Genomic DNA, 50,076 nt, shown 5'->3' with positions numbered 1-50,076 from the left:
ATAAATATCGTGGTGCGGAGGAGGAGAAAGCTAACCTCCACCCGGCGTAGAGTGACGTACACGTCCGATCCAGTCATCAACTTTGTGACCTGGTAACTGACCGCCTTCACCCGGCTTCGCGCCTTGTGCCATTTTAATTTGTAACTCATCAGCATTGGCTAAGTAGTAACTTGTAACACCGAAACGACCTGATGCAACCTGCTTGATGGCTGAACGCTCCCAGTCTCCGTTTGCTTTACGCTCAAAACGGATCTCATCTTCACCACCTTCACCGGAGTTTGATTTACCGCCGATGCGGTTCATCGCAATCGCAAGTGTAGAGTGCGCTTCATGAGAGATTGAACCGAATGACATCGCACCTGTAGCAAAACGTTTGAAGATATTTGCTGCCGGTTCTACCTCATCGATGGATATAGAATCACGTGTCTGTTTGAATTTCAGTAAACCACGCAGTGTAACCGCTTTCACGCTCTGGTCATCAATCAGGTTCGAGTATTTCTTGAACACCTGATAATCGCCTTTGCGGCAAGCCTGCTGCAATAAGTGGATCGTTTGCGGATTGAACAAGTGGAATTCACCACGGCGCTTCCACTGATAGATACCGCCCACTTCCAGTTTCGGACGAGGTACCGGCACTTTCGGATATGCCTGCTGATGCTTGATCAACGCTTCTTTCGCGATGCCGTCTAATGACAGACCGCCGATTCTTGAAACGGTATTCGTAAAGTATTTATCAATTACTTCAGAGCTAATACCCAATGCTTCGAAAATCTGCGCACCCTGGTATGACTGAAGTGTAGAGATACCCATTTTAGAGAATACTTTTAACAAACCATTATCAATTGCTTTAATAAAGTTGTATGTTAATTTCTCTTCTGTCAATTCTGTCTGCAATTCGCCGCTGCGCTTCATACCAATAATGGTTTCGAACGCTAAGTACGGGTTGATGGCAGATGCACCGTAACCGATCAATGTTGCAAAGTGGTGTACCTCCCATGCATCACCGCATTCTACCACAATACCGACTTTACCGCGCTGACCTTCACGGATCAGGTGGTGGTGTACCGCTGCAGTAGCCAATAATGAAGGGATTGGCGTATGTCCGCTGTCAACTTTACGGTCTGTTAATAATATAATAGAGTAGCCATCATTTACAGCATCTGAAGCATACTTGCAGATACGTGTCAATGCTTTTTCCAGGCTACCCGGCTGTTCGTCTGCTTTGAAAGTAATTTCCAACGCTTTTGTCTGGAAATGTTTATCATCGATCTGACGAAGTTTTTCTAAATCGTTGTTGGTTAACACCGGCTGATGCAATTCAACCATACGGCAGTGGTATGGAGATTCATCCAACAGGTTTAATGAACCACCTACATACGATACAAGCGACATAACCATACGCTCACGGATCGGATCGATCGGCGGGTTAGTTACTTGTGCAAACAATTGCTTGAAGTACGCAGACAGGTGCATTGCCTGATCGGATAAAATTGCAAGCGGTGTATCTATACCCATTGAACCAAGCGGCTCGTAGGCAGTTGTAGCAATTTCACCCAGGATCAAACGCAAATCTTCAGATGTATAACCAAACACCTGTTGCTTTTTCAACAAGGCTGCAGCGTCCGGTTGTGTATATATAACCTGCGGTTCAGGCTGCTCGCTTAACTTGATTTTGTTTTTCAACCATTCGCCGTAAGGCTGGCGTGTACAAATATCATTTTTAAGTTCTTCATCACTGATAATACGTCCCTGCTCTAAATCAGCAACGAACATTTTACCAGGCTGCAGACGACCTTTCGTAACTACTTTTGCCGGATCTACTTCAATAACACCTACCTCAGATGCCATGATCACGGTATCGTCATCCAGCAAGCACCAACGGGAAGGGCGCAGACCGTTACGGTCAAGCGTTGCACCTACAATTTTACCGTTCGTGAATGAGATCGAAGCCGGACCATCCCAAGGTTCCATCATGGCAGCATGGTATTCGTAGAAGGCATGTTTTACCTCAGACATAGACTCGTTACCGTCCCATGCTTCAGGTACAAGCATCATCATTACGTGTGGTAAATAACGACCGCTTAATACAAGTAATTCAATTACGTTATCTAAGTGCGCTGAATCTGAGTTGCCCGGATCGCAGATCGGTAAGAGCATCTCAATTTCTTCTTTTGTAAATACAGTAGAAGTTAATAATGCTTCCTGCGCACGAATCCAGTTCACGTTACCTTTTACCGTGTTGATCTCACCATTGTGTGCGATGTAACGGAACGGCTGCGCTAACTTAAATGACGGGAATGTGTTGGTAGAGAAACGTGAGTGAACAACTGCCAATGCAGAAACCATTTCAGGCTTTTGCAGATCCAGATAGAATTGTTTTACCTGCGCAGTCATCAACTGACCTTTATATATAATGGTTCTGGAAGAGAATGAAGCGAAATAAAAACGCTGATTCACTACCTCATTATTTAATGTTTCTTTAACAATACGTGTAGAATAGTTACGCAATACATAAAGCTTTCTTTCGAAAGTCTCTACGTCTTTCACGCTCTCTGCACGCTTTACAAAGATTTGTTCTACTGCCGGTTCAACAGCAATGGCGCTGTCGCCAATCATTGAATCATCCGTAGGAACTGCTCTGTAACCTAAAACCGTCATGCCTAGCTTTTCAACCTGACGGCTTAATATCTTCTTGCACTCTTCCTTCAGCTTCTCATCCTTCGGTAAGAATAACATTCCGACACCATACTCGCCAAAGGCTGGCAACTTAATGCCAATCTTGACACATTCATCCACGAAAAATTCGTGGGGAACCTGAAGAAGGATACCAGCACCATCGCCGGTATTAGTCTCACAGCCGCATGCACCACGGTGTTCCATACGCTCAAGCATATGCAGGGCATTCGCAACTGTTTCATGAGATTTTCTACCTTTCAGGTTGGCTACGAAACCAATTCCGCATGAGTCATGCTCGAAACTAGAATCATAAAGGCCGGTTTGATTGTTCTCTCTCATCTACACTATTGTTATATTTTTATTAGAACAGATACTATTGCTATTTCTCTAAACACTCCCAACAAATTTTTTTGAAATTCTGTTCTTCAAGTATTTGTATTGGCTTCCTGCCTTTTTACAAAATCTTTGGTTTTTCTTCAGAATCGGGGTTTTTCTAAAACTTACAACTAATTATTCTTAGAATAGTACCAGAATAAATTGTTTTAGTAGGTTTAAAGCGGAAATCGACTTTAAATTTACATATTATTTGCGAAAAAAAATAATCTGGCAATAGAAAATCGTTTGAAAAACAGGATCATGTAATGTTACCTCCAAATTCAATAAATTTTTGGTCTTAAAAAGGGCATTTTTGTACGTTTTCAACTCATTACTGCTAAATTTAGATTGAATCTAAATTTAGCAGTAATGAGCCTTCGATTTATACTTTTATTATGTGTAATCCCCGGACTGGGATTTGCACAACTTCCTAAAATTCCCGGTTCAATTGGCGGAATTAATACTTCAGTCCTGGCAAAAGAGGCTAAAGGACTATTGATTAATCAGTTGGATAAGAGTAAGGCGGAATACGACACCACCAGCTTTAATTATGCAATTTCTTTAAGTGATAACGCGGGTTTATATGAAAATGAAGAAAAATGGCTGCGCAATCAAAAACTGTTCTCGGATGTACTGAAACAAAGTGACGGCTCATCCCTTACTCCCCTGCAGCAGGCCGAACAGAATGATGAAGTGGGTGAGATGATGTATGCATCCAGCAAATTCCAAACGGCTGAGAATGCTTTTTTAAGTTCGAAAGCTATTTATGAAACCCATGCGCTGACCTCCGAAGCCAGCTACAGCAAAGTGATTGCCAACCTCGGTCTGCTCTACCACACCATGGGCCGGTATTCCAAGTCGGAAGAGTTTGAAAAATCTGCCATCGAAATCCGCAAAACACAGGGCGGAGAAACAAGCATTGCTTATGCCGCTTCCATCAACAATCTGGGGGTATTATATAAAGATATGGGCCGCTATACCGAAGCTGAAAAGATGCTTGAAAAATCGGTGCAATTAAACAGCATCAATCCGGGAAAGCAATCTGCGGCATATGCCATTACCTTAAACAACCAGGCGATGCTCTATGAAGAGACCGGCCGCTTTCAGCAGGCAGAACAGCTACTGGCAGAAGCGATCCGCATTGCTTCAATGGTACTAACTGAGAAGTCTACAAACTATCAGCGCCTGTTAATCAACCAGGCATTGCTTTTTGAAGAAATGGGTGAATACACCAAAGCCGACGAGATCTATAAAAAAGCCATCGCAATCAAAGAAAAAAAACTGGGCTCTAATCACCCGGATTATGCGCACCTGCTGAACCTTCAGGCTGAACTATATATGCAGATGAAAAAGACTACTGAAGTTGAAGCGCTGCTAAAAAAAGCCGCGGATATCTATCTGAAAAAATTCGGTGCCAACCATCCTTCTTATGCAGGTGTGCTGCAAAACCTGGGCACCTATTACAGAACACAGGACCAGCAAACACCGGCGTATACAAACCTAAATAAAGCGCTTGCCATCCGCATCGCTGCTTTGGGAGAAAACCACCCGGATGTGCTGCAAACAAAAGAGTCTATAGCGCTGCTCGACTGGCAGGCAAAAAAATATCCGGAGGCTGCAGCCGGTTTCAAGGTAGTACTGGACCAGGACATGATTCTGATCAACGAATATTTTGCAGCCTTAAGTGATGCTGAAAAAGCCCGCTTCTGGGATAAGATCCATCCTCATTTTGAACATTATACATCTTTTGTGACAGACGCCTACAGCAGCATACCAGCGCTCAGCGGACAATTATATACTTACCAGCTGGCTACCAAGGCGCTGTTATTAAATGCCAGCAACAAAACCCGACAGCAGATCCTTTCAAGCGGAGATCCTGCTCTCATCAAAGAATATCAATCCTGGCTGGATGCAAAAGAAAATCTTTCCCGTTTGTATTCCATGTCCAAGGCTGAACTGGCTGACCAAAAAATCAATCTGGACTCCATCGAGCGTGCAACCAATGCGAAAGAAAAAAATCTATCGGCCAGTTCCAATGCCTTTAAGTCTGGCTATACAAATACAGCAGTAAACTGGAAAGATGTGCAGCTGGCACTTTCAACGGAAGATGCCGCCGTAGAAATTATACAGCTTATTAAATTCAATAAAGTAAAAACAGACACCGTCCGTTATGCAGCATTGGTTTTAACCAAAGAAATGAGTATGCCTGAGCTGATTTTGTTGAAAGATGGCAACCTGCTTGAAAAGCGCTACCGCGCTTACTATACCAACTGCATCAAAAGCAAGGTTGCGGATGAGCAATCATATAAACAATACTGGGAAGAAATTGATAAAAAAACCGGAACAAAGAAAAACATTTTTGTTTCACAGGATGGTGTGTACAGCCAGCTGAACATTTCTACGTTCCGCCTGCCTGATGGCAGTTATTTATTGGATAAGAAAAATATCCAGCTTGTTTCCAATTCGAAAGATATTATAAAATTAAAAGCAGCGGCCGCTCCTTCAACATCTTTGACTGCAGTAGTGGTTGGCAATCCCACCTTTGGTATGGAAGGCACCATTGCTCCATTGCCGGCAACGAAGGTGGAGATCGAATCCATCAAGATTCAGCTTGTGGCGAAAGGCTATAAAGTTACAACTTATGTGCAAGCCGAAGCAACTGAACAGAACATCCGTAAAGTCAGCAATCCGAAGATCCTGCATATTGCCACACATGGATTCTTTATTAAAGAAGCCCAGGCCGAAGAAGATAAAACCATGGGTGTCGGATCCGAGCATTCAGCCTTGAATCCCATGCTGCGCTCCGGACTGCTGCTGGCCAATGCAGAAGCAGCAGTAGATGGCAAGGCAGAGTATGGTGTATTAACGGCTTATGAAGTCATGAACCTGAATCTGGATAAAACAGAAATCGTTGTGATGAGTGCCTGCGAAACAGGTTTGGGCGATGTTAAAAACGGTGAAGGTGTTTACGGACTGCAGCGCGCGTTTCTTGTAGCCGGTGCCGACGCACTGATTATGAGTTTATGGAAAGTGAATGATGAAGCAACACAGAAATTAATGAGCAGTTTTTACAAAAACTACCTGTTGTTAAATAACAAAGAAAAAGCTTTCAAGGCTGCACAATCAGAATTGAAACTGCTTTATAAAGACCCTTATTACTGGGGCGCCTTTGTATTGATTCAGTAAAGGTTGGAGAGTTTAAATAAACCTTATAGGTTTTCTACCGGTGAGGTTGTTTGTAAACGATACAACTGCTGATTAATGAACATTCGTGATTTCGTTTACAAAACCTATAAGGTTTCGTACCAATATTGAGAATTAGAAGAAGATATCCTGCCCTTCTTCTAATTCTTTATTAATATTTTTTAATACTTCATCAATTTCTGCTGCCTGTTGTGCAATCTTATCCAGAATAAATGGATAATCTGTCTGTTCTTCCATTTTAGCCAGTTGCAGCAAACCCAGGATTCTTGCCAGCGGTCCGCGTACGTGATGCGCATTGGCAAATGCATATTTTACCAGGTAAGCATTTTTACTTTTTACATTGTTTGTCCGCTCTTCAACAATCTGCTCCAGGTGTGCATTGATTTCATTCATCTGGTTCTCGCTTGCGATCAATTCTTTGTTTTGTTTTTCAATGGCTTTGCCTTTCTCTATCAGTTCATGATTTTTTACCAGCAGCTCCTGGTTAATACTGTTATACTTTTCCTTTAATGCACTGGCGGAATAGGTTATAACAAAATAAACGATCGCATATATAATAAAAGAAGTAATCACTTCATTGTTGTCATGCTTTCCATAAAACATTGGGTTTTTCAATTGGAACAATAAAACCACCGCCATACCGGCAGCAATATAGCCATGCATGAAATTTTTGCTGAGTCCATCAAGCAATATGGATATAATAAAACCGATCGCAAAAATGGCAATCAAGGCAGAATGCGAATGGGGAATAAAAATAGTAGAATAAAATAACGACAAGAGCGGAAAAAAAGTAGCAGCAATAATAGATGCCTTGTGTTTCTTCATGCGGTCCAGAACAATCGCACCACCAAAACAAATTAAAATAGATATATCAACAATGTGAGATGCATTATCGGTCACCTTTTCAGATTTGAAAATAAAATCTGCGAGCGTAACCAATACAACTCCAACAAAAGATGTCTTTAAAATTATCTTTAAAAAAAATTCTTCAATATTATTATTACCTGAACTCATTATTTTTTATCTGATTAAAAATCCAAACAATACCCCTTTATAAGCAGCTAGTAATAAAATAAATAAAACAGGGTTTAAAAACAATCAATTTTATGCCTTGCTAACAATTCACTAACAATAGCTTCATTTCCATTTAACATTTCTTTAACGTTGAGCTAACCTCGATTGAATACATTTAACAAATGATCATTCAATTCAAAAAAGAAGATGTCTATTTTTCAACGGCTCTTCTTGGTATTGCTATAGTATATTCTATTAATCTGGGCCTCATGCCCTTATTAGCAGATGAGCCTACACGTGCGTTGGTTTCCCTGGAAATGGTTTTAAGCGACAACTATATTTTCCCAACCTTAGGCGGCGATGCGTATTTAAATAAACCTCCTTTGTTTAATTGGCTTATCGCATGCCTCATTTTAAACACAGATTTCTCTGAGGGTGTTTTACGTACCCTTCCGCTGATAAGTTTCTTCCTGATATCAATTCTTCATTATGTTTTTTGTTCAAAATATGTGTCTAAACAAATAGCTTTGTGGAGCAGCATTGCATTTTTAACCTGCGGTAGAATTATATTTTACGATTCAATGATGGGATATATAGATCCCGTTTTCGCGCTTATTATAGTTGCAAATTTTTATATCATTCTTATTTTTTCAAAAACCTCTAAATACATACAGCTTTTCATTTGCTCTTATCTGCTATGCACACTGGCCTTTTTCCTGAAAGGCCTGCCGGCATGCACATTTCAGGCATTTACACTTACCGGAGTTTTCATTTACAGAAAAACTTTCCATAAACTTTTCAGTTGGTCGCACATAGCAGGCATTTCCATTTTTATACTTTGCGTAGCAATCTATTATTATGAATACGGAACATATGCTTCCACTGAAAAAGTATTGCGCGCACTCATCAGTCAATCGACACAACGCACACCGGTATCAACAAGTATTACCGATACGCTTGCACACATTATACAATTTCCGTTTAATTTTATAATCGATTTCCTGCCTTATAGTTTACTGATTATTTTTTGCTTCAATAAAAAATTCAAGGATGTCATCCGTGAAAATGATTTTGTATTTGTTTCTCTACTCATCTTTGGTTGTAACCTTTGGCTTTACTGGTTGTCGGCAGAAACCCGCCCGCGTTATCTGTTTATGTTCCTGCCCATGTTCTTCACGGTTCTTTTTTATGCATATGAAAAATTCAGATCGCAAAAAACAGAATCCTATATCAGCTATTTGTTAATACTTATTGCTGTTGCTGCAATTATTGCCATTGGCATACTTCCCTTTTTACAACGTTTTAATTTTATTCCAGACAGAGTTTTTATCGCTTCAGCATCCATTGTTGCAATTATAATTTTACTCGTTTGTCTCTTTAAGGAAAATATTACCAACATGGTCATGCTTCTTTTACTACTGCTGACCATACGCATGGACTTCAATTTATTTATACTTCCATTACGAAAAAAAGAAGCTCCTGAGAGCGCGAATAAAAAAATCGGTTACAACATTGCTGAACTCACCAAAGGAGAAAAGCTTTTCCTTTTGTACAAAGCACCGGTAAACGACGATATCCTTTATTACATCACATCACGTAAAGGCGAGATTATTTATAGCGAACACATCGCCCCTGTTGCCGGCAATTATTATATCGCAAGAAAAAAACAGATGGACTCGCTTCATCTTACATCTGTTTTTTATCAGTTTCCTGTTTCCTACAACAACCAAACACTTTACCTGGTAAAAAAATGAACCGGTATAATCAACCATATGTAAAGCTGTTGCTTAAGCTGATCATTACTGGTATTGCACTGGGTTTTGTATTCATGCATATTCCTATGCATGATCTGATTGCCGTACTAAGTCAGGCAAATGCCTTATGGCTTGCAATTGCACTGATGCTGTTTACCTGCTCTAAATATATTTCCGCTGCACGTTTCCACGATATTTTTTCAAACGCAGGTATTAAAATTCCCCGCGGATACAATTTTAAATTATATCTGTTGGGTATGCTTTACAACTTCATGCTTCCCAGCGGCGTTGGTGGTGATGCATACAAAGTAATTAAGATTGAACGTGACTTTGGCTACAAAACTCAAAAAGTAACGTTGCTGATTTTATTCGACCGAATCAGCGGACTTATTGCTCTAAGCAACATTGCCGGCATACTGCTGATTCTGTTTTTGTTCGGGAATTATTTCATCGTTTTGTCGCTGGCACTGATGCTGCTTAATGTGATGTATTATGCCACGCTTTCAAAATTGGTTCCGGTAAAAATATTTTCTATTAAAACCGAAATGCTTTCCTGGACAGTGCAACTCTTCCAATCACTATGCGCATACTGCATCATACGATCCCTGTCCATAGAACAACATGTGTGGATCTATATTTTAATTTTCCTGATCTCTTCCATCGTTGCTGTAATCCCTCTAACAATAGGGGGACTAGGCGCGCGGGAATATACATTCATGATTGCAGCAAATTATTTCATGATACAAACAGATAAAGCCGTTTGTATAGGTTTACTGTTTTATATAATCACATTACTGATTTCTTCATTAGGCATTTACTTCATATTCAAACCCATTAATAAAACCTGTTATGCACAATCATAATACTTCCATCAGGAAAATTTCTGTTGTTGTTCCCATCTATAACGAAGAAAGTAATATAGCAGAGCTCTGCAGCCGCCTGCATCAGGTGCTTGATTCACTTCCCTATAAGTTTGAAATTATTCTAGTAAACGATGGCAGCATGGATAATTCTGCTAAAATGATTGCTGATATGTGCCTGATCTTTTCAGAATTGAAAGGCATTGACCTGGCTGGTAACTACGGACAAACGATTGCACTGCGCGCAGGCTTCGAATTGGCGAAGGGTGATGTGATCATTGCCATGGACGGTGATCTGCAGCATGATCCGGCAGACATCATCCGCTTCATGGAAAAAATTGAAGCCGGTTATGATCTTGTTGGCGGTGCAAAAGAAAGCAGGCCCGACAGCTGGTTGAAAAGTAAACTCTCTGCTCTGGCACATAAGCTCATCAGCAGGCTTGCACAGGTTGAGATGAGTTATTTCGGCGCTACGTTCAAAGCATACCGCTCGTATCTGCTGAAACATTCAAATCTGCTGGGCGACAGCCACCGTTTTTTAGGAGCCATTGTTGCGCGAAAGGGAATTAAATATACTGAAATACCTATAACCATTCATCCGCGTTTATATGGCACAAGCAATTACAAGATGAATAAAGTCTGGAAAGTATTACTGGATCTGATCTTCCTGAAATTCTTTGTTTCTTATCTGAAAAAACCTTTCCGTTTGTTCGGCAGTATTGGTGCTGGTATGCTCTTCTTCGGACTGACCGGACTGGCCGGCTTTGCTATTGGCAGTTTCTTTTTTCAAACCAATGTAAAAGAAGATTTCATTGTTGAATATTTCTCCTGTGCCATACTGATCATTATGGGTATGCTGTTCATCAGTATCGGGATACTGGCGGAAGTTGGTGTATATAATTACTTCGGACAAAAACGTATGTCGCCATATTCCATCCGGTCGATTATTTCTCAAACAAAACATGCAAAAGAAACTAATTCTTAATGCCGATGATTATGGCTGGGACAAAGATGCAACTGCCGGCATTCTGAATCTTGTAACAAGCGGTAAAATTCAGAATGTAAGCATACTGGCAAATCATTGTACAGCGGCGGAGTTACAGAACATTCAACCATACCAATCGTCTGTTTCTACTGGTCTGCATGTTTGTTTAAATGCAGGCATGCCTGTTTTAAAAACGTCTTCCTCTTCTATCCAGCATGAGTCAGGTGCTTTTTTTTCTTCGAAGGAGTTATTTATAAAAGCGCTTACAGGAAAAGTAACTTATAAAGATGTATATAATGAAATCAACGCTCAGTATACCTTATTGAAAGATGCCGGTATTGAGGTGAGTCATGCTGACAGTCATCAGCACCTGCATCAGTACCCCTTTCTGAGCAGCATGATTACCCAGGCTTTACATGAGGTTGGTATTAAAAAGATCCGTAACTGCATGCCTTATTCGATTTATGATACAAGAAGAATTATTGTAGCCGGATTTTGTGCAGGCACTAAAAATAATCTACGGAAGTTTTCCAGTCCGGATGTGCTCATCACAGATTTTACAAACAAACATTTCAACTTCAATACACAAGTTCCGGAATTGTTAAAACGATTGAATACTTCTTCCTATCAAACCATTGAATGGATGTGTCACCCGGCGCTGGCAGACAGGCAGGGTTCGTACCTGCAGCGAAAAAATGAATACGATTTTTTAATGAACTGTGATTGGGATGAGTTGCTGAAAGAACTTTCGATTGGCCTTTCAAAATATTCATTCCTATGATTACGGCTGCTATACCAGCCATTGCGGAGTTGCCTCCACACACATATGTTCTTTGGTAAGCGGATGTGTGAACTCAAGCCTGCCTGCATGCAGCGCAATACAGTTCGGCGCATATTCAACCGTTGAACCATATAATATATCTCCCAATATAGGAAAACCCGCCGCAGCTAATTGTGCACGGATCTGATGGTATTTTCCGGTATGCAATTCTATGTTCCACAATGAATATTTTTCTTTATATACAGTGTTTGTATAGGCTAAAGAAACAGGATCAAAATCAGGTTTCTCACTCAGGTGAAGAATAGCTTTTTTATTTTTTGAATCTTTAAAATGCCAGTGTATTAATTTCCCCGCCGAAGGTTTCGTATTCACTGGTGTGAGCGCCTGGTAAAATTTTTTAACGGTGCGCTGGGCAAACTGCTCACTCAGATCACGCAACATGGATTTCTTTTTTGCAAACAGAACAATGCCGCTCACCGGCCTGTCGAGTCTATGTATATGCTGCGCGTACACCTCATTATTCGGATGCGTGGATTTACGGATATACTTCTGCACCTGCTGCAGCAAATTCGGGTGTCCGTTCCGGTCTGGCTCTACCATCAGGCTCGCCGGTTTATTCATTACCAGAATAGATTTGTCTTCATAGAGTATATGATCGGGAACATGAATAATAATCGACATATATCTATTTATTTGTATTTGTCCGGTTTAATAATTCCATGTATTTCAATGCACTTTCTTCCGAAGCTTCCGGACCATTTGCAGTCAGGATCAAACCATCGGTTACCACTTTCTCCCCGGGCATGGCAGTTGCTCCGTATTGCAGAGCTAACTCAGAAAATACACCGTCGGCATCAAAACCCGTTGCTTTTTTATTTTCCAGCAAACCCCATTTCAGGAAATTCCTGGGAGCCGCACAAATAGCTGCGATTGGTTTATTATTCGTTAAAAATGCTTTGAAAAGCGTTTGTGCAGCTTTATTATCAGCATATTCCGCAGAACCGCCACCGCCAACAAAATAAATGCCTTCGAATTCCTGTTGTTTAACTTCTTCTATTAAATAGGTGTTGGGAACCTGATAACCAAACCTCCCCGTAGATATTTTTTTGGTCGATGCCGTACATACTTCAAAGCCTGCCTGCTCAAAAAAGGCCCTTGGCACCAGGTATTCACAATCTCTAAAAGTATTAGAGGCCAATACGAATAATATCTTTCTTTCCATCGTTACGTATTAAGAATTACAAAACAACTGTCAACGAAATTTTCTCCTGTAAGAACGAGAATTTATTCTCTAAAAACCTGATAAATGTCATTTAATACACTTTTAGGGGTATTATTTATCATTTTCCCGATATTTATTCTTACATAAGACCGAATGACTCGTTGATTTGTCGTAAATTTATGAAAATCTATACTTACTTATAGATATCGAGTACATTCAACTTATTGTTCCCTAAAAAATGTCTGCAACAACACGTTTAAAATTTATTGACACCAAAAATTCTCAGTTCTTTGTAACAGTGAAACGAAATGTTGATCAATACTTTAAAGAAAACAACATTTCAAAAAATGCGAATGCTTTGATGATTTTTAAAAGCATCTTTTTCTTTGGTGGTGTTTGGGTATTCTATGGGTTAATTTTATCCCAAAGTTTTTCAATCTGGGGCATGCTTCTATTGGCCATGCTCATGGGCGTTTTCAAGGCAGCATCTGCGTTTAACATTTCACATGATGCCATGCACGGTTCTTACTCTTCAAAAGAATGGGTAAACAACCTGCTCGCTTATACATTCAATATTCTTGGCGCGAACATTTCAGTATGGGTGGTAAGCCACAACATTGTTCACCATACCTTCACCAATATCGAAGAGCATGATGAAGACCTGATTGTCGCTCCGGGCCTGATCCGTTTAACTGCGGGAGATAAAAAAAGCAAGGTTCAGCGTTTCCAGCATTTATACGCTTTCTTCCTGTATGGCTTTGCCAGCCTTTCCTGGGTATTCCGCAAAGATTACATGAAGATGTTCCAGGATAAGATCGGCCAGCATGTAACGAATCATTACACGACAAGAGATTATGTAGAATTGTTCGTATATAAGGCAATCAACTATGCAATTTTCATTGTAATACCATTTATCGTTCTGGATATTACTTGGTGGCAATTCCTGATCGGTTTCATTGCCATGCACTTTGCAATGGGCTTCACACTGGGTCTTGTGTTCCAATTAGCACACGTAGTTGAAGAAACTTCTTTCCCTGCTACAAACGAAGCCGGAAACATTGAAGAAGCGTGGGCTGTGCATCAAATGTGTACGACTGCGAACTTCGGTATGAACTCATTCCTTACCAGCTTTATTTGTGGTGGATTGAATTTCCAGGTTGAACACCATTTGTTCCCTAAGGTTTGTCATATTCACTATCCGGCGATTTCAAAAATTGTTAAAGAAACGGCTGAATCCATGGGTGTACCTTACTTATATAACGACACTTTCTTTACAGCACTTCAATCACACTACCAGGTATTGAAAAAATACAGTCTGGAAGCAGCATAATACAAAACACACTTTCATTATACATAAAAGGTCCTTCCGATAACTTCAGAAGGACCTTTTTATTCCATAGCTTAAATAATATTAGTTCCTGACCAGTCTGTAACTTGCAGATTCCCCTGCTGTATTTTTTACTGTCAGAATAAAAATGCCTGCTGAAAGATCCCGGGTATCGATTTCTGTTTTTAATGTATTTAATTCTACCTGTTTGACTTCTTCACCGGTTGCTGAATAAATCGTAGCGGTAGTAAGATCCATGTTTTTATTCAGTTGAATGAAACAGGTTTCCTCAACCGGGTTCGGGTAAATCTGCATGTCTGTCAGCAATGCATCTTTTAAAGCCATTGGATTGTCAATGGTAAACGTCTGTGTGCTCAGCGCCGATGTTCCGGCAGCAGTGGTTACCGTAATCTGTCCGGTCGTAGCGTCTGTAGGCACTGTTACAGTTACAGACGTTGATGTATTATTGGTGAAACCCGAAGTCACATCTGCATTCTGGAAGCTCACTTTTGTTATGCCGCTAAAGTTTGTTCCGCTGATGGTTAGCGAGCTGCCGATGGTGCCGTGGTCAACGCTCAATCCCGACGATGCGATGACAGGAAGCGGAGCTGTTACCGTGAATGATTGTGTACTAAGCGCAGATGTTCCGCCTGTAGTGGTTACAGTGATCTTACCTGAAGTTGTTCCTGCAGGTACTGTTACTGTCACAGATGTTGATGTATTATTGGTGAAACCCGTTGTAACAGCTGTAGCTCCCTGAAATTTGATCTGCGTGATATTATCAAAGTCTGTTCCGGTAATTGTCAATACAGTTCCGATTGGGCCGCTGGTTACACTCAAACCTGTGCTTGCAATAACAGGTTTAGGGATGCCGATTGTAAATGTCTGCAGACTTGCTGCCGAAGTACCGGCCGCTGTTGTTACCGTTACTTTACCTGTTGTTGTACCTGCTGGAACTGTAACTGTAACAGATGTAGCCGTGTTGTTTGTAAAGCCTGAAGTTACAGCCGCTGAACCGGAAAATTTTATCTGTGTAATACCGCTCATATTTGCACCCGAAATAGTCAATACCGTACCGATCGGACCCATTGTTTTATTCAGGCCAGTTGTTGCAATGACCGGCGAAGCGGATGTCGCTCCATATTCAAATGCTCCGGCATCCGTTACGCCAACGCGTGCATAACCACGCTGATCCAGGGTAATCAGATTCGCTACATCGCCTTTGTTGATGGCCATGCTCCCTGCTTGTAATGAAACTGTTTTTGTAAAGCCACCATTATCGGCCAACGTGTTTACTTTGGCATCATACGGAGCTGCGACGGTTCCTACATAATCACCAGAACTATTTGGATTGCCGACACTCACCAGCGATGCATTTGCAGAACCTATTATATTGCCGCCCTGCCCAACAATTCCTCCGTTTACCTCTGCGCCGCCAGCAGCTGTAATCGTATTATTGGTAACAATTGAATTCGCGAAATAAATGTACTTTGTCGTACTTGAATTGTCAACGGTACCACCGCTTGTTGGGCCTGTAGCAGTATTGCCAGAGATCGTACAACTGTTGATGTATGCTTCAGCATCACCGAATTTGTAGATCGCAGAACCAAATGGAGCTGTGTTGCCATAAAAAGTTGAGTTACTTATGATTGTTATTGCTGGTACAGAAATATGAATGGCCCCGCCGGAAAAAGATGTTTTATTATTTGAAAACGTGCAGTTTGAAATATGGCAATGTCCGCCGTTTACCGCCAATGCGCCCCCTGAATTGCTTCCTGAGCTAAGTTCTCCGTTTGTAAAGTGAAGATCGTTGATATACAACTCTCCATACAAAGAATACATCAGCCTGAATTTTGGCGCTGACAGATCTCTGGTCAAAGTTGAGCCATTACCGAATATCTGTAAAAAATTTGTTACAGCGCCATCATCAGTAATCATTGGTAATCCCATGTCGCCTGTAAAATTATCCTCAACCGTGGTAAGCGTATACGTACCGTAGGGCGCAAGATGAATGGTGTCGGGTTGCCCGTTTGAATTGGCTTCCGTGATCGCTGCTTTTAATGCAGCCACATCACCATCTGCAATGGTAAATACTTTTGCTGAAAGATCTGTGCAAATAAATACCAGCAGCAGTACTGCTCCTGATACCAATAGCTTTTGTAAATTTTTCTTCATAATCAAACCGTTTTTTGTATGTTATAAAACAGAATGCATGTGCATCCTGCAACCGTTTAAATATTATTAGGGGACGCAGCTGGTTGCGTCCCCTATTTGGTGTTCTGTACAAAAATTGACTATTATTCAACTACAAGTTTTGTCAGTGTTGTATTGCCTAACACGTCCTGTACTTTAACAATATAAATTCCTGTACTTAAGTTTGTAATGTTAATCTCGCTTGTTACAGCCGATAGCAGTTCTCTTCCTGTATTATCAATAATGGAAACTGCTGCTACGTCAAATGCATTTTCAAGCGTTATGGTCATACCTTTTGATACCGGGTTTGGATATACGCTTAAACCACTTACAGTTTGTACGCTTGAGTTATCTATATCAGCAGCATCACGCAATGAAGGATTTGCAGAACCAGTATATGCACAGGTAGTACAGCTTGAATTTGCTCCGGATAACAATGATAAGCTATTTTTTACTTCATATCCGTTTGCGTCACATAGTGAAATTTTTCCCGAAAGTGTTGTCTGATTGATTTGTGTATATGAAGCAGAGCTGATCAATGCACAGGATGCTGTAGAACCTGTCAACGTAGTCGAATTGAGATATACATCATGTGAGCGTAGTATCGAACCTCCGGCAACCGTACCAATCGCTGAATTAAAGCGGATGTCGTTTGTAACATCCAGTGTACCGTTATTCGCAAATACAACATTGCTGTTTACAAAGTACGAACGTGCTTTTGTTGTGCAATTGTTCAACATCGAAGAGCTTGCATTGTTGTACACTGTATTCCCAACACCCAGCGAGCCATTATTCACAAAAGAACCATTGTTTGCCAGGTCTGCTGCAATCGTGAATACCCCATTGTTCACAAGAGAACTTCCGGCATTCAGGTTAACACCTTGTTTAACGATCAACGTTTTGTTATTTGTGATTTTCCCGGCTGCATTCAGGTTTGAATTCACGGTTATCGTACCAAAGTTTTCAAGGATAGCATTCGTTCCGTTAAAGTTGATACCGCTAACGGTTAACGTACCAAGCACTGTTACTTTACTATTGTTTGGGATCGTCAACCATTGTAATACAGCATTTCCGCAGATAATTAAGTTACCACCATTCATGCTTACACTACCTGCGAATGCGTTTACGATACATGCATTGTCTCCTGTATTGATCACAGAGTTTGACTGGCCATCCAATACTTTCGTACAGGTTGAGCAGGATACGGCAGGTACTGGCGGAGTTGTTACGCAATTGCAATTTTCCGGTCTGCTTAGTGTAATGGATTTATTTGCTATACAGCCATTTTTATCGGTAAGAACAACTGAATATGTATCAGCAATAAGATTTGTAATTGTTGCAGTAGTGGCAGAAGTATTCCATAAGATTTTGAAAGGGGCAGTGCCGCCAACAGGCACAACTGTGCATGAACCATCACCATCTGTTGAACAGCTTGTATTATATGCTCCCAGAACTTTCGGACTCGTAATGGTTGCTGTAAATGCAGCAGGTTCTGTTAAGCTTACAAAGGCAGAATCTATACAACCATTTACATCTGTTGCTATAACAAAATAAGTTGCTGCAGAAAGATTGTTTGCCTGGGCAATATTACTTCCATTAGACCAATGGTATGTATACGGAGCTGTGCCGCCGGTTACAGTTGCTTTTGCGAAACCATTGTTGCCACCATGGCAGGAAACATTAAAGCCCGAATAGTTACTCAATCCGCCGATTGTTGAAACCAGTTCAGCCGGCTGTGTAATCGTTACCGCAACGGAATCCGTACAACCATTTCTATCCGTTATGAATGCAACGTACGTACCGGCAGGTAAGCCGCTAACGGTAGTTGTTGTATCACCTGTTGACCATAGCGTTCTATATGCCGGAACACCACCATGGATATGTATCGTTGCAGAACCGTTTGAAGAACCATGGCAGGATACATTTGAAATAAGAACACTATCGGCAGAAAGCACAGACGGTTGTGTAATCGTTACCGCAACGGAATCCGTACAACCATTTCTATCCGTTATGAATGCAACGTACGTACCGGCAGGTAAGCCGCTAACGGTAGTTGTTGTATCGCCTGTTGACCATAGCGTTCTGTATGCCGGAACACCACCATGGATATGTATCGTTGCAGAACCGTTGGCAAAACCGTTGCAGGATACGTTTGAAACAAGAATGCTATCCGTAGAAAGTAATGTTGGTTCATTAAGCATTACAAAAACTGAATCTCTGCAGCCATGTGCATCGGTTACAAATACAGCCAGGTCACCGGCAGTCAAACCGCTAACGGTAGCTGTTGAATCACCCGTTGACCATAGCGTGCGGTAAGGCGCTACACCGCCATGGGCATATACAGTAGCGGATCCGTTTGAAGAACCGTAGCACGATACGCCATAACCGTTATAATCTGAAACAGAAACACTGTCTGCAATAAAATCAGCCGGCTGTGCTATATATACAGAATCTGAGATGGAACAATGGTATGCATCCGTTATCAAAACTGAGTAAAGGCCTGCTGCTACGTTCGTTAAGATTGAGTCGGTAGAACCATTTGACCATGCATATGTAAACGGGCCAAAGCCTCCTTTGAATGTTACTTGCGCAGAACCGTTTGCCAAACCATAACAGTTTACATTCTTAACAAAAGAAGAATCCTTTACAATCGTACATGGAACAACGGTGATTGTGAATACCTGAGAAGGCACTCCGTTTGTAACCGCATGGTGATAGATATCTTCCAGGTATAAGGTAACAGTATGTGTACCTATATCTGCAAGACCCGGTGTTCCGGTAAGTGTTCCGGTACCGTCTCCGTTATCTGTAAATGTAAGCCAGGAAGGAGTTGAAGAACTGATTACTTCCAATGAATCTCCATAAGGAAGATCCGGATCAAGTCCGGTAATGGTATAGCTATACGGATGATTTACCACGACACTCGTAACAGGTGTTGAAGTAAATACCGGGGGTGTGTTTACAATCAGGCCTATTTTATGATATGCTTTTTCATTGTATGTATCTGTTGCTTCAAACTGAATTTCTCTTTCTCCCCAATCCGACACAACAGGTGTCCAGGAGAAATTTGCTGTTGTAGGATTTGCCGCAATAGATGGCAACGGTGTTAATGTAGCTGTTGCAGGTTTGTTCAACACATTTGTGATGCGTACTGTATCTGCATGATCCAGGTCAGATGCCTGCACGGCAAATTGGAACGCCGTGCCTGGAGTTGTAGCCAGTTCAATTCCATAAGCCGGTGTAGGCGGAACATCAAATACAGGTTTTAAACTCACAACAATAGTAACCGAAGTTGATGTTTGTACATTCAGGTTATCCTTTGCAGTAAAATTTACAACATACGTTCCCAGTTGTGCCGCTGCCGGAGTCCAGGAGAAAGCTGTTGTCACCGGGTTTCCTGTCATTGGCAAATTAGGTAAAAGCGAAGAACCGATCGGCAAACCGACAGCACTTAACGTAACGGTACTGCCAATGTCTGTATCCAGCGCTTTTACATTAAAGTGTAGCGGTTGGCCCGGAGCCACCTGAATCATTTGGGTATTCAGAGGAGTTACCGCATAATCAAACTTTGGTGGTGTCGACTGTTGCACAATAGAAACAATGAAGTCAACCAGTACAGATGTATGTCCGTCACTGGCTATTACCCCCAAAGCAAACTGCGCGCCCAGCGGATATCCGTTCGTATTGAAAGAAACAACCCCGGTAGCCGGGTTGATCGTAACGCCTGCAGGAATGGTAAAATTTACATCACCCATGTCGGCAGCAGTTGCCAGACGATAGGTCAATGTATCTGCATCTGAATCAAAGAATGGCACCTGAAAAGAATCAAATGTATTTTGCTGAACAGTTTTGATCGGATCCATGGCTGAAACCGGAGAGTTATTGTTCTGCGTTCCTACATTAACCGTTGTGAAACTCCTGTATGTTTGATCGTGTGCATTCAGCAACGTACTGATCCTGCAGCAACCTGTAAAGATCACATCGTAATTTTTTATGGCTGGTGTTGCCGGATAGGTTTTATTGAAAATATAAACCCCGTAAAACCAGTCTTCCACAGGATCAATGGTTGTGACACGCAGGTTAACAGAAACAGAAGTTCCATCTCCCAGTGTCATAGTTCCGGTCTGAACAATTCCTCCGGGAACAACATTCGGGAAAAAAGATTTTCTCCAGGCCTGTGATACGGTAATCTGATAAGTATTCCCTGAAACATGTTGCCAGGAAATACTTCCATATCTGAAGTGGGTGGCTTCGGATACGTTCGAAAAAAACAATAAGGCAGCTATGACAAAACTTATCCTTAGGAGATAGTTGTGCCCTGCATGTAAAAGTTTTTTGTAATTCATGATTTTAAAAATTAAGTTAAATTCAAAATATGTAATAATATAAAACTAGCGAGGGCAAAAGTATGAGTTAAAATTTCACTTACAAATTACATATCATTTATTGTTACAAACTTAATTTAAAGCATCAAGCAATTGTATTAATTCATTAAAAAAAAGAATTTTACAAACATATAAGAATATCTAAAAATATAAATGGCATATTTTTATATCGAAATATTACATTAAATTCGAGCCGATAAATTACAACAAATTGAATTAAGCAAGGTTGATAAATCAATTACTTGAATAAATTTATTATATTAATAATAACACAAGAGACTTTTTCATCACTTTAAAATTTTGTATCTTGGTTAACTAAATATTTTTATAACAATACTAAAACGATAAAAATATGGTATCACAGAACTCAAATTACTTGTCAGATTTAAAAATAAACTGGAAGGATTATATAAAGTATTTGCATAAAATAGAATTGTCTCCTAAAACACGCTTGCTGAATAAAGGGGAAATTGCAGATAAGATTTATATCATAGAAAGCGGAAGTGTTCGTATGGGTTTTGAAAAAGACGGCAAAGACATTACCATGCAATTCTTTTTTGAAAACGAATTGTTCACTTCTGTTGAAAGCATGTTTGGGAACCTGCCCAGCAATTATTTTATTGAAACAATCGAGCAATGCACGATTTATTATCTGACCAAAGACATGCTGAATGCAATGGTCTTAACCTTGCCTGAAATGGCTAGTGTTACGACAAACATTCTTATGTCCCGTTTGATTTATTATTCAAATCACTTACACTCATATCTTTCTGAAACTCCGGAACAACGTTTCAACAGCCTTCTGGAAAACCGTCCTTACATCTTCATGCGTGTATCTCAAAGACACATTGCATCTTACTTAGGCATTACAAACGTTTCGCTTAGTCGCATCAAAGCCCGTAGAACTGTTACAGCTGAAGCAACTCCTACTGAAAAAAAATAACCTGGGAGCATTGCCTTCAAGCTACCGACTAAAATATTTTTGACCAATTTTGACAAACGCTCATTTTTAAAGGGGTCATCAAAACCATAAGCATAATGTACGGGATACTCATTGGCTAAGAAGTATCCCAACCTTTAGTGTCATCTTACCCGTTCGTATTTCAGATCCGATGGAAATATTATCGCCAGTCAACCACACTTCCTCTTTCTCTGACTAACATGGCTTTGGGTACAGATTTTTTAATTTCTGTCTCCAGCAATTCCAACAGTCTTTTCTTGGAGTAATTTCTGGTATAAGCAAAACTCACTTCACGCAGCGGTGTAACATCAAATTGTTTGATCCTGGTATCTGCGTGTTTACGGCTATCATCGATTGCCAATTCGGGAAGTAAGGTAAAACCGCCTTCTTTTTCAACAAATTTTTTCAACGTCTCCAACGAACCGCTTTCATATTCAAACGGCAGTTCACTTTGCGCCGAACGTTGATAAGAACAAAGATTCAACACCTGAGACCGAAAACAATGTCCTTTACTTAACAGCCAGAGATCTGGTGTCGCAATATCTGTTGTTTTTAAAACTTTCTTTTTAGCCAGGGGATGGTTTGCGTGAATATATAAAACCATTTTTTCATAGAATAAAGGTTTCTCTATAACCCCTGCTTCACTTAATGGAGTTACCAGGATTCCCACATCAATCAGATCTTTCTTCAGCTGCGACACAATCTCTTCTGTCATAAGCTCAACGATCTTCACTTTAACCAGCGGATATTTTTCTGTGAAGGAGCCGATAAACCGAGGCAATAAATAAGGTGCAAGAGAAGGAATGATTCCTATGGTTAATTCTCCGGAAACCGTTTCACTGTTTTCTTTAATTAGTTCGGCAATCTTCTTTCCTGCGCTCAGGGTAACACGCGCCTGCTCAATGATCTTTGCGCCTATTTCAGTCGGCACAATGGGTTGTTTCGTGCGATCGAAAATGATTACCCCTAATTCATCTTCCAGTTTCTTGATCTGCATGCTCAACGTCGGCTGCGTCACAAAACATTTTTCAGAGGCGGTTACAAAATGTCTGTATGTATCTACAGCTATAATGTATTCCAGTTGGGTAAGGGTAATTGCTAACATATTTAAATATAGTTAAAATCTATATTAATATAAAAACAATCAATTTGAATTATAGTTCAAGTTCAGCCAAATTTGTATCAGTCAATTACACAAAACCATTCAGAGTTATGCAAAATAGAATCTTAAGCGTAGGAAGTACATTCCCCGCATTTAAAAAAACAGCCGTTGTATCCTTAGAAAAAGGCAAAGAATTCGCAGATATTTCTTCAGAAAATCTGGTGAATGATAACAATCAATGGACAGTGATGTTCTGGTGGCCGAAAGACTTCACGTTTGTTTGTCCGACGGAGATTGCAGAGTTCAATAATGCGTATGGAGAATTCAGGGATCGCGATACAACATTGATCGGAGCTTCTACAGATTCAGAGTTTGTACATGCTGCCTGGAGAAGAGATCACGACGATTTACGCGGATTGAAATTTCCCATGCTGGCGGATACATCCAAATCGCTGGCAGAAGAATTAGGGATTTTGGAACCGGTTGAGAAAGTTGCTCTACGTGCCACATTCATCATTGACCCGCAGGGTATCATCCGTTGGGTAAGTGTCAATGACCTGAATGTGGGGAGAAATGTAAAAGAAGTGATTCGTGTACTGGATGCCTTGCAGACCGATGAGCTATGCCCATGCAACTGGGAAAAAGGCCAGGAAACAATTCATGTTTAAACTATTCACAAAGGAGCATTGTAATGAATGCTCCGCTATAACAAAACGATATCATGGTACAATTATCTGAAACAACAACTGAACTTGTAAGTCTGTTGCGCATTGAAAACAGCATGCCTGAAGTATTGCAGCTGCTTGACCAGGCCGACTCCCGCTACACCAGGGATCTTAAAGTGAATGTGAGCAATGTACTTTCATCAGCAACGATGAGTGAAAAAGAAACAGCTCTGCTGGCCTTGGCCATCGCTGCGAATCAGAAAAATAATTCGCTCATTGCCGGCTTCCGGACACTGGCTGAAGAAAAAGGTGCAACCGTGGAAGAGCAAAATGAAGCAATCTCCTGTGCGAGTTTATTGGCTGGCAATAATGTATTCTACCGCTTCAGACATTTTCAGCAGAAAGAATCTTACAATACCATGCAGGCTAAAATCAAAATGAATATTATGATGAAACCTGTGCTTGGCAAAGAGTTTTTCGAACTCATCAGCCTTGCGGTAAGCGCTGTGAACGGGTGTGAAATGTGTGTGAACGCGCACGAACATTCTGTAAGGGAAATGGGGGCAAGTGAAGAACGCGTATGGGATGCAATCCGCCTGGCAGCCGTTGTTACAAGCCTGGATAAAATAATAAATTAAAGAAGTTTAAGTTCTATGTTTTAGGTCGAAGGAAGCAGCCTTAAAACCCAAAACATAGAACTTATTACTTGTTGGCTAAATAAAATCAGGTCAAAATTTTACTTTTTTACTTCGATAAAGTATATTATACCTTGAATAAGTTAAATTATTCAATTGTATGTATAAACCTAAGAACTATTCTATGAGACATCTCTTATTAAGCATTTCAGTATTTTTCGGAATTACCTGTTCATTGTTTGCTCAAAACCTTCCTGTTGATGCAGGCACAGGTAAAATCACGTACCTTGAAGTTGTAGATGCTGCTGGTGTTAAACCTGCAGATCTTACTAAAGTTGTAAAAGAGTGGGCAACCAAACAAGGTTTTACGCTTAAAGAAGAAACTGCTGATAAATTGGTATACAATGCATCTACAACAGTTGAATATCCGAATGTCAATGGAAGCGCAAATGAAAAAAGCCCGGTAACATTTACACTTTCCGTCTTTATTAAAGATGGTAAGTATCGTTATATCGCAACGGATTTCTTTCACGTAGGCGATGCGAAATCAAAAGCTTCAGGTGGTAAACTGGAAAATGTATCACCGGAATGTGGTGCGACAAAAATGACCAGCAAATCATGGGTGTTCATCAAAAATAAAACGAACTCAAACATGGTGACATTAACCAATGATTTGAAGCGTGTCGTTACTGAATTTCAAAATGACCCTGCCAATAAATCTGATTGGTAAGATCTACGAAACCTATAACAAGAAGGCTGGTGCATAACATCAGCCTTCTCTTTTTAATATCTTTTACTGATTTACTTTAACAGATATATAACCATGAGCAGAATTTTACTTATTGTCATTTTATTAGCTTCTTCATTTGTATCCCATGCACAGCATCCCTCCTGTGAATGGATCAGGATATTAGGCGGGCCCAATTCAATTATTGAATCTTCTGCCAGTTGTATCGATAACAAAGGTAACATTTACTTGTCCGGTTTTTTCGTAGGAAACATTGCTCTTTCACCCACGCACACAATTAAAACAGCGGATTCAGCAGCAATCTTCATCGTAAAGTATACCCCTTCAGGAACAGTTGCCTGGTCAAAAAAAATTGACCGGTCAATATGCTATAACTACATAGCCTGCAGAAAAATTAAAACCGACAGCAAAGGAAATGTATATTGTTCTTTGGTGTTTAATGAAAACATATGGCTCGAGATAAATAATGAACTTAAGGAGTACCGTTCCGTCGGACAAGAAGACGCATTGCTGCTAAAATTAAATTCAAAAGGCTCAATCCTCTGGGCAAAACATTTTGGTTCTGCGTTAGACGACAATTGCGTGATTGATATTGATAACAGTGGTAATGTATATGCAGCAGGTTCGTTTTTAAACAATATAGATTTCAATAAACCTGCAGCAATTGAATTTGATGAAAATCAAAAAAGACCTATATTAAATTTATTTGTACTTAAGCTAAATCCTCAGGGGTCAATCTTATGGGTCAAACATATGCCTTCAGAAAGCATCACATTTTGTTCAGACATAAAGATTACGCCGACCAGAGATATACTTCTTACAGGGGCAATACACCGCAAAACCGATTTCAATCCGGGCATTGACAGCTTCTTCATTCAACCAACATATCCCAATACAGTTGAAGGATATCTTCTGAAATTAACAACCGACGGCGAGTTTGTATGGGTAAAGCAACTACACTCAAAACATTCCTATGGACTAGCAGTAATGACTGATGATAATGGATTTATTTATACTTCAGGTATACTTCGTGGTTCCCTCACTGCAGGCGCCTTAAAAATTTCCGCTGATACAACTGTTGAATACGATAGTTATTTTATGAAATCAGATACTGACGGAAAAAATATTTTCCTGAAAAATACGTTCACAAACTATAAAGCCCAGGGTACTTCAATTGCTATTGACAGTGAAAACAATTCTTATTTTGCCGGACTTTATTCAGATACGCTTGACAGCAATCTTCAGTCAATGCCGCCTCCACCAACTTTCGAAAAACCATTTGCTAATGGATTTTTATATAAATTAAATGTAAGCGGAGAGCCGATATGGCTTTATACATTTGGAAATCAATATTCGCTTGTAACGCAGCCAACCATCCTGGTATCGCGAAAAAATGAATTGTTTTTAACAGGAAGTTTCCTTGGCAATTTTATGCCTGGTAACAGCCAGTCGCCAACTGATTTTGACACCGCAACAAAGCAGATATACATCATGAAAATCAAACAGTGATGTACTTTACATGTATACTATTTCAGCGGCATAACCACCACCACAAACGATAACACAGATATAATAAAACCAAACATGAAGAAACTGTAGGCTAAGCGAAGCATTTTATACTTTCTTCCCAACACAACGCCCAAATGATAAATGTCACGCGTCATGCTTCCATACAGAAAATCCGGATCGTTCATTACCTGCTGGATACCCCATTCATAATCTTCAATTTTCATTTTATAGAAATTGCCGAAGAATAATAAATTCGCCCGCTTCTTCTCAATATCTTCTTTACTGAACGTGCCGCTGGTAACATTGGGGCGCGTTACAGAAATAGAGAAAACTATAGTTACAAGTGAAGTAAACAAAAGCAGCATGGTAGGAACAAGGAACCGCGGATCGGTATCTAATTTCCGGAACAGCACGGTCAGCAATACAGATATGATAATGGAATTCACCGTGATCATGATGTTCGCTTTGTTATCGGCCATTTCACTTAAGCGCAGGTGATTGGTAGAAGTTGTTCGGAACATGGTCTCTACACCCCGGTTAAATTTATCCTTGCTTTTGTCTTCTTTTTCTTTTTTAGGATGTTCCATGTTTTTTTCTGCTTGTTTGTTCTCAATTGATTGAATATTTTTTTCAAGTCCGGCCTGTAATAGTTTTCTGCAATAGTCTGTTTTGTACACCTGCTTTTTTAAAAAGACCAGCGAAAACGTTCGCCACTCGGCACCAGTGAGCTCTTTGTTCAGGAGGATCTCAAGTTCTTTGCGTACTTTCTTATTATTATGCTTGAAATGCTCAGTGCCTAAATCATACAGATCCGCATCACACATAATTTCTTCCAACAAAGTTTTAGGTTGCTGAGGCATCTTGGTTGCAAGGATACATTGTTCTACACTTGTGATAAATGCTGCATCGGCACCTTCGGCCCATAAAAATTCTCTGGCTACTTTTGCCGAAGCTTCTTCATGCTCAACTCCTCCTGAAATGATATAACCTACATCATGCAGCCATGCCGCGACCAGTACAACCGAATAGTCATTTTCATTCAGCTTATAATGCATGGCAATTTCTTCTGCTGCACGGACGGTATGTTCCGTGTGTTCTAAATTGTGATAATAAAGATCTTTGTCGGTCTGCGCATAAAGTTTGCGTACATACCTTTCTGCGCGCTGAATGATTGATTCTTCCTTCATAGAAACGTTCTTTATTATAATTTAATTCCTAATGCAATATAGGGTAGCACACCTTCTTTGGAGCAGCCCAATAACATATTTACCACCAGCAGTTTCGCAGGTACGATATATAAACCACCCCCATAACCGTCGTGCCATACGTTTGATTCTCCTCCTTTTGCCCATACACGGCCCAGATCATTAAATGCCACCAAACCTACAGAGCCCGGAAACAGATACGAAGTGAAATCAAATAATTTCATGCGTACCTCCAGATTGTAAAAAAATTTACTGTTACCGGCGAAGCGATAATTTCTGTAACCACGCAGATTAGTACTTCCGCCCAGGTAACACATCTGGAAATAATACGGATCACCGGTATTAAGGCCGCCGCCGAAATGATTTACAATAACAAAACGTGGATCTTTATGAAAACTTGTATATACTGTCATTTCAGTTTCGAATCTTCCAAAGTTCCGGTTCTTTTCATCCAACTGTTGCATGCCTGTTAAAAATGTATTCCAGTATACGCCTCGGATCGGCATAAAATCTGAATTACGTGTATCTAATTGGAAGCCGCCGATCAATCCTGCAAACACTTTTTTAGTGAATACGTTTTCACCGGGATATGCTGCACCATATACATTAATAAATCTGCCGGCATTTTCTGAAGAGTCTGCCGCATAATACTGTCCGAGCACGCCGCCATACAATTTAAAGGTATGTGCAAATGCGTGTTCCAGCTTTATCTGTGCCGTAATTAAATTATAGCGTGTACGGTAATAGGTAATGGGTTTCTCGCCTTCCTTCATAAATACCGTTTCGTTTCCTACGCCAAAAAAATTGGAAACGTTATCTGGTGCACGCGCATCAAAATTTATTTTCATGTCTGTTTTGCCAAGCACATCCACAAAGTGTCCATAGTACTTTACATTGGTAGCTTTGGTAGCCAGCGCATGCCCCAGCATCAACCGGTGCCGCTGCGCATAAGGTTCTTTACGGAAACCGTGTTTGGTATACTGAATGCCTGCCCCAATCCACAACCCATCATCCAGGTTATAACCACCGGTACCCTGTGGCAACAGCTGGTTGTATTGAAAGGTGCGACCGTTGTATGTATTGATTGCAGGATCGGTACTTTTATGAACAACGGCTTTTGTGCATTTCGGAAATTCATTTTCGTGATCGGAACGATCATATATAATTAAATTTTTTCTGCCGTGTACAGCTTTCGCAACCGTAAACGAATCTTTCTCACTGCCGCCGATCATGCGGACTTTAATCGGCGAACGGCCCGTGCCTGTTACATCAAACACATCATCACCGCCTCTGCCATATAAACGGATTTCCTTCGTTACTTTTTTATTGAAGGTACGATCATACAAAACATGTCCCTTACTACCATCTTTTTTGATTTTGTATACCTTTAACTGGATATCACCATTCTTAAGATAACCCAGTTCAAAATATTCATTCTTATCAGAACCTGGTACTTCAACAGTACGTGCCAGGAAGCGATAAAACTTCAAGCCATTTTTTAGTAAACTATTCCTCCGTGCAACCAGGTTGTGCAGGATCTGCTCTCCGCATTGCGCATAGATCGTATCCGGCAGTTGATGCACGGCTGCTGAAAGCAAGGAGTCTGTGAGGGTTTTCTGCAAGCCGTTCAACACATCTATCCATTGCGCTTCGCTCAGTTCGTGTAAAAAGAATCGATCGAAATAGCGGGCGTTGAACATAAACCCATTTACATCCCTGATCTTGTCATTAAAACCCTGCAACTTGGGCATGGCCCATTTGCGGGCGGCAATATAAGGCAGCACACCTGAGTTAATAAAATATGTCTGATCCCGATCCCTGGGGATTGGTGAGAAGAGATCTGTTTTTCCAACAGATCTCTTCTCCCAGCGCCACTGATCTTCATGTCTATCCCAATCACCAATCAGCAGATCCAGCATACGTGCGGTAAGCACAGCCTTCTCATCAATACGGTTGTCGTTGTCTTCCTGCAGCTTCTCCAGTACTTTGACTGTATTGTATGTTTTTACCGTCTCAACGGATGTAGGTTCCCGCTCTTCAAACACACACACTGTATTTGCAAATTCAGAACGGTAAATACCAAGCACCGGATCATCGGATACAAATACAATCTGCGGATTTGCATGGGGTACACCCAACGCACCCGCCAGAATAGGTATGGTTAAAGGCGCGTATGGTTGTGCAGATGAGATCTGGTCCTGCACAATATTTTTTGCCACCGTGCCTCGTAGGTTTTCAGGCAATGCCTTGGCAGGATCTTTCTGCACGGTGCGCAATACCCACTCTTTGCCTGCAGCATCTTTCATGCGCAGCGACTTGGTTTGCTGGCCGCCGCCCTGTTGTAAAATCTCTAAGCCTTCTTTTTCAATATGAAATACTTTCAATGTTACCGGTGTTGCCCAAAGCTTACGGTAATTCTCGCCGAACCAAAACCGGTGTGAACCATTCACATCATCATATTCCGGCGCAATGGCAACGGTAATACTATCTTCCTGTATGGACGGTGCAATTTTTTCAGCAACAAGTTCAGGTAGTTTCTTCGCCGGCAAAACAGTATCATATACAACTGCTCTTCTTCCATCTTCATATACTTCCTGTATCAGAATTTGTGTACTACCGTCTGCACAGTAGCGCACTTCCACAAACCCACGCTGATCGGTAACATATGCCGCATGTTTTCCTTCTTTCACCCGCTCCCGGTTAATGCCCGAACCGCTGACGATGTAACGCTGCTGATTTTCAAGAATCAGTTGTAAAGAATGATCATGACCGCCAGCATAAACAACATCCGGTGCGACAGACATGGCCTCTTCAATGCGTTTCACCATGTTTTTATATTCCGGATGTTTCAGATCCTGAATGTTTCCAAATGTTCCGCGCACCAATGGATACAACGAGCCTAATACAGGTAGCGGTATATAAGCATTGTCAGACATTTCCGTAAATGGAAAGATGTGCTGCTTCAGGGTATAATACCCTCCGTGAATACCATTGCTGCGCATCGGATGATGAGATGTGAAAACAATGCGTTTATTTCTGTTCCGGTAGGCAATGTCTTTGAGAGCATTGATGACATCATCTTCGGTCTTGCAGTTGCAATCATCTTCCCTCAATGGTTTTTCAAACGGATGCAGCCACCATTGTGTATCCAGTATCACCAGTACCAGACTATCATTGATATGAATTTCTTCCGGACCGGGACATCCTTCTTTTGGCAGGAAAATTATGTTGTCTTTATTCAAACTGTCTACCCAGGCTGCTTCGCGCTTGACACGCTCCCAGCCCTGCGGACCGCTTTTCTGCCAATCATGATTTCCAGGCAGCATATATACCTTTGCCAGATGCGACTCAAACGGCAGCAGTTGTTTGGCAAGCACTTCTTCATACGTTTTGTAACCGTTGTCTTCTTTGTCCGGCAAACCCTTTTCATAAATGTTGTCGCCTAAAAAAAGGATTGTTGCCGTACTGTCTGTCCTGCTGACATAATTGGCTACCGTTTCCGGCACAATGCTTCTGCCATTTAATAAGCGCCCTGCATCTCCGATCAAAATGAAGCGATGTACAACTGCTGTATCACTTGCTGATTGGGAAATGCCTGCAAGCGGAGCAAGTACACATAAAAATGTATATAAGAAGCTGAAGAATATGTGTTGCTTTATGATACGCATTAATTATTTTTTTGAATGGGGAACTGAATGACCGTTGGCTTTCCACCATTCGCCTCATTCGATATGTATAAATTACCTTCATTGTCAAAAGTAACTCCTTCCGGCTGCTGAAACGTTGAAGCGGGTAATTTATATTCAGCAAGTACATTGTATTGTGGATCCAGCACAAGCAGCAACTTTTCAATAGATGCCACTATGTAAATTTCTTTTGTTAGCGGGTGTATGGCTACTGCTGAAGGATGCAGAACGGAAGCATTTGAAAGCTTATTCCAGTCGATGCGTTCGTTATCATGTTTAACAGGCATTCCGGTGCTGGCATCCAGTTTATAAGTTTCCGTTTCTTTATTACTGAATCCCCGCTTAGAATTTTTTGGAATTAAAGCAAGCCGGTTTTTATCCTGCAGAATATAAAAAGATTCAAACTCCGCTTTTGAGCCTTTATATTCAATCATTATTATGTCTGATATGCTGTCACCGTCATACTTCATCTTAAACACATTACCATCACTACGCAGCACATACACCATACTATCCGCAAGTTGAATTTCTTCATAATCTCCCTTCTCTCCGAAATGCAATCTGCGTTTGATACTGAATGTTTTGCTGTCCAGAACAAATATATTTCCCTGCTCATCATTGACAGCTAAAAATTCATCCCGTTGCCTGTCGTAAGCAAGGCCTGAAATTTCCTGTAAAGGTTTTTCAAGTTCAAATATAGTTATCGCATTACAATCATAGCCAGCAATCTCAAGGGTTGGTTTCTGTCTGGAATTACAGGCTACAATTGTACAGGCAATAATCAGTATATTTAAAAATGTATTTTTCATGCTTCTGCCTGAGGAGATTTCATTGTAACACGAATGGCTTTTAAGCCCACCACGCCTTGTAAGTCTTCGAGGTCAAGATATTCAATTCCTTTTTCAAGAAGTCCCTGTTTCATGTATTCGTCAATCAAACGTAAATAAGCATCGAGCTCTGTCGCATACATATACACGATGGCAAGCTTGCCGGGCTGGGTGAGGCGTTCATTTGTTTCCCGGATCAACGCTTTGTCAATACGCTTCTTTACCACTTCGTAGCGTATGCTATACGAGCCTTCCACATCAAAACGATGTTCATCTGCACGGAAGCGAATATCCAGTGGGGCTGTATTGGCAAGAATCAGTTGTGTAGTTTCAAGTTTATAGGGGATCGTATCACGCAATGATGCTGCAACCATGCCCATGTTCAACATGGTTTCAAGTTCCCATTCTTTCACCGTTGCGATCATGTCGGGCGTGATGGTAATTTCCGGACTTAACGACTGGCCTGCATAGATGGTGTATTCCCAGCCATCGGTTCTGAATTTATCAAAATAAACCGGAATGAGTTTTTTCAGTTTTTGTTCCTGCACATCCAGCACTTCTTTCAATGCGTTGTTAATACTGAACAAGCTTTCTTCATAATTCGATTCTTCCTCGTGTGAAAAATCAATCTCAAGGTCCGGATAATTTTCCAGCAGGTCCTGCGCTGCCCGCTCTATGAACAACCGCAGGTTGAGTTCCTGTTCATCGCCCAGGTTTTCTTCTGTAAAATCCTGCCATAAAGAAACATGTTCCTGCGACGTGACTTCTGTATCGCCATGCTTTAATAAAAATGTTTCAAGCATTTTTAAATTACGGTCTGAATCCCTGCGGATTGCTTTCTGTCTTTCACCGGAAGAGTTTTTAATATCCACTGCTCCATAAAAAGGCGTTAATTCTTTGAATGAAATATCCGGCAGCTTTGTATTAGGAGCCTTCTGCATCGTGTTCCACGCAACTTCATTGAACTTCCATTCTACTACCGGCTGAATCGCTGTATAGTTGTGCATAATAAAAGACTCCATCTGCTCATGCAGTTTGTTCGTCTGATAAACGATGAACTCTGAATACATAGGCATGGCCGATTCAATCTTGCGCACATCTTCCATAGAAAGCTTTTCTTCTTGCGTGCTTGCCAGTTCAATAACACCAACAAGATTCTGCTGGTGAAATACCGGTATGATGGTTAGATTTTTTACACCTTCCTCAACCAGATATTTTTTTAGCTCTGTTTTGATTACATCGTCCTCATTGAAAATCTGAATCGGATATTCCGGTGTTATGGAACACATGTCAATGAAGCGTCCTAAAAAATCATTGAGTTCTGCAGTAGTTAAATGCTTCTGAAGCATCTTGAATAAAATACTTGTGTAATTAAATGATTTATGATAGAAGATTCTCTTGTTAATGTCAATCAAAGGCAGGAACCCAACCTCAAAGGCATTCTTCTGCAACAACGATAAAGTATTTCCTTTGATGCGCAGATATGATTCTTTGCGCGACATGGTATGCATGGTTGCTACATTCTCACGCAATTGGTTTACAGCTTCAGCAACGGTTTCATCCTTGATCGTAAATAAAATGAAACCTTCCAGACCAAAGCCGGCAAGAGGTATCTGATGCTTCAGATCTTTGATCGATTCAATATTTCCTTTCGCATATTCAATCCACTCGGGATTTAATTCAGGTAGTGTGCCGGAATAGTTGATACCCACAAATTGATTGTTGGAAAGAAAATGATAATGGCGTTCAAAGCCTTCGCTTTTATCGATCAGGCGCAGCAAGGTTTGTGAAGAGTCTTTAATAAGATCTTCTACCTGGTAACATTTGCACAAAATGTCTGTGTACAGCCTGCGTGTGTATTCTTCGTTTACAAAACTGTCATGCAGATGCAGCTTCAGGTTGCCGTCTGTATCGGATATCAGTTTTTTAAATTCCTGTGAATAAGAAAAAAATTTCATCGGAGAAGATGGTGTTCCGATAGCATATAAATGATTGGCTCCTAAAGATGGATAGTGATTGATATAAATCAGGTCGAGCAGATCAGCAAATGGCTCCAGTACCGACCAGTCTTTGATCGGTTCAAGCAATACAGGATTTTGCTCTACAATCCCGGCAATCGATTTTAAATACGATTTATAAATTTCATTATCCGTTTGCCGGATCTGTGCATGAATGAAATTCAGATACGGTTTAAAAGACAGCTCCCAGTGCAATGCAAATGCAAAACGAAAAGGAACGTGTACCGAAAGCGTTTTCAATGGGGAATTTTGTTTAGCTAACTTACCTTAGCCTTCAATACTAATGAACTGAAAGCTAAGGTAATTTAACTATTTTTTTGATTCACAAATCAAAGCTGCATTAAATATTGCTTTCCGGAATCCAAATTGAAAATTATTTTACCATTTCAACTTTCTGAAACAATATAAGCGGGAGTTATTCGTCTTTCTTCTCTTTCACTTTAAAAAACAGGAATTTCTTTTCCTTTTCTTCTCCATTATTATTGAAGGATACCGAGTCGTCAAGGGATTTTTTATATGCTTCTATAAAGGCATTCTTTACGACACGCACAACGGTCGTGAAAATGTCTGTATCTATTTTCTTATCCAGTTTTCCTTCCACCGGAATTTTGGTAGCGAAACGATCTTTCGGATGGTTCTTAAATACTTCAAACGTTGTTCCTACTGCCGCCTGCCAAAGCTTCTGCATAAATGTAGGTCCGTCTTCATCCCAGTTCAGTACGTCTACATCTTCAAGTACAGGCTTCACGTAGCCTGATACGTTTGCATCCTTCACTGACATTTCACTGTAAATAGAAAGTTTTCCTTTTTCAAAATCAAACTTACCGTAAGCCTTCGCAAAATCATTGAGAGCTGTTAAACTGATGTTCGTGAATTCCATATTGATGTCGGCATCCGGTACCTGCTTCAGCACATTCATATGTCCTTTCAGCGAAAGATTTCCGCCGCCGATTGAGCTGCCGCTTATGATAAGTTCGGAAGGCAATGCTTTTTCCTTGTCTTCGACATTCGATAGGTTGGTAGCCAGGAGTTCAAGCCGGTTGATGAAGATGTCGACTTTCGGACTGGCATGAAAATCGTTGTATTTGATTTTGCCGTTATGAATCTGGAACTTGTTAATATCAATCGGCAATAATTTATCAAGCGGCTCTGTCCAGTCTGTACCGGCACCGGTTTGCGATGTTTCTTTCGTCGGGCCCGCAACAAAGGTCAGCTCCGGATCATCAAAGGTTACCTTCGCTTTCACGGCACCTTTAAACAAGGCTTTCCATTCCACCGACAAATCAATGACAGGTGCAATCAAAAACGGTACGGGCACTTTACCGCTGGTTTTATTGATCTCCAAACCATTGATGACATACGCACCACGGATCAGCCAGATGTCAACATCGTTCACATGTCCGCTGTATTCACCCATGTCTGCAAGTGTTTTATTCAGATAGTTTTTAACGATCGTTGGCAATAGCAGCCGGAAAATAATCAGTCCGACAATGATCACTGAAAGGGTAATGGTAACAATCTTTTTTTTCTTCGATAAATTCTTAAAAAAACTCATAGCTATACTCGTTTAACTTGCAATCTAAAATAATGCTTCTGAACATGCCTGTTTACGCCATGTTCAGAAGCTCTTATATTAATTTACAATTAAAATATTTTAATGGGGAAGCTTTTTAAGAAAATAAATTTTTGTGTGGAGATGATGTAAAAGATGCGTGGAATGATATAATAAAATGAGAAGAAGGAAAATGTAATTTACTCTCTGCTAATTTTACTACTGTAACTGTAACAATAAAAAAGGCAGCTCTCTCAAGCTGCCTTCTCTTTTATCTTTTACGAATCAATTACTTCGTAACTTTTTCTGTTTGTGCCTTTGCAGGGTAGTAGATCGTTTCAGATAACGACGTGCCCGGTGCAACCATTGGCAATACGTTTTCTTCTTTCATTACAAACGCGTGGATCAGATACGGTCCTTTATGATCGTGTGCAACCTGGATTGCTTTTTTCAGGCCTTCTGTTGTGTCCACATAGCTTGCCTCCATGCCGCATGCTTTTGCAAGCATTACAAAGTCCGGATTCAACAGGTTAACACCGCTGTAGTTCTTCGCATAGAACTGCTCCTGCCACTGACGTACCATTCCAAGATAGTTGTTATCCAGGATCAGAATCTTCACCGGCCATTTTTCCTGTACACAGGTAACCAGTTCCTGCATGTTCATCTGGAACGAACCATCACCTGTGATACACCACACATCGTTGAATGGCAACGCTGCCTGTGCACCCATCGCAGCAGGTAAACCAAAGCCCATAGAGCCAAGCCCGCCTGATGTTAAGAAATGGTTTGGTTTCAAACGCTGGCAGTATTGTGCCGCCCACATCTGATGCTGACCAACGTCTGTTGATACAACCGCAGAACGGTCAAGCATTTCATCCAATAGTTGTATTGCCGATACCTGCGTGAACTTGCTGTAATCAGCTTCCTGTAACGGAAACTCTTCGCGCCATTCGTTCAACTTTGCTACCCAAGCAGCTCTGTCGCGGATATTATTCTCCGTACGTGTGTCCGGCATGCGGTCGATAACCGTTTTCAGATCACCGTTGATGAATACTTGTGTCGGAACGTTTTTGCTTGATTCGCTTCTGTCAATATCAACATGAATCACTTTTGCTTTCGGAGCAAAGTCCGCAAGCTTACCTGTAATACGGTCGTCAAAACGAATACCCCAGGCAACGATCAGGTCGGCGTTCTGTACTGCTTCGTTGCAGTACTTCATACCGTGCATGCCCAACCACTGGAAGTACAACGGATCGTCGTGCTCCATGGCACCAATACCTAAGATGGTAGAGATCGCTGGAATATTTTCACGGTGTACGAATGTTCTTAATTCATCCCATGCTTTTGACAACAGGATGCCGTGTCCGCATAAGATCAACGGCCGTTCCGCATGCTTGAACAATTCAACTGCTGCAGCAATATCCTGGTCAGAGAAATTGTTTTTTACTTCGCGTTCCGGTTTTACAAATTTACTTTCCCAGTCTTCATCCAGTTCAACATATTCACCCTGGATACTTCTTGGAACGTCGATCAATACAGGGCCCGGACGGCCGCTGACAGATACTTTGTATGCTTCGCAGAAAATATCTGCTGCATTTGAAAGATCGTTGATCAGATATGTTTTTTTCGTGATCGGGATACAGATACCAGTAATATCTGTTTCCTGAAACGCATCAGAACCAATTAAGTGTAAAGCTACCTGCCCGGTGATCGCAACCATCGGCACGCTATCTGCATAAGCATCTGCAATACCTGTTACCAGGTTTGTAGCACCCGGTCCTGATGTTGCCAGACAAAAGCCCGGACGGCCGCTTACGCGTGCGTAACCATTTGCCATGAAGGCTGCACCCTGCTCATGACGGACCAGGACGCAATTTAAGCTGCTATATGCAAGTGCATCATAGATAGGTAGAATTGCTCCGCCCGGATAGGCGAACAGGTCGCGCGCATCCAACAATTCAATGATGCGGACAATGTACTCTGCTCCTCTTAATTTAATCTTCGGCTTCATATAGCTAGCTTTTTAATTAATTATCGGTTACGCATCCTTCAGATGCTGAAGCTACTGTTTTCATATATTTATACAACACGCCAGACGTAGCTCTTGGCGCTGGTTTTACCCATGCAGCACGGCGTTTGCTGATTTCTTCTTCAGAAATCTTTACTTCAAGGATTCTGTTAACAGCATCAATTAAAATGATGTCTCCGTTTTTAACCAGACCGATTGTACCGCCATCGATGGCTTCCGGGGTGATGTGGCCTACCACGAAACCGTGTGTACCGCCAGAGAAACGACCATCTGTAATCAATGCACATTCGTTACCTAAGCCCAAGCCCATCAATAATGCTGTTGGTTTCAACATTTCCGGCATACCGGGACCGCCTTTCGGACCTACATTGCGAATGACAATCACTTCGCCTGCTTTCACCTCGTTCGCCTCTAAGCCTTTGTTTACGGCCTCTTCAGAGTCGTATACGCGAGCCGGCCCTTCGAAGAATGTTCCCTCTTTACCAGTGATCTTCGCTACAGAACCTTGTGGAGCAAGGTTGCCATAAAGAATCTGTAAGTGGCCTGTCTGTTTGATCGGATTTTCCCAGGCATACATCAAGTCCTGGTTGTTTGGAAGATCCTGCGCTTCTTTCAGGTTCTCACCAACTGTTTTACCTGTTACCGTCATACAATCTAAATGTAATAGATTGTGCTTTGCTAACAGACGCATTACAGAAGGTACGCCGCCGATCGCGTCCATATCTTCCATCATGTACTTGCCGCTTGGTTTTAAGTCTGCCAGTAACGGTGTTGTATTGCTGATTCGCTGGAAATCATCAATCGTTAATTTAACGCCTGCTGCTTTTGCAATTGCAATCAAGTGCATAACCGCATTTGTAGAACCACCCAATACCATGATTACACGCATTGCGTTTTCAAACGCCTGGAATGTCATGATATCACGAGGCTTGATATCTCTTTCAAGGAGCATCATCATGGTTTGACCAAGTGCTAATGTCTCCGCTTTTTTCTTTTCGCTTGTTGCAGGAGCTGTTGAAGAATATGGAAGTGTTAATCCCATTGCTTCAATCGCTGATGCCATTGTGTTTGCTGTGTACATACCACCGCAGGCACCTGCACCCGGACAAGCATTTTTAATTACGCCCTGGTAGTCTTCTTCAGAAATTGTACCGGCAACTTTTTTACCCAATGCTTCGAATGCAGAAACGATATTCAGCTTCTCGCCTTTATAGTGACCGGAGTGAATCGTACCTCCATACACCATGATTGACGGGCGGTTCAAACGAGCCATCGCCATTACAGCACCCGGCATGTTTTTATCGCAACCGACAACGGTTACCAATGCATCGTAGTAGTGAGCACCGCAGATGGTTTCGATTGAATCAGCGATTACATCGCGTGATACCAACGAATAACGCATCCCTTCTGTACCCATTGAAATACCGTCACTCACACCGATTGTATTGAAACCAAGTCCAACCATGCCGTTGCGCGTGATGCTACCTTTTACTTGTCCGGCAAGGATGTTCAGGTGCATGTTACATGTATTACCATCAAAACCTGTACTACCGATACCAACAAGTGGTTTCTTAAAATCTTCGTCTGTAAAACCAGCACCATACATCATTGCCTGTGAGGCAGGCTGTGTTGGATCCTGGGTTAATCTTTTACTGATTTTATTTAATTCGTTTGCCATTGTACTCAAAAACTGATTAAGCGGTTACCTTTGCGTTTTTCTCTACCAATTTCGCGATGTAAGCACCTACTTCTGTTGTAGAGCTTGGGTTCTCGCGACGGATGTCTACTGTTACGATACCATCTTCCAGAGATTTTACTACAGCATTGCGGATCGCTTTTGCTTCTTCCAGTAAACCAAAAGATGTTTCTAATAACATAGCAGCCGATAAGATGGCAGCACAAGGGTTGGCAATGTTCTTGCCAGCGCCTTCAGGATATGATCCGTGGATTGGTTCGTATAATGCAACCGCGCTTCCTACAGAAGCAGAAGGCAACATACCCATGGAGCCTGTGATTACAGAAGCTTCATCTGTAATGATATCACCAAACATGTTTTCTGTTAATACAACATCGAAGTATGCAGGTTGTGTAATAATTTTCATTGCAGCGTTATCAACGAACATAAAGTCAAGCTCTACATCCGGATAGTGTGCAGCGTGGAATTCTTTTACTACTTCTCTCCATAAACGGGAAGAAGCCAATACGTTTGCTTTATCAACCAATGTGACGCGGTTACGACGGATACGGGCTGCCTCGAAAGCATTTTTGCTGATGCGCTCAATCTCTGCACGCGTGTATGTACATGTATCGAAAGCCATGTTACCATCTTCGCTGCGACCACGCGTACCGAAGTAGATACCGCCAGTCAACTCACGGAACACAACAAAGTCAACGCCGCTTACTAAGTCTGCACGTAATGGAGAAGCGTTTTCAAGTATTTTGTAAGTAGCTACCGGGCGGATGTTTGCAAACAGACCCAACGCCTTACGCATAGCAAGCAAGCCTTGTTCAGGGCGAACTTTTGCTTTAGGATCGTTATCGTATTTCGGGTGGCCGATTGCACCGAATAAAATTGCATCTGCAGACTGACATACTTTAAGTGTTTCGTCCGGGAAAGGGTTTCCTGTAGCATCAATTGCTACAGCACCTACTAAAGCTTCTGTATAGTGGAATTTATGACCAAAAGATTTTTCGATCGCGTTTAACACTAAAAGTGCCTGATCCGTAACTTCCGGACCGATACCATCCCCTTTTAATACTGCAATTTTCTTTTCCATTTGTTTTGTGCTGAATGCTTAAAGCTTAAGGCCTTAAGCTGTTCGATTAAAATTTATACTACCTAGTTCTATTTTAGAAGATGGATAGCGAGCCCTCCATCTTTATTTATCTCGTATTTAATTTAGTGCAAAAAGCTTTAGGCCTTAAACCTTCCGCTTTAGGCAGCAATTAAGCTAAAAGGCTTAAATACTTAGAAGTCTTCTCGTACGCTTCGATCTTATCTTTAATGCTCAATACATAATCGATATCATCGTAACCATTGATCAGACAAGTTTTTTTGTATTCGTTGATCACAAAACTTTCTTTCAAATCTGTACCAGCGATTGAAATAGTCTGGTTAGCTAAATCAACAATCAGCTCCTGCTTTGCATTTGCAGCTACTGCATCAAAAATGCTTTTTAAGAAAGCATCTGATACCTGTACCGGAAGAATGCCGTTGTTTAAAGCATTACCACGGAAGATATCTGCAAAGAAAGAAGATACTACTACTTTGAACCCGGCGTCACCGATTGCCCACGCAGCGTGCTCTCTTGAAGAACCGCATCCGAAGTTTTTCCCCGCTACAAGAATCTGTCCGCTGTATAACGGATTGTTCATTACGAAATCTGCTTTCGGTGTACCGTCCTGGTTGTATCTCCAGTCGCAGAAAAGGCTTTTACCAAAACCTTCTTTTGTAGTTGCCTTTAAGAAACGTGCAGGTATAATTTGATCTGTATCCACATCTTCAATAGGAAGAGGTACTACAGTTGATTTTATTGTTGTAAATTTTTCCATTGTTTCGGAATATTTTAAAGTCTTAAGTTCTGTTTACTAAATGAATCTGAATGTTGTGATTAGTTCAACATTTCACGTACATCTACAATTTTGCCGCTTACTGCGATTGCTGCTGCAGTCAACGGACTTACAAGCAATGTGCGAGCTCCTGGACCTTGACGGCCTTCGAAGTTACGGTTTGATGTAGATACACAATATTCACCTTTAGGAACTTTGTCTTCATTCATAGCAAGACATGCAGAACAACCCGGCTCTCTTAATTCGAACCCAGCTTCAGCCAATACCTTATCGATACCTTCAGCGATTGCCTGTTTTTCAACCTGCTTGGAACCCGGTACGATCAACGCATTGATGTTTGCTGCTTTCTTTTTGCCTTTTACAAAATCAGCAAACTGTCTTAAGTCTTCGATACGGCCGTTTGTACAGCTGCCTAAGAATACCCAGTTTACCTGTTTGCCGATCAACGAATCACCTGCATGGAAGCCCATGTAATCAAGCGCTTTGTTGAATGTTACTTTATTGCTTTCTTCGATCTGATCGATCGTAGGAATTTTTTTATTTACACTGATACCCATGCCCGGGTTTGTTCCGTAAGTAATCATCGGACCAATATCAGCAGCATCGTATTTCAATGTTTTATCAAATGTCGCGTCTGCATCAGAGAACAATGTTTTCCAGTATGCAACTGCTTCATCCCATTTCGCGCCTTTCGGAGCAAACTCACGACCTTTGATGTAGTTGAATGTAGTTTCATCCGGAGCGATCATACCGCCGCGTGCACCCATTTCAATACTCATGTTGCAGATCGTCATACGTGCTTCCATAGAAAGCGACGTGATTGCCGAACCACAGTACTCAACGAAATAACCTGTACCACCTGCTGCAGAGATCTGAGAAATCACATAAAGAATAACATCTTTCGCTGTTACGCCTTTAGCAAGTTTGCCGTTGATTTCAATTTTCATTGTCTTAGGTTTTGACTGCATCAAACATTGTGTAGCCAATACCTGTTCAACTTCTGAAGTACCAATACCAAATGCGATTGAACCAAACGCACCGTGTGTAGATGTATGTGAATCACCGCAAACGATTGTCATACCCGGAAGTGTTGTTCCTGTTTCAGGACCAACTACGTGTACAACACCTTGAGACGAGTGTCCTAAACCATAAAGTGTAACGCCGAATTTGTTGCAGTTTTCAGTAAGCTTGTCTACCTGAAACCGGGATAATTCTTCAACGATCGGTAAATTCTGTCCCTTTGTAGGAACGTTGTGATCAGGTGTAGCCAATGTTCTTTCCGGACGGAAAACACCGATACCTCTTTTTTCTATACCAGCAAATGCCTGCGGGCTTGTTACTTCGTGAATCAACTGTTTATCGATGTACAGGATGCTCGGACCATCTTTAACTTCTGTTACAACGTGTGCATTCCAAACTTTCTCAAATAAAGTCTTTCCCATTTCTATATTCAGATACTTATATTATGATATACTTATTTTCAATGATTACTTCGCGTACACTTTACCACGCATTAATTCGTGTAAGTTTTCGTCTTCTACTTTTCTCAAGTGGTCTGCCATATCCAGGAATTGTGTATATGCCTGATCCAATTGTTCTTTAGAAAGCATGTAGCCGATTGTTGCCAAACGGTGGTTCAATGCTGCGCGGCCGCTGCGCGCTGTAAGGATGATCGATGAAGAGTCAGCACCAACTGCTGCCGGATCAATGATCTCATATGTTTCACGGTGCTTCAGGAAGCCGTCCTGGTGAATACCTGAAGAGTGTGCGAAGGCATTTCTTCCGACAATTGCTTTGTTCGCCTGAACCTGCATACGCATTAACGTTGATACCAGGTGACTTGTCGGAACCAGTTTCTTCGGATTGATACCTGTTTCAAGTCCTAATGTAGCCTTGTGGCATTCCATTGCCATTACTACTTCTTCCAATGCTGTGTTACCTGCACGCTCGCCGATACCGTTGATGGTACATTCAACCTGGCGGGCACCGTTCTGCAAGGCAGCAAGCGAGTTTGCCGTTGCCAAACCCAAATCGTTGTGGCAATGTGCAGACAAGATTGCTTTATCAATGTTTGATACATTGTTCATCAAATATTTGATGCGCTCACCGTATTGCCATGGCAACATATATCCTGTTGTATCCGGAATGTTTACTACATCCGCACCTGCAGCGATCACGGCTTCCACCATGCGTGCAAGGAATGCTTCGTCGGCACGGCCTGCATCTTCACAGAAGAATTCAACTTCATGCACAACTTTCTTAGCCTGCTTTACAGCAGCTACAGCCATTTCAAGAATGTTCTCGCGGGTAGAACGAAGCTTGTGTTCAATATGAATATCAGAACTACCAATACCTGTGTGAATACGGCTGCGCTTTGCAAAACGCAGGGCTTCACCGGCAATATTGATGTCCGCCTCTTTGGCACGTGTAAGTGCACAAATCGTAGGGCGCGTTACTGCTTTAGTAATTTCAACAACTGAATTAAAGTCTCCTGGGCTTGAAACCGGGAACCCTGATTCGATTACGTCGACACCTAATTCGTCCAACGCTTTTGCAACGATGATTTTTTCCTCTGTGTTCAATTGACAGCCCGGGACTTGCTCACCATCTCTAAGTGTTGTGTCGAAAACGAAAATTCTCTTTCCCATAATGATACTTCGAACTATATTTTTTGTATTTCTATGCTAGCACCCGAATTCGTAAATATGTAAACCAAATTAAAACAGCTGATAATAAGCCCTTTGAATTCTATTATGGACAAAATTGCCGTGCTGATTTATAATCTTTTTCCTATTGTAAGAATACGGTATGAACAAAAATAGCTAAATATGAGCGAATACTCATGTTAAATTCCATAATTATTACGGTCTCTGACAAATGGCTGCTCTAGCTTTAGAAACAAAAAATAAAATTAATTCGTTCATTTTTAATTATTTGTAAAAAATATATTTATGAATCATTAATTAAAAGTATAGCCTCTGAATTAAAATCAGACAAAAATCACAGTTTTATAACTTTTTAAAGATGTATACTCTTTGCCTTCAGATTCTGTACCGGTTAAAAGCCAGTTTTCTGGTAGCTGAAAAATCACTTTTTCTGCATTTCCATTTAAATTTATCCCTACCTTCAACTAAATATACCAAATACGTGTTCAACTACTATGATTGGTAATAGATTTTCCACCTACGTGCCTCCTCCGGCCCCGGAAAAAGGGTTTGAAGGACTCTCAAAAATATTTCTGCACCTCCTGCAACTCACTAATGGCAACGTTTCTGAAACATTGACCTGGATGAGCGAGCTGGATCAGCAATATAAGTTTATAGACCCTGCCTACGGCATGGGCGACTTTATTGATGATCTGAAAGAAAATGGTTTTATCACGGATAATCCTGCTCAACCAGGATCCATGACTCCTACATACAAGGCTGAGCAAACAATCCGCAAATCTGCGCTGGAAGAAATTTTCGGCAAGCTGAAAAAGAACGGTCCGGGAAACCATAAGATTACGCAAAGCGGGCTCGGAGATGAGTTCAACTCTGACTCCCGCCCTTTCCAGTTCGGTGATACGCTGGACTCCATCGACATGACCTCTTCCATTCACAATGCACAGATCAATCATGGCATTGATGAATTCAAACTACACGATGAGGACCTGAACGTACGGGAACGCGAACACAAATCATCGAACTCTACCGTACTGATGATTGACATTTCGCATTCCATGATCCTGTATGGCGAAGACCGCATCACGCCTGCCCGTAAAGTGGCCATGGCTCTGGCAGAACTGATCAAAACAAAATATCCGAAAGACACGCTTGATATTATTGTATTTGGCGATGATGCCTGGCCGGTTGAAATCAAAGACCTTCCATTCTTGCAGGTAGGCCCTTACCATACCAATACCTACGCAGGCTTAGAACTTGCCATGGATATTCTGCGCAGAAGAAAAACACCCAATAAACAGATCTTCATGATTACCGATGGAAAGCCAACGTGTATCAAGGAACATGGCCGTTATTACAAAAACAGTTTTGGCCTGGATAGAAAAGTAATTACAAAAACACTAAACATGGCCGCGCAATGCAGACGTTTAAAAATACCGATCACGACTTTCATGATCGCACGCGACCCGTATCTACAGCAGTTTGTACGTGAGTTCACACAAACCAACAACGGAAAGGCCTTTTACAGTTCGCTCGACGGACTGGGTGATTTTGTTTTTGAAGATTATATGAAGAATCGCAAAAAGAACGTACGCTAAAAACGAGCATTCTTTCGATTCTAAATTCCAAAACACAAATAACAAATTCCAAACTGCCTGAAATCTGATTCCGTTTGGAATTTGTTATTTGTGTTTTGGGGTTTTTACAGACTGAATTAAATTATTGATATAAGTTTACCTATGAAGTACGACATGAAAAAAATCCGCACGCTTGGCCAGTTAAAGGCTGCGGGTTATAAATCAAAAAGTATAAAAGAAGAAATGCGCGACAACCTGATCGATGCATTAAAAAAGAAACTCAATCCGTTTACAGGTATTAAAGGTTTTGAAGATTCTGTCATTCCCCAATTACAAACAGCCATACTTGCCAAACACAACATCATCCTGCTGGGTTTGCGCGGACAGGCTAAAACGCGTATTGCACGCATGATGACGCACCTGCTGGATGAGTATATGCCGGTAGTAGCTTTTTCAGAATTGAACGATGACCCGCTGAAACCTTTATCCCGTTTCGCAATCGATGCGATCGACGAAAGCGGCGACAGCACGCCGATTCAATGGATACACAGGAGTGAACGTTACACGGAAAAGCTGGCAACGCCCGATGTATCCGTTTCTGATTTAATCGGTGACGTGGATCCGATCAAGGCTGCATCCTTAAAGTTAACCTATGCGGATGAACGCGTGATTCACTATGGCTTGATTCCACGCTCGCACCGCGGCATCTTTGTGATCAACGAATTGCCCGATCTGCAGGCGCGGATACAGGTAGCACTCTTCAACATGCTGCAGGAAGGGGATATACAGATTCGTGGTTTTAAATTACGTCTGCCGCTTGATATCCAGTTTGTATTTACTGCCAATCCGGAAGATTACACTAACCGCGGGTCAATTGTTACGCCGCTGAAAGACCGCATCGATTCACAGATCCTAACACACTATCCCAAAACTGTTACGGTTTCGAAAGAAATCACCGCACAGGAAGCCAATATCAGCGCCCACCAGCGTAAGCATGTTCACATAGATGATCTGTTGAGTATTCTTATCGAAGAAATTGCTTTCCAGGCAAGACAAAGCGAATTCGTGGATCAGAAGAGCGGTGTGTCTGCACGTATGACCATCTCTGCGATGGAAAATCTTTTCAGTTATGCTGAACGACGTATGTTCATCAACGGCGAGAAAGATACCTTTGCCCGCATCTCCGATTTGTATGCAGTAATTCCGTCCATCACCGGCAAGGTTGAATTGGTATATGAAGGCGAGCTGGAAGGTATTGCAAATGTTGCCTACTTCCTGATCGGGAAAGCCATACGCTCCGAGTTCACGCATCTGTTTCCGAACCCGGAGAAGCTGAAAAAAGACAAGAAGAAGGTAAACATCTATGCGCCGATCATTGCCTGGTTTGGCGAAGGAAATAAGATAGATATACTCAATGAAATGACCCATGAAGCGTATGAGCAAACACTGCTTTCGATACCGGGCTTAAAAGCATTGGTAGAGAAACAGGTGCCGGACGCTAGTGCTGAACAACAATTGCTGCTGATGGAGTTTGTACTGAACGGACTGGCGGAGTTTTCTCAGTTAAGCAAAACTAAGCTCGACCATGAGATGCAGTTTAAAGATCTGGTCGGTTCCATGTTTGATATCAACGACCGGACAGATGATGATGATGACGAAGACGGCGACGATGCCGGGTTTGGATTCAGCAATAATTAATCATTCAACCGCAGCCGGTTAAATTCCGGCTGCGTTAAAATACAAACAACTTTTTTTCGTTTCTGTGAATATTAGTAGTATTGCAAACTATCTGTTGCCCTTTCCATGTCGTTTCGCACATCTCTTACAAATAAAGCATATTACCTCGCTTCCGTTTACGCAGCTATTTATTGTCTCGCACTGGTTTGCTTTTTTGGCTTTGCTTATCAACCCTGGACAGACGAAGAGCATTTTTATTTTACGATACTGGAATTCATTCAGCAGCCAACATTCAATACGCTGCGGCATTATGAAGAGATGTCAACCCCGCTACCCTTTATTCTCTATGCCATTTGGGGCTGGCTGTTTAACACAGAGCTGACAATACTGCGTGTGTTTTCGCTCATCATTACTTTTGTCGCCATCGTGTCTGCCTTTCACTTATTCAAAAAAAGCGGGTTGAGTACGATTGCCTCTTTTATAAGTATTCTGGTGCTGACTATCAATCCATATTTTGCCGGCGTAAGCTTTTTTGTATACACTGATATGCTTTGTGTGCTATTTATGATCTGGGCATTTTTGTTTTTGGCACTACGCAACATTGCGGCTTCCTGTATCTGCCTGCTGCTGGCCATTCTGTGCCGTCAGTACATGGTATTTTTTATTCCTGCAACTGCTGTCTATCTATTTGCACAGGAAGGCTTTGGGATAAACCTGCGTTTAATTAAAAAAGAATTATTGTTGCTTATTCCTGTACTTGGTTTTGGGGGGTTGTTTTTATTCTGGGGCGGTGCCAGTCCGGATAATAAATTAAAGGAGTTATACATGCATCATGCCTTTTCATTTCATGCAAATGCCTTAACGGCTTATATGGCTTCAAGCATGCTGTATACGTTTCCCTTGTTATTGTTAGCGATGAAAGATCTTACCAAAAAACAGTTCTACATCGCGTTGCCAATTTCCATCGTATGGTACCTGCTGTTTCCCGTGCAAGGTTCTCAGGTGGCTGTGGAATCTATGCTGCACATTGATACCATCGGATTGATCCATAGAGCAACGCATCACTTGCCACCATTGGCAGAGCAGGCACTTTGGCTATTGTTGTTTGTACTTTCGTCTTTGGTGTTTACCATTGCCTTTGAGAAAGCAATTAAAAATCATCGATCGGTTCTATTTCTAGTATGCTGCAGTTGGTTTTTCTTTTTGCTTACCATGAGCTTGTCTTATCTCACCTGGGAAAAATACCTGCTGCCTATTCTACCTGCGCTGCTGGTATATGGCGGTATGTTGTTCGATGAAAAGCTATTAAAACAATTCGATCGAATAAGAAAATGAAGTATTGGTTTTTGGCTTCAATAGCTGAATGCTTTCCTTTTCAGTAAGCTGCTGTGTGGAATGTATATCGTCTGCAACGCCCATCCATGGCTCTAAGCAAATAAACGGTCCGGGTTTGGACCAGATTCCGAACCAGGGATAATTTTTATAATTAAAGTGAAGTCCGTGTGCCGACTTCGTTGATTTTAAAGAAATACACTCAGAGTTTAGACCTGAAACAACAATGGCATCTTTCGGGCCAAACAGATCAACAGATAATGGAAGTTTATTTTCTGTTAGTGTTACTTCTTCACGTGCATCGCCGCGAAGGCCTCCATCCAACAATACACGGCTCAGCTTTTCGGTCTTCTCAAATTCCAGGTAATAGTCTTCAAAGGTTTCATTATTTGTCAGCGGACAACGGAAGCCCGGGTGCGCGCCTATTGAAAAGTACAGGTCAGCAGCAGCCGATGGATTCTGGATTTTATATTCTACCGTTACAGTTGACTGATTGATCGTGTAAACGATATCCAGTTGAAATTCGAACGGAAAATTTTTAAGTGATGCTTCGCTTTGCTGTAACCGATATACAACAGCAGAAGATGTAGAGGAAACTAATTTAAATTCCTGGTCGCGTGCAAAGCCGTGCTGTGGCAGGCTGTATTCTTTTCCCGCATAGGTATAACGGTTGTCTTTTACTTTGCCGACAATCGGGAACAATACCGGTGCTTTACGCGGCCATACAGCAGGATCTCCCTGCCATAAGTATTCAAGTTGAGATTGTTTGTTAAAAATGCTTTGTAATTCTGCTCCCTGCGTTGATATTTCAACTTTTATAAAGGCATTCTCCAGTATACTGATCATAATTTCTCTTCCTGCTCCTGTTCTTGCTCCTTCTCTTCCTCTAGCAAAGCCTTGTGTATATTTTCCCTGGTCTTATTTCTTTTGTTTGAATACATGTTAATGCCTTCAACCAATAATGAGAAGAACATGGCAAAATAAATATATCCTTTCGGCACTGTCTGTTCAAATCCTTCAGCGATCAATAAGATACCAATCATTAGAAGGAATGCTAGCGCCAGTACTTTTACAGATGGATGTTTATTGATGAAATCACTGATCCTTTTTGCGAATACCAACATAACAAACATGGAGATGATTACTGCAATCACCATGATCTCGATATGATTGGATAGTCCTACAGCGGTTAATATGGAATCGAATGAGAATACAACATCCAGCAGAATGATCTGCATAACTGCCGTACCAAGTCCTTTGTTGATTTTCTCTTCTTCAATCTCTACGTGACCCTCCATCTTTTCATAAATTTCGGTCGTGCTTTTATATACGAGAAACAAACCGCCGGCAATAAGAATCAAGTCTCTCCAGCTGAATGAAAGGTCCATGATAGAGAACAAACCTTTGTCCATACCCACCAGGTAGGTAATGAAAGAAAGCAGTAGGATACGGATAAGTAGTGCGCCTGATAAACCTATGAAACGCGCTTTTGATTGAATGTCTTCATTCAATTTATCGGATATAATTGAAATAAAAATAACATT

At 41.3% G+C, this 50,076-nt stretch carries 34 protein-coding genes; 14 read left to right on the top strand and 20 right to left on the bottom strand.

The genetic code is table 11. The features are described 5' to 3' along the window. Positions 1–30 precede the first annotated feature (30 nt). Positions 31–3,015, bottom strand: a complete 2,985-nt coding sequence (gene gltB, locus ACTHJT_RS14975; RefSeq protein WP_440239638.1) for a glutamate synthase large subunit — start codon at positions 3,013–3,015, stop codon at positions 31–33. A 405-nt stretch (positions 3,016–3,420) separates the two neighbouring features. On the opposite strand from gltB, the gene ACTHJT_RS14970 reads away from it, so the two are divergent. Next, positions 3,421–6,237 (top strand): CHAT domain-containing tetratricopeptide repeat protein, encoded by a 2,817-nt coding sequence (locus ACTHJT_RS14970; protein ID WP_440239636.1) that lies wholly within the window; start codon positions 3,421–3,423, stop codon positions 6,235–6,237. Between the two features lie 132 nt (positions 6,238–6,369). Here the strand turns inward: ACTHJT_RS14970 and ACTHJT_RS14965 are convergent, their stop codons facing one another. Beyond that, positions 6,370–7,269: a hypothetical protein gene (locus ACTHJT_RS14965; protein ID WP_440239634.1), complete on the bottom strand. Its 900-nt coding sequence runs from the start codon at positions 7,267–7,269 to the stop codon at positions 6,370–6,372. A gap of 182 nt (positions 7,270–7,451) precedes the next feature. Between ACTHJT_RS14965 and ACTHJT_RS14960 the strand changes: the two genes are divergently transcribed. The 4 genes from ACTHJT_RS14960 to ACTHJT_RS14945 are packed head-to-tail and all read left to right on the top strand — an operon-like array spanning position 7,452 to position 11,649. Then, complete coding sequence (locus ACTHJT_RS14960; protein ID WP_440239632.1) at positions 7,452–9,023, top strand: ArnT family glycosyltransferase; 1,572 nt, start codon at positions 7,452–7,454, stop codon at positions 9,021–9,023. Beyond that, the gene (locus ACTHJT_RS14955) at positions 9,020–9,886 is read left to right on the top strand and encodes a lysylphosphatidylglycerol synthase transmembrane domain-containing protein (protein WP_440239630.1); all 867 of its coding nucleotides are present in this window, start codon (positions 9,020–9,022) and stop codon (positions 9,884–9,886) included. Before ACTHJT_RS14960 ends, ACTHJT_RS14955 begins: the two co-directional genes overlap by 4 nt. Then, the gene (locus ACTHJT_RS14950; RefSeq protein WP_440239628.1) at positions 9,873–10,868 is read left to right on the top strand and encodes a glycosyltransferase family 2 protein; all 996 of its coding nucleotides are present in this window, start codon (positions 9,873–9,875) and stop codon (positions 10,866–10,868) included. The genes ACTHJT_RS14955 and ACTHJT_RS14950 overlap by 14 nt, the downstream gene beginning before the upstream one ends. Continuing rightward, positions 10,846–11,649: a ChbG/HpnK family deacetylase gene (locus tag ACTHJT_RS14945; protein ID WP_440239626.1), complete on the top strand. Its 804-nt coding sequence runs from the start codon at positions 10,846–10,848 to the stop codon at positions 11,647–11,649. Before ACTHJT_RS14950 ends, ACTHJT_RS14945 begins: the two co-directional genes overlap by 23 nt. 9 nt (positions 11,650–11,658) lie before the next feature. On the opposite strand, the gene ACTHJT_RS14940 is transcribed toward ACTHJT_RS14945, so the two are convergent. Further along, positions 11,659–12,330 (bottom strand): RluA family pseudouridine synthase, encoded by a 672-nt coding sequence (locus ACTHJT_RS14940; RefSeq protein WP_440239624.1) that lies wholly within the window; start codon positions 12,328–12,330, stop codon positions 11,659–11,661. 4 nt (positions 12,331–12,334) lie between these two features. After that, the gene (locus ACTHJT_RS14935; RefSeq protein ID WP_440239622.1) at positions 12,335–12,871 is read right to left on the bottom strand and encodes a DJ-1/PfpI family protein; all 537 of its coding nucleotides are present in this window, start codon (positions 12,869–12,871) and stop codon (positions 12,335–12,337) included. A gap of 238 nt (positions 12,872–13,109) precedes the next feature. Between ACTHJT_RS14935 and ACTHJT_RS14930 the strand changes: the two genes are divergently transcribed. Next, positions 13,110–14,201, top strand: coding sequence for a fatty acid desaturase family protein (locus ACTHJT_RS14930; protein WP_440239620.1), 1,092 nt, complete (start codon positions 13,110–13,112; stop codon positions 14,199–14,201). 81 nt (positions 14,202–14,282) lie between these two features. On the opposite strand, the gene ACTHJT_RS14925 is transcribed toward ACTHJT_RS14930, so the two are convergent. Beyond that, positions 14,283–16,373: a choice-of-anchor Q domain-containing protein gene (locus ACTHJT_RS14925; protein WP_440239618.1), complete on the bottom strand. Its 2,091-nt coding sequence runs from the start codon at positions 16,371–16,373 to the stop codon at positions 14,283–14,285. A 122-nt stretch (positions 16,374–16,495) separates the two neighbouring features. Continuing rightward, positions 16,496–20,737 (bottom strand): T9SS type A sorting domain-containing protein, encoded by a 4,242-nt coding sequence (locus ACTHJT_RS14920; protein WP_440239616.1) that lies wholly within the window; start codon positions 20,735–20,737, stop codon positions 16,496–16,498. 391 nt (positions 20,738–21,128) lie between these two features. Here ACTHJT_RS14920 and ACTHJT_RS14915 point away from each other — a divergent pair, with 391 nt between their 5' ends. Beyond that, complete coding sequence (locus ACTHJT_RS14915; protein ID WP_440239614.1) at positions 21,129–21,719, top strand: Crp/Fnr family transcriptional regulator; 591 nt, start codon at positions 21,129–21,131, stop codon at positions 21,717–21,719. Positions 21,720–21,897: 178 nt separating this feature from the next. Here the strand turns inward: ACTHJT_RS14915 and ACTHJT_RS14910 are convergent, their stop codons facing one another. Continuing rightward, the gene (locus tag ACTHJT_RS14910; protein WP_440239612.1) at positions 21,898–22,842 is read right to left on the bottom strand and encodes a hydrogen peroxide-inducible genes activator; all 945 of its coding nucleotides are present in this window, start codon (positions 22,840–22,842) and stop codon (positions 21,898–21,900) included. Between the two features lie 107 nt (positions 22,843–22,949). Between ACTHJT_RS14910 and ACTHJT_RS14905 the strand changes: the two genes are divergently transcribed. From ACTHJT_RS14905 to ACTHJT_RS14890, 4 genes are all read left to right on the top strand, one after another. Further along, positions 22,950–23,507 carry a peroxiredoxin gene (locus ACTHJT_RS14905; protein WP_440239610.1) on the top strand — a complete coding sequence of 186 codons (558 nt, stop codon included), beginning with the start codon at positions 22,950–22,952 and terminating at the stop codon, positions 23,505–23,507. 53 nt (positions 23,508–23,560) lie between these two features. Next, positions 23,561–24,142 carry a carboxymuconolactone decarboxylase family protein gene (locus ACTHJT_RS14900; RefSeq protein WP_440239608.1) on the top strand — a complete coding sequence of 194 codons (582 nt, stop codon included), beginning with the start codon at positions 23,561–23,563 and terminating at the stop codon, positions 24,140–24,142. A gap of 181 nt (positions 24,143–24,323) precedes the next feature. After that, entirely contained in the window at positions 24,324–24,869 is a 546-nt protein-coding gene (locus tag ACTHJT_RS14895; protein WP_440239606.1) for a hypothetical protein, read from the top strand. 93 nt (positions 24,870–24,962) lie between these two features. Further along, positions 24,963–26,396 (top strand): hypothetical protein, encoded by a 1,434-nt coding sequence (locus tag ACTHJT_RS14890; protein ID WP_440239604.1) that lies wholly within the window; start codon positions 24,963–24,965, stop codon positions 26,394–26,396. Positions 26,397–26,413: 17 nt separating this feature from the next. Here ACTHJT_RS14890 and ACTHJT_RS14885 read toward each other — a convergent pair whose 3' ends face one another. The 11 genes from ACTHJT_RS14885 to ACTHJT_RS14835 all read right to left on the bottom strand — a co-directional run bounded on the left by ACTHJT_RS14885 (position 26,414) and on the right by ACTHJT_RS14835 (position 43,931). Continuing rightward, positions 26,414–27,583, bottom strand: a complete 1,170-nt coding sequence (locus tag ACTHJT_RS14885; protein ID WP_440239602.1) for a Pycsar system effector family protein — start codon at positions 27,581–27,583, stop codon at positions 26,414–26,416. Positions 27,584–27,597: 14 nt separating this feature from the next. After that, entirely contained in the window at positions 27,598–31,269 is a 3,672-nt protein-coding gene (locus ACTHJT_RS14880; protein WP_440239600.1) for a BamA/TamA family outer membrane protein, read from the bottom strand. Continuing rightward, complete coding sequence (locus tag ACTHJT_RS14875) at positions 31,269–32,096, bottom strand: SdiA-regulated domain-containing protein (RefSeq protein ID WP_440239598.1); 828 nt, start codon at positions 32,094–32,096, stop codon at positions 31,269–31,271. The genes ACTHJT_RS14880 and ACTHJT_RS14875 overlap by 1 nt, the downstream gene beginning before the upstream one ends. Then, positions 32,093–34,372, bottom strand: a complete 2,280-nt coding sequence (locus ACTHJT_RS14870; protein ID WP_440239596.1) for a GAF domain-containing protein — start codon at positions 34,370–34,372, stop codon at positions 32,093–32,095. The genes ACTHJT_RS14875 and ACTHJT_RS14870 overlap by 4 nt, the downstream gene beginning before the upstream one ends. Before the next feature lie 175 nt (positions 34,373–34,547). Further along, the gene (locus tag ACTHJT_RS14865; protein WP_440239594.1) at positions 34,548–35,687 is read right to left on the bottom strand and encodes a DUF748 domain-containing protein; all 1,140 of its coding nucleotides are present in this window, start codon (positions 35,685–35,687) and stop codon (positions 34,548–34,550) included. 286 nt (positions 35,688–35,973) lie between these two features. After that, positions 35,974–37,695, bottom strand: a complete 1,722-nt coding sequence (gene ilvB / locus ACTHJT_RS14860; protein WP_440239592.1) for a biosynthetic-type acetolactate synthase large subunit — start codon at positions 37,693–37,695, stop codon at positions 35,974–35,976. A 16-nt stretch (positions 37,696–37,711) separates the two neighbouring features. Then, positions 37,712–39,391 carry a dihydroxy-acid dehydratase gene (ilvD, locus tag ACTHJT_RS14855; protein ID WP_440239590.1) on the bottom strand — a complete coding sequence of 560 codons (1,680 nt, stop codon included), beginning with the start codon at positions 39,389–39,391 and terminating at the stop codon, positions 37,712–37,714. Between the two features lie 16 nt (positions 39,392–39,407). After that, the gene (leuB, locus tag ACTHJT_RS14850; protein WP_440239588.1) at positions 39,408–40,490 is read right to left on the bottom strand and encodes a 3-isopropylmalate dehydrogenase; all 1,083 of its coding nucleotides are present in this window, start codon (positions 40,488–40,490) and stop codon (positions 39,408–39,410) included. Between the two features lie 169 nt (positions 40,491–40,659). Continuing rightward, positions 40,660–41,265, bottom strand: a complete 606-nt coding sequence (gene leuD / locus ACTHJT_RS14845) for a 3-isopropylmalate dehydratase small subunit (protein WP_440239586.1) — start codon at positions 41,263–41,265, stop codon at positions 40,660–40,662. A gap of 59 nt (positions 41,266–41,324) precedes the next feature. Then, positions 41,325–42,725, bottom strand: a complete 1,401-nt coding sequence (leuC, locus tag ACTHJT_RS14840) for a 3-isopropylmalate dehydratase large subunit (RefSeq protein WP_440239584.1) — start codon at positions 42,723–42,725, stop codon at positions 41,325–41,327. Positions 42,726–42,770: 45 nt separating this feature from the next. Continuing rightward, positions 42,771–43,931 carry a 2-isopropylmalate synthase gene (locus ACTHJT_RS14835; RefSeq protein WP_440239582.1) on the bottom strand — a complete coding sequence of 387 codons (1,161 nt, stop codon included), beginning with the start codon at positions 43,929–43,931 and terminating at the stop codon, positions 42,771–42,773. 512 nt (positions 43,932–44,443) lie between these two features. Here ACTHJT_RS14835 and ACTHJT_RS14830 point away from each other — a divergent pair. From ACTHJT_RS14830 to ACTHJT_RS14820, 3 genes are all read left to right on the top strand, one after another. Beyond that, entirely contained in the window at positions 44,444–45,544 is a 1,101-nt protein-coding gene (locus ACTHJT_RS14830; protein ID WP_440239580.1) for a vWA domain-containing protein, read from the top strand. 141 nt (positions 45,545–45,685) lie between these two features. Beyond that, complete coding sequence (locus tag ACTHJT_RS14825; protein ID WP_440239578.1) at positions 45,686–47,221, top strand: sigma 54-interacting transcriptional regulator; 1,536 nt, start codon at positions 45,686–45,688, stop codon at positions 47,219–47,221. A gap of 105 nt (positions 47,222–47,326) precedes the next feature. Next, on the top strand, positions 47,327–48,535 hold the full coding sequence (locus ACTHJT_RS14820) for a hypothetical protein (protein WP_440239576.1): 1,209 nt from the start codon (positions 47,327–47,329) through the stop codon (positions 48,533–48,535). Here the strand turns inward: ACTHJT_RS14820 and ACTHJT_RS14815 are convergent. Both ACTHJT_RS14815 and ACTHJT_RS14810 read right to left on the bottom strand, forming a co-directional pair. Continuing rightward, a complete protein-coding gene (locus ACTHJT_RS14815) occupies positions 48,506–49,378 on the bottom strand; it encodes an aldose 1-epimerase family protein (RefSeq protein ID WP_440239574.1) in 873 nt (290 codons plus the stop codon). The genes ACTHJT_RS14820 and ACTHJT_RS14815 overlap by 30 nt on opposite strands. Beyond that, the coding region (locus tag ACTHJT_RS14810) for a TerC family protein (RefSeq protein ID WP_440239572.1) at positions 49,375–50,076 on the bottom strand (702 nt) is incomplete at its 5' end. The genes ACTHJT_RS14810 and ACTHJT_RS14815, both read right to left, overlap by 4 nt.

It is taken from the genome of Cytophaga sp. (assembly GCF_051961495.1).
In the GTDB taxonomy this organism is placed as follows: Bacteria; Bacteroidota; Bacteroidia; order Cytophagales; family Cytophagaceae; genus Cytophaga.
This window is presented reverse-complemented; position numbering and strand designations above follow the sequence as displayed.

Bases quoted from the DNA above. Each gene is read 5' to 3' on its own strand.
- ACTHJT_RS14920 (WP_440239616.1), bottom strand. From the start codon at position 20,737: ATGAATTACAAAAAACTTTTACATGCAGGGCACAACTATCTCCTAAGG.
- ACTHJT_RS14895 (WP_440239606.1), top strand. From the start codon at position 24,324: ATGAGACATCTCTTATTAAGCATTTCAGTATTTTTCGGAATTACCTGT.
- ilvB (WP_440239592.1), bottom strand. From the start codon at position 37,695: ATGAAGCCGAAGATTAAATTAAGAGGAGCAGAGTACATTGTCCGCATC.
- ACTHJT_RS14970 (WP_440239636.1), top strand. From the start codon at position 3,421: ATGAGCCTTCGATTTATACTTTTATTATGTGTAATCCCCGGACTGGGA.
- ACTHJT_RS14945 (WP_440239626.1), top strand. From the start codon at position 10,846: ATGCAAAAGAAACTAATTCTTAATGCCGATGATTATGGCTGGGACAAA.
- gltB (WP_440239638.1), bottom strand. From the start codon at position 3,015: ATGAGAGAGAACAATCAAACCGGCCTTTATGATTCTAGTTTCGAGCAT.
- leuD (WP_440239586.1), bottom strand. From the start codon at position 41,265: ATGGAAAAATTTACAACAATAAAATCAACTGTAGTACCTCTTCCTATT.
- ACTHJT_RS14890 (WP_440239604.1), top strand. From the start codon at position 24,963: ATGAGCAGAATTTTACTTATTGTCATTTTATTAGCTTCTTCATTTGTA.
- ACTHJT_RS14940 (WP_440239624.1), bottom strand. From the start codon at position 12,330: ATGTCGATTATTATTCATGTTCCCGATCATATACTCTATGAAGACAAA.
- leuB (WP_440239588.1), bottom strand. From the start codon at position 40,490: ATGGAAAAGAAAATTGCAGTATTAAAAGGGGATGGTATCGGTCCGGAA.
- ACTHJT_RS14815 (WP_440239574.1), bottom strand. From the start codon at position 49,378: ATGATCAGTATACTGGAGAATGCCTTTATAAAAGTTGAAATATCAACG.
- ACTHJT_RS14830 (WP_440239580.1), top strand. From the start codon at position 44,444: ATGATTGGTAATAGATTTTCCACCTACGTGCCTCCTCCGGCCCCGGAA.
- ACTHJT_RS14930 (WP_440239620.1), top strand. From the start codon at position 13,110: ATGTCTGCAACAACACGTTTAAAATTTATTGACACCAAAAATTCTCAG.
- ACTHJT_RS14960 (WP_440239632.1), top strand. From the start codon at position 7,452: ATGATCATTCAATTCAAAAAAGAAGATGTCTATTTTTCAACGGCTCTT.
- ACTHJT_RS14910 (WP_440239612.1), bottom strand. From the start codon at position 22,842: ATGTTAGCAATTACCCTTACCCAACTGGAATACATTATAGCTGTAGAT.
- ACTHJT_RS14950 (WP_440239628.1), top strand. From the start codon at position 9,873: ATGCACAATCATAATACTTCCATCAGGAAAATTTCTGTTGTTGTTCCC.
- ACTHJT_RS14885 (WP_440239602.1), bottom strand. From the start codon at position 27,583: ATGAAGGAAGAATCAATCATTCAGCGCGCAGAAAGGTATGTACGCAAA.
- ACTHJT_RS14915 (WP_440239614.1), top strand. From the start codon at position 21,129: ATGGTATCACAGAACTCAAATTACTTGTCAGATTTAAAAATAAACTGG.
- ACTHJT_RS14955 (WP_440239630.1), top strand. From the start codon at position 9,020: ATGAACCGGTATAATCAACCATATGTAAAGCTGTTGCTTAAGCTGATC.
- ACTHJT_RS14905 (WP_440239610.1), top strand. From the start codon at position 22,950: ATGCAAAATAGAATCTTAAGCGTAGGAAGTACATTCCCCGCATTTAAA.
- ACTHJT_RS14925 (WP_440239618.1), bottom strand. From the start codon at position 16,373: ATGAAGAAAAATTTACAAAAGCTATTGGTATCAGGAGCAGTACTGCTG.
- ACTHJT_RS14880 (WP_440239600.1), bottom strand. From the start codon at position 31,269: ATGCGTATCATAAAGCAACACATATTCTTCAGCTTCTTATATACATTT.
- ilvD (WP_440239590.1), bottom strand. From the start codon at position 39,391: ATGGCAAACGAATTAAATAAAATCAGTAAAAGATTAACCCAGGATCCA.
- ACTHJT_RS14825 (WP_440239578.1), top strand. From the start codon at position 45,686: ATGAAGTACGACATGAAAAAAATCCGCACGCTTGGCCAGTTAAAGGCT.
- leuC (WP_440239584.1), bottom strand. From the start codon at position 42,725: ATGGGAAAGACTTTATTTGAGAAAGTTTGGAATGCACACGTTGTAACA.
- ACTHJT_RS14875 (WP_440239598.1), bottom strand. From the start codon at position 32,096: ATGAAAAATACATTTTTAAATATACTGATTATTGCCTGTACAATTGTA.
- ACTHJT_RS14965 (WP_440239634.1), bottom strand. From the start codon at position 7,269: ATGAGTTCAGGTAATAATAATATTGAAGAATTTTTTTTAAAGATAATT.
- ACTHJT_RS14820 (WP_440239576.1), top strand. From the start codon at position 47,327: ATGTCGTTTCGCACATCTCTTACAAATAAAGCATATTACCTCGCTTCC.
- ACTHJT_RS14865 (WP_440239594.1), bottom strand. From the start codon at position 35,687: ATGAGTTTTTTTAAGAATTTATCGAAGAAAAAAAAGATTGTTACCATT.
- ACTHJT_RS14935 (WP_440239622.1), bottom strand. From the start codon at position 12,871: ATGGAAAGAAAGATATTATTCGTATTGGCCTCTAATACTTTTAGAGAT.
- ACTHJT_RS14835 (WP_440239582.1), bottom strand. From the start codon at position 43,931: ATGGGAAAGAGAATTTTCGTTTTCGACACAACACTTAGAGATGGTGAG.
- ACTHJT_RS14900 (WP_440239608.1), top strand. From the start codon at position 23,561: ATGGTACAATTATCTGAAACAACAACTGAACTTGTAAGTCTGTTGCGC.